Consider the following 56,790-nt stretch of genomic DNA (forward strand, 5'->3'; position numbering starts at 1 on the left):
ATACGGGGGGGGGCGCGGGGCCGGGGGGCGGTGGCGGGGGGGCCGGGCCCCCTCGGCCGGCGGGGGGGGGGGGCGGCCCCCCCCCCCGGGGGGGGGGGGGCGGGGGCCCCCCCGGCCCCGCGCCGACCTGGCCGCGACACCGCTGGTGGTGCGCGAGCCCGGCTCGGGCACCCGCCACGCGCTCGACCGCCTCCTGACCGGGCCGGACGTCGCCCCGCCGATCCTGGAGCTGTCCTCCAACGCCGCGGTGAAGGTGGCGGTGGAGACCGGGGTCGCCCCGGCGGTCCTCAGCCAGCTCGCCGTGGCCGCGGAACTGCGCGACGGGCGCCTGATCGAGGTGCCCGTCGCCGATCTCGACCTGTGGCGGCCGCTGTTCGCGGTGTGGCGTGCCAGGACCCGGCTGACCGGCCCGGCCGCCGAGCTCGTCCGCCTCGCCCGCACCGCCGTTCGAGGTACTTCCTAAAGGGATCCCGCCCAGAGCGGGAACGACCGGCGCCCTCGCCATGGCGTACGCCGGCTCCGCGCCCGCAGCGAGGAGTTCTCGGCGCTGTGGGACACCCACGACGTCGCCGTGCGCCGCGCCGACGTCAAGCGCTTCCTGCATCCGGTCGTCGGCCTGCTGCTGGAGCTGGACTGCGAGGTGATGCTGAGCCCGGAGCACGACCAGCGGCTGGTCGTCTGCACCGCCCGCCCGGGCAGCGAGTCCTACGAGCGGCTGGAGCTGCTGCGCGTGGTCGGCCTCCAGGACCTGACCCGCGGCTGCACCGCTGGGCCGTCCGGGTTCACACTCCCTAGCTCCACTCCCAGCGGATGCCGCGCACGCCGGGCCGGGCGCCGGTGTCCACCAGGTGGGCGGTCCCGCACGCGTCGACGCGCAGCTCGCCCGCGTCCCGCGGCGGCGCGGACGCGTCCGGGGACCAGGTGTGGAAGCACCGCACCGGCAGCCGCCCGCCGGTGAACCGCACCTGCACCAGATGCTGCTCGACCGGGTCCCGCAGGCGCCGGTCGTACCGGTCGGCGGCGGCGACGGCGGTGACGTACTCCACGACGTGGGTCTCGCCGGGGGCGAGCGGGTGCGGGAAGATCAGCTCGGTCAGGGGGCCGGTCCCGTCGTCGCCGCCGCGGCCGGGCCGGCAGCACTCGGTGCGCAGCAGCCGGGTGCCCGGCGGGTGGGCGACCACGTACCGGTCCACGCCCGGCGCGGCGGCCCGCAGCACGACCCTGGCGCTCACCCGATGCCGCCGGCCGGCGCCCACCACCACCTGCTCGTGGTGGCTGAGCACGATGAGCGTCTCCGGCCGCCGGCCCCGCGGGCGGGGCGGCCCGAGCAGGCCGATCAACGCGTACTCGGGCAGGGACAGGATGCCTTCGAGCTCACGGACCGCCGCCAGCGAGGCGGCGCGCTCGGGCCGGGACCGGCCGCGCTGCCAGTAGCTGAGGCTGGACAGGCTGACGTCGACGCCCCGCTCGCGCAGCCGTGAGTGCAGGCGGTCGAGGCTCAGCCCCCGGGCGCGGATGGCCGCCCGCAGGGCACGCTCGAAGGGCCCGGATCGGAGGACCTCCGCGAGCTCGTCGTCCACCACCAGGGCTCCTCCTCGGAAGCGCCAGGGCGGGAAAAGTCGAGTATCACTCGCGATCGCGTGCCGGGCAAGGGGCAATCTTCCATCGCACTACCGGATCTGTCGTGAAACGGGACCTTCGTGGGTACGCTCCATTCCCCGCCGCCAGGGGGCTTGCCACGGGGAAGGAGGACGCATGGCCCGCTACGACGAGCACGACCAGGCACGGTGGGTGCCGGAGCCGCCGGGCAACCCCGAGCGGAGCGCGTTCGAGCGGGACCGGGCACGCGTGCTCCACAGTGCCTCGCTGCGCAGGCTCGCCGCCAAGACGCAGGTGGTGGCCCCGGCCGACTGCACCGGCCTGCACAGCCCCCGTACGCGGCTGACCCACTCGCTGGAGTGCGCGCAGATCGGCCGGGAGATGGGCAAGGTCCTCGGCTGCGACCCCGACCTGGTGGAGACCGCCTGCCTCGCCCACGATCTCGGCCATCCCCCGTTCGGCCACAACGGGGAGGCCGCCCTCGACGAGCTGGCCGCGCCGTGCGGCGGGTTCCAGGGCAACGCGCAGAACCTGCGCCTGCTGACCCGGCTGGAGGCCAAGGTCATCACCGAGGACGGCCGCAGCGCCGGGCTCAACCTCACCCGGGCCGCGCTCGACTCGGTCTGCAAGTATCCCTGGGCCGGGTCCTCCTGCCGGATCCCCGGCGTCCCGCTCGCCGGAGAGGGCCAGCCGTACTGCGTCTACCCCGACGACCTGCCGGTCTTCCGCTGGGTGCGGGAGGGGGCGCCCGACTACGCGGTCGGCTTCGAGGCGCAGGTCATGGACTGGGCCGACGACGTGGCGTACTCGGTGCACGACCTGGAGGACGCGCTGACGTGCGGCCACGTCACGATGGCGGCCCTGCGGGACCCGGAGGAGCGGCTGGAGGTGTGCCGCCTGACGAGGGAGTGGTACGCGCCCGACGCCGCCCTGGAGGAGCTGTCGGAGACCTTCGCGCGGCTGCTCGCCGAGCCGCTGTGGCCGGCCGCCTTCGACGCCGGGCTCGCCGACCTCGCCGCGCTCAAGCGGCTCACCAGTGCGCTCATCGGCCGGCTGTGCCGCTCCGCCCAGGACGCCACACGTGAGGCGTACGGCTGCCGCCCCGCGCCGGGAGGCAGGGGCAGCCACGACCGGTACGCCGCGGAGCTGGTGGTGCCGAGGACCACCCGCCTGGAGTGTGCGCTGCTCAAGGGGGTGACGGCCCGCTACGTGATGTCGCGGGAGGCCCACCACGCCGTCCAGGCCCGGCAGCGCGAGATCATCGCCGAGCTGGGCGACCTCATCCTGCGCGGCGCCCCGGCGACGCTGGAGCCCGCCCTGCGGCCGCAGTTCGAGCAGGCCGCCGACGACGCGGGGCGGTTGCGCGCGGTGGTCGACCAGATCGCCTCACTGACCGACGCCTCCGCCATGGGCTGGCACCGCCGCCTGTCGTCCGCCACGCACCGCCTCAGGGCCGGCTGACCCGCCGCGCCGCCTCCGCCGCACCGCCTCCGCCGCACCGCAGGACACCCCCTAGATCGGTATGGGGGTGGGCATGCCGTTGTCGTTGTCGTTCTTCTTCTTGGGCGGCGTGGTCGCCTTGGGGGTGGGGGTGGTGGTGGTCTGCTTGGACGCGCACAACTGAGTGCAGGGCGGTGTCTCGCCCAGCCGCTTGCGCAGCGCCAGCGTGGCCTTGCGCGGCGAGACGGTGCGGTTGCCGTCGTCCCACGCGTCGAGGTACGGCCACGGCGGCACGACACCCCGGCGCACCCACCAGTTCTGCGGCGCGGTCGGCCACGAGATGGCGAAGTAGAGGTTGCTCGCGGTGTCGCGCGCGTTGCCGGTGTTGCCCACCCGCCCGAGCAGCTGCCCGGCCTTGACCTTGGTGCCCGGCGTGATGTCCTGCTCCACGGAGTCGAGATGGCCGCCGAGGTACAGCACCCCGTCCTCGCCCTTGACCGTGACGAACCGGCCCTCCCGGTCGGCACCGCGATCGGTGGAGGGCGACCAGAGGTTCTTGACGTTGACCTCCTGGACCACCCCGTCGACCGGCGACACGAACGCGCACCCCTTCTTCGCCCAGATGGTGGTCTTGGGCAGCACCAGCAGCTTGCGGGCGTACGACGCCTTGCAGCCCTTGACGGGGAAGGCGTACGTGTAGGGGGACATCTTCGGCGGCGGGACCCGCACCGGCTCCTCTCCGGGAGGAGGCACGGCGTGGCCCGGCTGGGAGGCGACCGTGGCGGCCGTGACGCCGCCCCCCGGCGGCGGTGTGGGCGGTAGCGTGCTCACTCCCGCGACCCCGGCGGGCGCGCCGCAGGACGCCGCGACGAACGCGGCGCCGGCGAGGGCGGCAAGTCTCCCCGATCGCATGATCTCCACCTGGTCGACGTTACCGAACCTTTCCTTTGTAACGGACCAAGCCGTACATCACGACCGATTCCGGAAAGTCGTGACTAGTCCTCTACGTCGGCGGCGGGGCGTCCGGGCTGTCGGGGGCAGGCTCTAGACTCGCCAGCGTGGCAGGGCGAAGCGGTCGGATCAGTGACGAGGACATCGCGCTCGTGCGGGAGCGCTCGCCGATCGCCGACGTCGTCGGCGAGCACATCCAGCTCCGCAACGCGGGCGGGGGCAACCTGAAGGGGCTGTGCCCGTTCCACGACGAGAAGTCGCCCTCCTTCAACGTCACCCCGGCCCGGGGCTACTACTACTGCTTCGGCTGCGCCGAGGGCGGCGACGTCATCACGTTCGTCCGTAAGATCGAGAACCTGACGTTCACCGAGGCCGTCGAGCGGCTCGCCCAGCGCGCGGGCATCCAGCTCCGCTACGAGCAGGGCGGCTACGTGCCCGGCCGCGAGCAGGGCGAGCGGCTGCGGCTGATCGAGGCGCACCGCGCCGCCGCCGAGTTCTACGCCGAGCGGCTGTCCAGCCCGGAGGCGGCCCCGGGGCGGCGCTTCCTGTCCGAGCGCGGCTTCGAGCGGGCCGACGCCGAGCACTTCGGCGTCGGCTACGCGCCCAACGAGTGGGAGGCGCTGTCGCGGCACCTGATGGCCCGCGGGTTCACCTCCCAGGAGCTGATCAAGGGCGGACTGGCCCGCGAGGGCAGGCGCGGCCCCGTCGACCGGTTCCGCGGCCGGCTGATCTGGCCGATCCGCGACATCACCGGTGACGTCATCGGGTTCGGCGCGCGCAAGCTCCTCGACTCCGACGACGGCCCCAAATACCTGAACACCCCCGAGAGCCCGATCTACCACAAGAGCTCGGTGCTGTACGGCGTGGACCTCGCCAAGCGGGAGATCGCCAAGCGGTCCCAGGCCGTCATCGTGGAGGGCTACACCGACGTCATGGCCTGCCATCTCGCCGGCGTGCCGACCGCGGTGGCCACCTGCGGCACCTCCTTCGGGGAGGACCACATCAAGGTCCTGCGCCGGCTGCTGCTCGACCAGGCCGAGTTCCGGGGTGAGGTGATCTTCACCTTCGACGGCGACTCGGCGGGGCAGAAGGCCGCCCTGCGCGCGTTCCAGGACGAGCAGAAGTTCGTCACGCAGACCTTCGTCGCCGTGCAGCCCGACGGCCTCGACCCCTGCGACCTGCGGGTCAAGCAGGGCGACGCCGCCGTACGCGACCTGATCGCCGGCCGCGAGCCGCTGTTCGCCTTCGCGATCCGCAGCACACTGTCCCGCTACGACCTCAACACCAACGAGGGACGCCTGGCCGCGCTCGACGCCGCCGCGCCCGTCGTGGCCTCGATCAAGGACCCGGGGCTGCGCAAGACCTACGTGGTGGACCTCGACCGCTGGCTCGGCTTCATGGACGAGGGCTTCGTCATCCAGCGCGTGCAGCAGGTCGTGGGGCGGACGCAGGAGGGCGGGCGCGCCCCAGGTCGGCAGCAGGGCAGGCAGCAGGCGGCGCGCGGAGCCGCGCCCGCGGGGTCCGCCCCGGTGCGGCAGGAGCCGATGGACCCCGCCGTCCGCCTGGAGGCGGAGGCGCTCAAGCTCGCCGTGCAGCGGCCCGCCCTGCTCGGGCCGGAGTTCGACGCCCTCGGCGCGGCGACGTTCACCCTGCCCGAGCACGTCGCGCTGTACGAGGTCATCGTGGCGGCGGGAGGGACCGCCGCCGGAGGGCCCGGCGGGCGCGAGTGGGTCGACCGGCTGCTGGAGCAGGCCGACGCCGAAACGCCGGGCGGGAGCGGCATCGACCTGAGGTCGCTCGTCACCCGGTTCGCGGTCGAGGCCGTGCGCGCCGACGTGAACGTCGAGGAGCGGTACGGCGCGGCCGTCCTGGCCAAGATCCAGGAGGTCGCGGTCGGCCGGGCCGTCGCCCAGGTGAAGTCGCGGCTGCAGCGGCTCAACCCGGTCGAGGAGCAGCAGGAGTACAACCGGCTGTTCGGCGAACTCGTGGCGCTGGAACAGCAGCGACGTGTGTTGCGAGAACGCGCCAGCGGGGCCTGAATAAACTCCCCTTTCCAGATCTCACAGTCGCCAAACATATAATTTGATCTCGATTCGGTATTGACTTCCGCCTTACCTTGGGTGACAAAAATAGGCCTGCCATTTAGTGGTGCCTTTCCTGCACACTGTCTTGCGTGGGTGCATCGGTGCTGCCAAGCAGGCCGCCATCGGTAGACCAGGTGGCGGACCTCGTCGCGAAGGGAAGGGAACGCGGGAGCGTCACGGTTGACGACGTGGCCGCCGCGCTCGACCGATCCGAGTTGCCCGCCGACGCGCTGGAGCGTGTCGTGCGGATGCTCGCCGAGAACGGGGTTGAGGTCCTCGAGCCGCAAGGCGACGAGGAGCCCAGCAAGCCGGACGAGGAGGATATCGGCAAACGCGCTCCGACCAGCGACCTGGTCAGGATCTACCTCAGGGAGATCGGCAGGGTTCCGCTGCTCACCGCCGAGGAGGAGGTGGAGCTGGCCAAGGCCATCGAGGCCGGCCTGTTCGCGGAGGACAAGCTCTGCGAGAGCCCCGCCGCCAGGTTCGCCCGGCCGGAGCTGGAGGACCTGGTCTGGGAGGGTGTCCGCGCCAAGCAGCGGCTCATCGAGGCCAACCTCAGGCTCGTGGTCTCCATCGCCAAGCGCTATGTGGGCCGCGGAATGCTGTTCCTGGATCTCATTCAGGAAGGCAATCTCGGTCTCATCCGTGCGGTCGAGAAATTCGACTACACCAAGGGATACAAGTTCTCGACCTATGCGACCTGGTGGATTCGCCAGGCGATCACCCGGGCCATCGCCGACCAGGCGAGAACGATCCGGATTCCCGTGCACATGGTCGAAACGATCAACAAATTGGTCCGCGTGCAGCGGCAGCTCCACCAGGACCTCGGCCGGGAGCCCGCCCCCGAGGAGATCGCCGCCGAGATGGACCTGCCCATCGACCGCGTGGTGGAGATCCAGCGCATCGCGCAGGAGCCGGTCTCGCTCCAGGCGCCCATCGGCGAGGAGGACTCCGACCTCGGCGACTTCATCGAGGACGCCGACGCCGTGGTGCCGATGGAGGCCGCGGCCTTCATCATGCTGCAGGACCAGCTCGACGACATCCTGGCCACGCTGTCGGAGCGCGAGCAGCGGATCATCCAGCTCCGGTTCGGCCTGTCCGACGGCCACCCCCGCACGCTGGAGGAGGTCGGCCGGGAGTTCGGCGTGACGCGTGAGCGCATCCGCCAGATCGAGTCCAAGACGCTGGCCAAGCTGCGCCACCCCACCAGGGCCCAGATGCTCCGGGACTACCTGGACTGACGCCTCGACCGCGGACGAGCGCCTCCCGCCCTCTGGGAGGCGCTCGTCGCGTTCCCGGTGTCGTGCCCGGCGCGCCCAGGCGAACGCCGGCGTCCGGTGGCGCAGGCCGGGTCCTTGGAGCGATCCATATGCGAGTCGTCCGGTGGGGTGTAACCATCGCCGGACGACCCGGAAGGTGGATCACGTGAGCGAGCCCGCGATTCGGCCGAACGAGACGACGGTGCCGTTGATGCCGTGCGTGTCAGTGGAGGAGACCCTGGCGAACGATGACCTGCAGGCCTTCCGCGCGCTCAAGTCCGCGGTGCGCAGGCGCGGCGCGGACGCCTCGCCGATGGAGCGGGCCATCGCCCTGTGTCACCTTGTCGATCTGGCCACGGCCCTCGGCGAGCCCACCGATCCCTGGCTCGCCGATCTACGAGGTCTGGAGCTCACGGCTGACGACAGGCAGCGCGTCGAGTCGGAACTCGGGCATCTCGCCGGACTTCGGGAGTGGCTCGCCTGAAGTGTGAAAGCGGCTCCTGCCTGGGGGGAGCGAAGTCCGGACCGGGCCGCCGGATAGCCTCTGGGGTGTTAACGGTCGTCGTACGCTGGCGGTGCTCCCTTGACTCCTCAGAAGCCATCACTGTCCCGCCTGTTCGGCTCCCGGCTTCCCCGTGAGGCCCGTACGGCTCTCGCCCTGGAAAGCGGCGAGCGCCCGATCAGCCACGCGCGGACGCCGGAGGGCGGCCACATCGTCGCCACCACCCAGGCGCTGCACCTGCCGGACGGGCAGCGCCTGCCGTGGCACCTGATGGACAAGGCCGTGTGGGACGAGGAGGGCGTGACGGTCACGATGACGGACGGAGCCGTCCACCGGGCCCTCCTGCCCGAGCCGGGCAGGCTGCCGGAGACGATCCGCGAGCGGGTGACCTCGACGATCGTCGCGAGCCGCCATGTGACCATCAACGGCCGCGGGGGAGTGCGCCTGGTCGCCCGCCGGATTCCCGGCTACGACACCCCGCGCTGGGAGTTCATCTTCGACCCCGGGCTCGACGCCGACGACCCGGGCCTGCGCGCCCACGCCGAGCAGGCCCTCGAAGAGGTACGCCGCAGCCTCGGCGTCTGACGACGGCACGGCCGGCGCATGGAATGATCACTGCGCATGAGATGGCGAGTGACGATGGCGGCCGTGCTCGGGATCGCGGCCATACCGGTGCCCGCCCGGGCGGCGTCGGTCGACGTGGTGGCCGCCGTGCGGCGGCTCCAGGCCCAGGGCAGCCCGGTGAAGGTCTTCCAGCACACCTCGGTGGCCTGGCCGCGCGACCCCCGGTTCGACGAGATGCCACGCGGTTACTGCAAGGGCGGGAGCGACGACCCCCACGTGACGGGTATGGCGCGGCTGGGCCGGGGCGGGGTCGTGGCCGCGGACATGAAGCGGTCGATGCCGTTCGGCAACTGCCGTCTGCGGTTCCTGAGAGAGGACGCCGCCGGCGGCGACCGGCGCGCGGGTGACCTCGCCCAGGTCGGTTCGGCGACGCATCGCGTGCGCAGCGTCGGCGGGGTGCTCTACGGCGCGGGTCCGGCGTACGGTGGCACGTCGTGGGCGAGGATGGGCAAGGCGTCCGGCGGCGCGGCGCTGTACGGTGACCAGATCGTCGACGCCTTCGACCTCGGGACGCTCACGGCCCTGGTCGCCTCCGCGTCGAGCAGCAGGCCGGGATCGGCGGTCCACGACGCCGACGACCGCGCGATCAAGAAGACCTGGGGCTACCGCGGCACGACGACCTTCGGCAAGCTGTTCGAGATCTCCAAGCCGTTCAGGACGATGCTCGGCGGGCGGCTCGACCCCCGGTTCAGCGGGATCACGGTCTTCTGGGGCATCGCCACCGACATGACCGGAAAGCCGATCGTGGTCCAGGCTGTCTGGCGGCCCGGCAAGGGCTACCCGGCGGAGTCCGTGGCCGTCTCCACCCGCTTCAGCTGGGATGTGAAGGCCTCCATCACGGCTCCGCGCACCGGCAGGGCCGCGCGGGACCCCTACGGGGACGACGTGGTCGACCTGTACCGTTCCTGAAATCGTCCCGCGGCGGGCGTGCAGCGCCTGGGGAGGAGTACACGCGGCGGGCCCCGGCTACCGCATCGGGGGCCCACCGCCCGTTCCCGGGGCCGCGCACCGGCGCGACCGTGTCGCCGGCACCCGCGGCGGCGGGGAGGCCCGGCCGGCAGGCCGCCGGGAATTGCTCCGGCGGCGGCCCGGGCGTGGTCTGCCGGGGGATCGGCTCAGGGGATCTGGTCGGCGCCGGCCGGCCAGCCGGTGGCCGTGCCGACCCGGTCGGTCCTGTCGGCCTCCCAGGTCTCCGTCTTCTTCAGGAACGGCACCTTGTCGCCCGCGAAGTCCTTGGCCTTGCCCGCCACCTTCGAGGCCTGGGCGCCGACCAGCCCCGCCGCCTCCTGCACCGTGGGGCTGTCCGCGAACCGCTGCGCGAAACGCTTGATCTGCTCGTAGCGCTCACGCCCGGCCCGCGTGCCGAGGACGTAGCCGACGGCCAGCCCGGTGGCGAACATCGCCTTGTATCGCATCTTCCACCTCCGCGCTCGTGTTCCCCGCCCCCTACCCCGAGGGCCTGTCTCTATCCAACAGCAGACGCTCCGGCCCCGCCCGGGCGGGCTCCCTGGGCCGTCCGGACGCTCTTTGCCGTACGCCGATCAAGACCCGGCGACTCGCGGACGGAATCGATGTGACAGACACCCCCCGGAGTGCGCTAATCTAGTTCCGCGCCGCAAGGAAAGCCGAAAGGCCGGAACGAGCGGAGCAGGCAGTAACAGCAGTAGAGAGCACGATCCCGTGTAGCTCAATCGGCAGAGCAGCCGGCTGTTAACCGGCAGGTTATAGGTTCGAGTCCTATCGCGGGAGCATTTCACCCCGGGGCGGTGGTCACAGACCACCGCCCCGGGGTTTTTGTATCGCTCCCGAGCAGGAACAGCACATGTGTCAGTGCCGACACGGGTTGACGCAAAAGGACGGACGCCCCCCGTCGCGGTGGATGTGGTTGGTCCAGGCGCGGCAGGGCGCCGGGGTTGGGAGCGGCGAGCGGTCCCCGGCGCCAAGGCAGACGCGGCCGACGCGCACGTGCCGGCCGGTCCGCAGCGTCCGAACCGGGCGGTTGCAGCGGAGACAACGGGCGGGCCAGCGGGATCCGTAGACAGGCAATTAGCTAATTGCCATAATGCTCTGGTGTTGGACCTGGAGCTGGTGAAGGCGCTGGCGAACGACAAGCGCCTGCTGATCCTGGAGTGGTTGCGCGATCCCGAGCGGCACTTCCCGCCGCAGCGCGACGGTGATCTGGTCCGCGACGGGGTCTGTTCCTTGTTCATCGCCCAGAAATTGGGGGTGAGCCAGCCGACCTGCGGCGATCACCTGCGAGTGCTCTCCCAGGCGGGGCTGGTGCGCGGCAAGAAGATCAAGCAGTGGGTGTTCTACCAGCGCGATGAGGACCGCATCGCGCGCGCGAAGGAGTTGCTGAGCGGTGAGTGGTGAGCTGGGCGGCGCCGTCGCGGCGCCCGGGGGCCTGGGGCTCTATGAGCGTCTCATCAAAGACCTGGATGCCGCCGGGGCGCGCTATCGGCTGATCGACCATGCGCCCGAAGGGCGTACCGAACTGGTCAGCGCCCTGCGCGGGCACGACGTCGCGCAGGCGGCCAAGTGCCTGATCGTCATGGTCAAGGTCGGCAAGAAGCAGACCCGGCACGTGCTGGCCGTGGTGCCCGGTGACGCCCGCCTGGATCTGCAGGCGCTCAAGGCGTTGCTGGAGGGCACCTACGCCGCCTTCGCCGACCGGGACAGAGCCGAGGAGCTGGCCGGCAGCGTGAGCGGCACGGTGCTGCCCTTCAGCTACCACCCCGAGCTGGAGGTCATCGCCGATCCGGCGTTGCTGCGGATGCCGGAGCTGTTCTTCAACGCCGCCCGGCTGGACCGCTCTGTCGCCCTGGCCACCGACGACTACGTGCGCCTGGCCGCCCCTCGTATCGCGCCCATCACCACCGCGTCCTGACCCCGGCCGCCCGCAGGGGCGAGCGCGGTCACCGGCCGCCGTCCGAAGGAGGAAACCGTGTCGCAGAGGGACTACGCCATCCACTACCAGCCGCTGTTCACCACCCTTCAAGCGATGGACGTCCAAGCGCTGATCGATCAGGTCGACGATCCCTGGTATAACCAGACCCTGATCCAGGTCGGGGACGTATGGGTGCGGCTGGGCGTGATGCACGGCGAGTTCCACTGGCACAAGCACGACGAGCAGGATGAGTTCTTCTTCGTCCTGGACGGGCTGTTCCGTATCGAGCTGGAGGGCGCAGACACCGTCGAGCTCGGCCCCCGGCAGGCGTTCACCGTCCCGGCCGGGATGTCGCACCGGCCCGTCGTCCCCGTCCGCAGCGCCGTACTGATGATCGAGAAGGCCGGGGTCGTCGCCACCGGAGACTGACCGGGCCCGGCCACCGCCACGACGACACACCCCGTGACCCCTGGAGGACCACCATGCACGCCTCACTGCAGCCGGGTCTGACCGCGCGGCTGGACTATGTGGTACCGGTCGAGCGTACGGTGCCGCACCTGCTGCCCGAGTCCGACGACTTCACCGCCCTGCCCGGGGTCCTGGCCACCGGCTATCTGGTCGGCGTCGTGGAATGGACCTGCATGCGCGCCCTGCAAGGGCACCTGGAGGACGGCGAGCAGAGCCTCGGCGTGCACGTCGACCTCAGTCACCAGGCGCCCACACCTCCCGGCGCCACTCTCACCGTCCTCGCGGAACTGACCGCGGTCGAGGGCAGGCAGCTCACCTTCACCGTCCACGCCCGGGACGGCGCCGCCACCGTCTGCCAGGGCACCCACCGCCGCGCCGTCATCGACACCGAACGCTTCCACGCGCGGCTCAACGCGCGAACCACCGCCTGAAGCCGGTCGGTCGACAGCTTCGCCAGGGAAGCCTGAGGCCGCCGGTGTGTGGATTTGGCGGACAAATCCGGGGACTTCGCGGAAAATGTGATCGCCGTGACCGTACCGGTCGCGGCTGCCGCGGACCACGGACGGCGCAGTGGGGTGAGGGCCACTGCGGGAAGGGTGTCGCCGCCGGCCCGGAACCGGTGCGGGGCGCCCGTGAGCGCGAAGTGTGTGGCGGTCGTGCTGACTTGGCGGAAATCGAAGAAGACCCCGGCGCCCGTACGGGACCGCGGGGAGGAGATCGACAGGCGGGAGGCGGAGGACTTCATCCGGCTCCACCACGCGGAGAACCCCGTGGCGGGCCCGGTGGAGATCCGGCTCCGGGAGGTCCTCGCGGAGATCGACCAGACGGGGACGTACACGCACACCACGGGCGAGCTGACCTTCGGCGCGCGGGTGGCGTGGCGCAACAGCAACAGATGCATCGGTCGCCTCTACTGGCGGTCGCTGCAGGTCCGTGACCGGCGGCACGTGGACACCGCCGACGGCGTGGCCGAGGAGTGCGTCGAGCATCTCAGGGCGGCCACCGGGAGGGGCAGGATCCGCCCCACGATCACGGTGTGCGCCCCCGACCGGCCGGGGGAGCGGGCGCCGCGGATCTTCAACGACCAGCTCATCCGGTACGCCGGATACGTACGCGAGGACGGCTCGGTCCTCGGCGACCCGGCGAACGCGCGGATCACCGAGCGGGCCCTGCGGATGGGCTGGCGGGGGGAGGGCACGAGGTTCGACGTCCTGCCGCTGATGGTGGAGGCCAAGGGCGCCCTGGTCCTGCGGGAGGTGCCGCGCGAGGCGGTCCTGGAGGTGCCCCTCCGGCACCCGGTCTTCCCGTGGTTCGCCGGCCTCGGGCTCAGGTGGCACGCCGTGCCGGCGATCGCGAACATGTCGCTGGAGATCGGCGGTGTCAGCTATCCGTGCGCGCCGTTCAACGGCTGGTACATGGGCACCGAGATCGGCGCGCGCAACCTCGCCGACCGGGACCGCTACGACCAGCTTCCCGTCGTCGCGGAGCGGCTCGGCCTCGACACCTCCCACGAGCGGACGCTCTGGCGCGACCAGGCGCTGGTGGAGCTCAACGTCGCCGTGCTGCACTCCTTCGCGGAGGACGGTGTCACGATCACCGACCACCACACCGAGGCGCGGCGGTTCCTGACCCATCTGGAGCGGGAGGAGCGCAGCGGGCGCGTCTGCCCCGCCGACTGGTCCTGGATCGTGCCGCCCCTGTCCGGCGCCGCGACGCCGGTCTTCCACCGCTACTACGACGACGTACGGCTCACGCCGGCCTACGTCCACCGCCCTCCCCTGAGGTAGAACCGTGTAGAACATAGTTCGGGTTAGGGAGGGTGAACATGGTGGTGCTGTCCGAGGACGACGGCGGTGTGCGGATCCTGACGTTGAACCGGCCCGAACGGCTGAACGCCTGGACCGCCGAGATGGGACGGCGCTACTTCGACCTGCTGGAGGAGGCCGACCGCGACCCGTCCGTACGGGCGGTCGTGGTGACCGGCGCGGGGAAGGGCTTCTGCGCCGGGGCCGACTTCGCGGACCTGACGGCCATCCAGACCGGTGACTACGGCCGCGACGACACCCACGAGCAGGACCGCAGGCCCACCACGTTCCCCACCACTCTGCGGACGCCGGTCGTCGCGGCGGTCAACGGCGCGTGCGCCGGGCTGGGCATGGTCCACGCGCTCGTGTGCGACGTGGTCGTCACCGCCGACGACGCCAAGTGGACGACCGCGTTCTCCCGGCGCGGCCTCGTCGCCGAGTGGGGCCTGGGCTGGATCCTGCCGCGGCTGGCGGGGCAGGCGCGGGCGATGGACCTGCTGCTGTCCGGCCGGGTCTTCACCGGCGCGGAGGCGTGCGCCATGGGCCTCGCCGTACGGGCAGTGCCGGGGGAGCGGCTGCTGGCCGAGGCCGTCGCGTACGCGAAGGAGCTGGCCACCCAGTGCTCGCCCGCCTCGATGGCCGTGATCAAGCGGCAGATCTGGGGCGGCTGGCAGGCGGGGCTCGACGAGGCCAGGGACGAGGCCGTGCGGCTGATGCTGGAGTCGTTCCGGCGGCCGGACTTCGCCGAGGGAGTGGCGAGCTTCCTCGAACGCCGGCCGCCGGACTTCCCACCCCTGGCCTAGGACTCAGCGAACGCGGTGCGCGCCGGCCGCAGGGGTGGCCGGCAGGAACGTCGGCGCGGCCCAGCCGCGCTCGGCGTAGGCCTGCTCCACGGTGGCGCGGACCCGGTCCACCCGGTCGTCGGCGACGAGCGCGATGGCCGAGCCGCCGAAGCCGCCGCCGGTCATCCGCGCCCCGCGCGCGCCGCCCTTGACCGCGCCCTCCACCGCCACGTCCAGTTCCGGGCAGGAGACCTGGTACTGGTCCCGCAGCGACAGGTGCGAGGCGTTCAGCAGGGCGCCGATCTCCTGCACGGCTCCGGCCCGCAGCAGCCCGATCACGGCCTCCACCCGGTGGTTCTCGGTGACGACGTGCTGGGTGCGGGCCCGCTCGTCGCCGCTGAGCCTCGACAGGGCCACGGCGAGGTCGGTGACGTCCCGCAGCGAAGGGACGCCGAGGTGCTTGGCCGCGTTCTCGCAGTCCTGGCGCCGCTCGGCGTACTGCCCGTCGGCCAGCTCGTGGTGCACGCCGGTGTTGATGATGAGGATCTGCATGCCGTATGCCGACAGGTCGAACGGCACGGCCCGGCTGGCCAGCGATCGGCAGTCGAGGAACAGCGCGTGCCCCTCCCTGCTGAGCGCGGAGGCCGCCTGGTCCATGATCCCGCACGGCATGCCGACGAACTCGTTCTCGGCCTTCTGACACAGCCTGGCCAGCTCCATCGGCTCCAGGCCCAGGCCGTACAGGTCGTTCAGGGCGAGACCGACGGACACCTCGAGCGCGGCGCTGGAGGACAGCCCGGCGCCCTTGGGCACGTCGCCGTCGATCACGATGTCCGCGCCGCGCACCGGCAGCCCGGCGCCGCGCATCGTCGAGACGACTCCGGCGGGGTAGCGGGCCCAGCCCTCGGCCCGCTCGACGTCCTCCAGCACCTGCTCCTCGCCGGGGGCCTGGAGCGAGGAGATCCGGACGGTGAGGTCCTCGCGGGGGCTGACGGCCGCGGTGACGCCCCACGGCACCGCGAACGGCAGCACGAAGCCGTCGTTGTAGTCGGTGTGCTCCCCGATCAGGTTGACCCTGCCGGGCGCGTGCCAGACCCCGGCGGGCTCGCCGCCGTACGCCTGCCGGAAAGCATCAATAACGCGCATAGTCGCACACTCCTCAACATCTCAGCCTCCCCGTAGGGTAGCGGCCCCCGCGGCGATTCCCTCACAGGGATCGTTCCCCGCCGGCGATATCGCGCGAGCCCGAGGGGTGCCCCGGGACCGGTGCGTCGCGATCACGGCCACCACGGTCGCGGGCGGGGCCGGTGCTCTCCCGGACGATCAGCTCGGGCTCGACAATACGGCGCGCGGCCGGCTTGCCGTCGGCGACGCGTTCGTGCAGGAGCGCGAAAATGCGTTCGTGCAGGAGCGCGAACGCCTGCCGGCCGACGTCGGCGAAGTTCTGCCGCACGGTGGTGAGCGGAGGCCAGAAGTACGCCGCCTGGGGGATGTCGTCGAAGCCGGCGACGCTGACGTCCCCGGGCACCCGCCGCCCGGCCTCACGCAGCGCGCGCAGCACCCCCATGGCCATCTCGTCGTTGGCCACGAGGATCGCGGTCACCTCCGGGCGCCGGGCCAGGCGCCGGCCCAGCTCGTAACCGGTTCCGGGACTCCAGTCGCCGACCAGCGGCTCGGGGATCTCCCGCCCCCCGGCCTCCAGGGCGGCCCGCCAGCCGCTGACCCGGTCCCGCGCGTCGATCCAGTTCGGCGGCCCCGCCACGTGCCAGACCGTCCGGTGGCCGAGGTCGAGCAGGTGCCGGGTGGCCCGCGCCGCTCCGGCATGCTGGTCGACCGCGACGGTGGGGACCGGGACGTCCTCGCCGCCGCCGACGTTGACCACCGGCAGGTCCGAAGGCAGGTGCCGCAGGCCCTCGGCCGCCGACTCGTACGGCGCGATGACGACGATCCCGTCCGCCGACTGCCGGCGCAGCCGCTCCACAGCCTCCTCGATCGACCCGCGGTCCAGCGCCCTGAGGCCGGCGATGTTCACCAGGTAGTCGTGTTCGATCGCGGCGTGTTCGATCGCGCGCAGTATGGACGCCGGGCCGTACTGGGTCGTGTCGAAGCTCACCACGCCCAGCATCCCGGACCGCCCGGTGGCCAGCACGCGGGCCGCGAGGTTGGGGAGGTAGCCGAGCTCCCGGATCGCCGCCAGCACCCGGGCCCTCGTCTCCGGCCGCACCTTCTCGGGCGAGTTGAGCACCCGTGAGACCGTCATCGCCGACACCCCGGCCAGGGCCGCCACGTCGCCCATCACAGCCACACGGGATCGTGGAGCGGGCTCGGGATCGACCGGCATCATGACAACGTCCTCGTTTCGCGGCTTCCTGAGGTGCCTGGCCTACGCAGGTCGACCTGCGTTGTGCTGCCGCCGGCCGCCTTCCGGCGCCGGCTGGTCGAGCAGGTCGGCCCGTACGGCTGCGAAGCCCCTCCGGCATCGGAGCCCTGCAGCCGAGGGCCGGTCCGCCCGCTAGGCGAGCCGGATGACGTTCCAGGAGACGGGCGGCAGGGTGATGGTCGTACCGTCGGCCGGCAGGGGGCGGGGGGCGACGCGGTCGGGTGCGTCGGCGCTGTTGCGGGCGTAGACGTCGGTGTCGGTCAGGGTGGTGGCGTCGCGGACCCGTGTCACGGGGCCGTTGACGGTCACGCGGAGCGGCCGGTCGAGGGATCGGTTGACGGCGAAGAGAACCGTCTCGTCCCCGGTGGTGGTGGCGGTGGCGTGCAGCAGCGGGACCTCGCCGTAGTCGGCGGTGTCGTAGGCGGGGCTGTCGGTCTCGACCCGCAGGACGTCGCCGGCGGCGTGGCGGGCGGCCTGGGCGAAGGGGTGGAAGGTGGTCTGCCGCCAGGCGGGGCCGCCGGGTTCGGTCATGATCGGGGCGATGACGTTGACGAGCTGGGCGAGGCAGGCGGCGGTGACGCGGTCGCTGTTGGCGAGCAGGGTGATCAGCAGGGAGCCGACGGCCACGGCGTCGGCGAGGTGGTAGTGGTCCTCCAGCAGCCGGGGCGCCACGGGCCAGTCGGCGGGGACCGGCGCGTTCTGGAAGCGGGACTGGTACCAGACGTTCCACTCGTCGAAGCTCAGGTTGATCTTCTTGCGTGACTTCACCTTCGCGCCGACGGCGTCGGCGGTCGCGGTGACCGAGTCGATGAAGTGCTGCATGTCGGTCGCGCAGGCGAGGAACGAGCCGAGGTCTCCGTCCTTCTCCTCGTAGTAGGCGTGGCAGGAGATGGAGTCGACCAGGTCGTAGGTGTGCTCCAGGACGGTGGCCTCCCAGGCGCCGAAGGTGGGCATGCTTGAGCTGGAGCTGCCGCAGGCGATTAGTTCGAGGGACGGGTCGTACATGCGCATGGCGCGGGCCGTCTCGGCGGCCAGCCGGCCGTATTCGGCCGCGGTCTTGTGGCCGATCTGCCAGGGGCCGTCCATCTCGTTGCCCAGGCACCACATGCGGATGTCGTAGGGACGCTTGGCTCCGTTGGCGACGCGCAGGTCCGACCAGGCGGTGCCGTTCGGGTGGTTGCAGTATTCGAGCAGGGCCAGGGCCTCGCCCACGCCGCGGGTGCCGAGGTTGACGGCCATCATCGGTTCGAGGTCGGCCTTGTGGCACCAGCGCATGAACTCGTCGACGCCGACGCGGTTGGGCTCGGTGCTGTGCCAGGCGAGGTCGAGCCGGGCCGGACGCCGCTCGACGGGGCCGACGGCGTCCTCCCATCGGTGGCCGGAGACGAAGTTGCCGCCGGGGTAGCGGACGGCGGTGACGCCGAGCTCGCGGGTCAGGGCGAGGACGTCGGTGCGGAAGCCGTCCTCGTCCGCCGTGGGGTGGCCGGGTTCGTAGATGCCGGTGTAGACGCAGCGGCCCAGGTGTTCGACGAACGTGCCGAACGTCCGCCGCCGGACGGGGGCGACGCGGAATGCGGGGTCGATCGTGACGCGTGCTTCCAGCACTTGCGCTCCAGAGGGGATGCGGACGTCATGCCCGCCAGCATCAGGCGGGGACATCCTGGGGTCAAGGCAACGATTGATAACGATAACAACGGCGGGCACCCCGGTAAACCTGAGGAAACGAGCCCTTGACGCTCCTGTTTGGCATCGTTAACAATCGACCATCAGCGGCCACGTTCGGGCCGCGTGAACCAGAGGCCGGGTTCACCCACTGTCAGCAATCAGGGAGATCACCGTGGCCTATCCTCACGATCAAGTGTTATCGATAACATCACGCCGGGACGTGCTGCGAGGCCTCGGCCTCCTCACGGCCGGGAGCATGCTCGCGGCCTGCGGGGTGCCGACCGGATCGGACAAGCCGGCGGCGCTCGGGTCGTCGGCCGCCCCGTCCGCCGGCACCGACGTACGCGGCCAGGTGACGCTCTGGATGCGCGACGACGACCTGCTGAAGGTCTTCCGCACGGTCGTCCCCGCGTTCAACGCCAAATATCCGAACGTGAAGGTCGACCTCAAGGGGGTCGACATCAACACCAAGCTCCCGCCGGCGCTGATCAGCGGTGCCGGGCTGCCCGACGGGTCCTTCTGGGAGGACGACCAGATCGGCCAGCACGGCGAGCACCTCTACGACCTGACCGCCCTCATGGCGAAGTACCGGGACGACACGATCCAGTTCAAGCTCGACGTCCTCACCCAGGACGGACGCCTCATCGGCGTCCCGTGGGACACCGACCCCGGTCTGCTCTACTACAACGACGCGGTCCTGTCCGGCGCGGGCGTCGACCCCGCCTCGCTGACGAGCTACGACGCCCTGCTCGACGCGGCACGCGCCATCAAGGCGAAGAACCCGAAGGCGCGCCCCATCCCGCTGGAGCAGGACGACACGCTCGGCATGATGTGGTACACGATGTTCCTGAACCAGCAGCAGGGACACGGGCTGGTCGACCCCTCCGGCAACCTGACCCTGGACGGGGAGGCCTCCCGGCGCGCCCTCACCTGGATCAAGACCGTCGTCGACGAGGGGCTCGGCGCCCGGCAGAAGTTCGCGAGCACCGCCCAGATCACCATGCTGGACGAGCAGATCATCTCCCTCGTCCCCTGGGCGATCTGGTTCATCTTCATCCCGCAGTCGGGCCTGAAGAAGACCACCGGGCAGTGGCGGGTGGCCAACCTGCCCGCGTGGACCCAGGGCGGCGCCCGGTCCGGCCTGATGGGCGGCAGCTCGTTCGTCATCCCCGCCAAGGCGAAGAACCCCGAACTGGCCTGGCTGTTCTACGAGTTCGCCGTCTACGACCCCGAGGGCTACCGCAAGGTGTTCTCCAAGAACTCGGTCTACCCGACCGGTCTCAACACCGTCGTGCCGTCCGTCAAGTCGGCGCTCGACCCGGCGAAGCCGCTGGTCGAGAGGCTTCCCCAGCTCGGGGGAGTGGACAACTGGGCGATCAGCACCAAGGCCGCGCTGGACATTCCGGCCGGTTACACCGCCCCCACCTGGTACGGCCAGGCGGCCAAGTATCTGGGTGCGAACCTCCAGCGGCTCATGGACGGCAAGATGTCGGTCGACGAGGTGATCTCCAGATCGACGGCCGACATCAAGAAGAACCTCATCGACAGGAACTGACCGGCCGTGTCCCTCCTGGCGAACCGCGCGGCCCCACGACAGGTGGCCGCCCTGCCCAAGCGCGGCCGGCGCGGGCCGCGCACGGGCTGGAGGGGGCCGCTCCTGGTGGCCCCGTTCTTCGTGTTCTTCGCGGCCTTCGGCGCCTATCCCCTCTACTACGCTCTCCAGCTCAGCTTCATCGACTGGCACGGCGGGGCCACGTACAGGTGGGTGGGCCTGGGCAACTACACCTACCTGCTGACCAATCCGGACTTCTGGGGCGCACTGGGTAACAGCGCGATCATCTGGCTGCTCATCGTGCCGGCTCAGACGATCGGCGCGATCGTGGCCGCCGGGGCGCTGTCCAGGGCGAAGCTCCGCTTCAAACGGCTGCTGCGCACCGCCGTGATCGTTCCGTACGTCACCCCGCTGGCGGCGATGGCCCAGGCCTTCGTGTTGATCTTCGACCGGGACTACGGCGTGGTCAACCACCTGCTGGGGCTGGCCGGCCTGCCGTCCGTGGAGTGGCTGACCTCGACCGGCTGGTCCAAGGTGACCATCGCGCTGCTGGTGCTGTGGAAGAGCAGCGGCTTCGCGTTGATCATCATGCTCGCCGCGATCCAGGGCATCCCCGGCGAGGTCTACGAGGCGGCCGCGCTCGACGGCGCGGGCCCCGTCCGCACCTTCTGGTCCGTCACCGTCCCGCTGATGCGGCACGCGATCGCGTTCTTCGTGGTCATCTCGACCCTCGGGATCTCACAGATGTTCCTGGAACCGTACGTGCTGACCGGGGGCGGCCCCTACAACAGCAGCACCACCACCGGGTTGTACCTCTTCCAGCACATCGGCGCCTCCGACCTCGGCACCGGGGCGGCCAACACCTTCCTGCTGGTGATCATGGTGCTCGGCCTCTCGCTGGCGGCCGTGCGTGTCTTCAGGGAGTCGAGATGACCGGCCTGCGGCGTGGCGCCGGCTACCTGCTCGTCGCGCTGGCGGTCGTCGTCTTCCTGTACCCGATCTGGTGGATGGTCGTCTCTTCGCTCAAACCGGGCGCGAGCATCCTGAACGACCCGCTCGGCGTCGGCCCCTTCACGCTGGACAACTTCCGCGCGATGTTCGGCTCGGTGCCGATCGGCCAGGCGCTGGGCAACACGGTCCTGGTCGTCGCGGTCAAGGGCGCGATCACGATGGTCCTGTGCCCCCTCGCCGGGTACGGCTTCGCCAAGTACAGCTTCCGTTTCAAGGAACTGCTCTTCGGCGTCGTCCTGCTGACCCTCATGCTGCCGACGCTGACGCTGGTCATCCCGCTGCTGCTGGAGATGAAGCAGCTCGGCTGGATCAACACCTATCAGGCGCTGATCCTGCCCGGCGCGGTCGACGCCTTCAGCGTCTTCTACATGCGGCAGACGATCAGCCAGGTGCCCGACGAACTGCTGGACGCGGCCGCCATCGACGCCGCGGGCACGCTGCGGACGTTCTGGTCGGTCGTGGTCCCGGTTATCCGGCCGGGCCTGGCCGCGCTCGCCGTGCTGACCTTCTTCAACATCTACAACGACCTGGTCTGGCCCATCGTCGCGGTCAACGACCCGGCGCGGCAGACGGTGTCGGTGCTGCTGGCGGGCCTGGCCACCAACGTCACCGGCGGGTCGACCTCCAGCGGCTTCGACCTGTGGGGCCAGCTCATGGCGGCCTGCACCATCGCGACGATCCCCACCGTGATCATCTTCCTGCTCGTCCAGCGCCACTTCATCAAGGGACTGCTGGCCGGGAGCGTCAAGTAACCGGGAGTTCCATTGCTCACCGCTGGCGTCACGCTCAGCACCCAGTTCCACCGCGGCCCCGTCGACCGGCGGCTGTTCGGATCGTTCGTCGAACACATGGGCCGGTGCGTCTACACCGGCATCTACGAGCCGGGCCATCCCAGTGCCGACCCCCAAGGATTCCGCGCGGACGTGGCCGACCTGGTCCGTGAGCTGGGGACCACACTGGTCCGCTACCCCGGCGGGAACTTCGTGTCCGGCTACCGCTGGGAGGACGGGGTCGGGCCGGTCGCCGGCCGTCCCCGGACCATCGACCTGGCCTGGCGCGGGATCGAGCCCAACGAGGTGGGCACCGACGAGTTCCTCGGCTGGGCGCGGCGCGGCGGGCTGATCCCGATGATGGCGGTGAACCTCGGCACCCGGGGCGTCCAGGACGCCGCGAACCTGGTCGAGTACTGCAACGTCGAGGGCGGCACCCGCTGGTCCGACCTGCGCAGGTCGTACGGCACGCCGGAGCCGCACCGGGTCCCGCTGTGGTGCCTCGGCAACGAGATGGACGGCCCCTGGCAGACGGGGCACACCAGCGCCACCGAGTACGGCCGGCTGGCCCGCGAGGCCGGCAAGGCCATGAAGATGATCGACCCGGAGATCGAGGTGGTGGTCTGCGGCAGCAGCCACCGTCACATGCCGACGTTCGGCTACTGGGAGGCCGACGTCCTGGAGCAGGCCTACGACGTCGCCGACTACGTCTCCCTGCACGCGTACTACCTCAACGACGGGGAGCGCGCGGGATATCTGGGGTCGGGCGCCGCACTCGACGGCTTCATCCAGGACGTCGTGGCGACCGCCGACGCGGTCGGCGCGCGGCTCGGCCGGCACAAGAAGATCAACCTGTCCTGCGACGAGTGGAACGTGTGGACCCGCGACCCGGTGGTCGACATCTCGGCCCGGGAGCTGGACGTCGCCGTCCCGATCACCGAGCACGTCTACACCCCGCTGGACGCGGTCGTGGTCGGGGACCTGCTGGTGGCACTGCTGAACAACGCCGACCGGGTCAAGATCGGCTGCCTGTCCCTGCTGGTCAACGTCAGCGCGCCGATTCTCACCGAGGCGGGCGGGGCCGCCCGGCGGCAGACGATCTTCTACCCTACGGCGCTGGCGGCCCGGCTCGCCCACGGCCTGAGCCTGCGGACGGTCGTCTCCTGCCCCGAGGTCGCGACCGTACGGCACGGGGACGTCCCGGCCGTGGCCGTCGCCGCCACGTACGACGAGGAGACCGAGGAACTGGCGGTCTTCGTCACCAACCGCTCCGACGAGCCCGCCGAGGTGCGCCTCTCCCAGGCAGGTCCGGGACGGCTGGCCGTGCTCGACGGCTGGACGCTCACGGCCGCCGGCCCGGGTGAACCCGGGGCCTTCACCGCTCACGCCGCCGACGACGCCGGCGCCACGATCCTGCGGCTCGCCCCCGAGTCGTGGACCGCCCTTCGAATGGAACGGAAGGACACCGTGTGAAAGCGATCCTCACCACACTCGTGCTGCTGGCCGCGTTACTGGTGCCGGTCGGCACAGCGCAGGCCGTGACGACCGGCAACGGCTCCCTCGTCTACTCGCCGCCCGCGGGAGGCGCCTTCGACGCCGCGGGCACCACCTACGCGAAGATCATCGCGCTGAAGAACAACGGGACGCACAACGGCGAGCTGCTCGTCACCTACGACCAGCTCGTCTACGTGAGCGGTCACCAGGTCTACCCCATCTACCGGAGCACGGACGGCGGCGCGACCTGGTCGCACGTCTCGGACGTCGTCCCCAGTTCGACGTTCCCCTCGCTCACGCTGACCTCGCAGCCGTTCCTGTACGAGCTGCCGCAGGCCGTGGGCGGCCTCGCGGCGGGCACCGTCCTGCTGGCCGGCAACCTCATGCCGGCCGACAGGTCCAGCAGCAGGATCGTGCTCTACAAGAGCACCGACCGCGGCTCCACCTGGACGTACCTGAGCACGGTCGACACCGGCGGTCCCGCCGTCTACGACCCGAGCCCGACGTCGACGACCACCACCGTGTGGGAGCCGTCCCTCAACATCGACGCGTCGGGCAACCTCGTCTGCTACTTCTCCGACGAGCGGCAGAAGGCGTCCGGGATCCTGCAGGCGGTCGTCTACCGCAAGTCCACCGACGGCGGCCTCACCTGGGGCGCGGTCACCAACGTGGCCGCCGTCGGCAACAAGAGCGACAGGCCCGGCATGATCACCGTGGCCAAGCTGCCGAACGGCAAGTACATCGCCACGTACGAGGTGGTCAACCGGCCGAGCCAGACGCTCAACACGGCCCCCGTCTACTACAAGCTGTCCGACGACGGCGTCACCTGGCCCAGCGGGCTGGGCACGCAGATCAAGCTCGCCGACGGCCGGGGCATCGGCTCCTCGCCGTACGTGCGATGGGTGCCGGCCGGCGGCCCGAACGGCATGATCGTCGTGGCGACGAAGTGGGGCCTGGACGGCTCGGGCAACATCAACGGCGGTCAGGACTTCTTCGTCAACTACAACCTGGGGGCCGGCAACTGGGAACGGCTCCCGTTCGCGGTGACCTACGACGCCTCCGACACCCAGGGCGGCTTCTTCTCCGGCTTCGCCCAGGGCATCGACGTGAGCCCCGACGGCACCACGCTCTACCAGGCGACCAACGTGGAGAACGCCTCCACGACGTACAACGACATCCGGGTCGGCTCGATCCCGCTGAACGCCGACCACTACGAGGCCGAGCGGGCCACGGTGAACAACGTCTCGACCGTCACCCACGCCGACGCCTCGAACGGCGCCAAGATCGGCAACATCAACTACTCGACCAGCTACGTGCAGTTCGACGTCAAGGCTCCGGCCGCGGGGACGTACACGGTGAACGTCCGCTACGACAACGGGACCGGCGCGACGAGCAGCCACCTCGTGAGCGTCAACGGCGGCACCGCCTTCACCCTGTCGTACCCGCCGACGTACGACTGGGGCCGGTTCCGCTGGGCGCAGTTCACCACCGCCCTGAACGCCGGCACGAACACCATCCGGTTCTCCTACAACGGCACCTACGCCGAGCTGGACTTCATCGACGTCCACCGGCCGGGAGTCGCGGTCCCTGGCGAGTTCAAGATCGTCAACCGCGGCAGCGGCAAATACCTCGAGATCGCGTCCGCCCTGACCACGGACGGGGCCGGGGCAGGGCAGTGGGGCGACACCGACCACATGACCCAGATCTGGAAGGTCGCGTCGACCGGCACCGCCGGCTACTACACCTTCACCAACAAGAACAGCGGCAAACTGCTGGAGATCCCGTCCGGCTCGACCGCCGACGGCACCCAGGCGGACCAGCGATCCTCCAACGGCGCCACCTACCAGCACTGGTCGCTGACCCCGACCGACAGCGGCTACTACAAGGTCCCCAACCGCAACAGCGGGAAGCTGCTGGAGATCTACCAGAACTCCACGGCGGACGGCGCCGTCGCCGACCAGTGGGGCGACACCGGCTGCGCCTGCCAGCAGTGGACCCTCGTGAAGGAAGGCATCCAGTAAGGCCCCTCAGCGTGCGGCGGTGCTGCTGCGCCGCACCAGCGTAGGGACGACGTACGGGGGAGCGGTGGCGTCCTGCTCGGTCTCGTCGACGAGACCGAGCAGGGTCGTCACGGCCAGGCGCCCGACCTCCTCGTGGTCGGGCCGTATGGTGGTCAGCGGGGGGATCAGGTAACCCGCCTCCGGGATGTCGTCGAAGCCGACGACGCTCACATCCTCAGGGACCCGGATGCCCCGCTCGTGGAACGCGCGCAGCAGGCCGAGCGCCATGTGGTCGTTCGCGGCGAAGACGGCCGTGATGCCCGTCCGCTCGGCGAGTTCGAGGCCGGCCCGATAGCCCGACTCCGCGCTCCAGTCGCCCACGACGACCGGAGGCGTCGTACGACCGGCCTCCTCGAGCGTGGCGCGCCATCCGTCGACCCGGGCCTGGGCGTCCAGCCTGTCGCGCGGGCCGGAGACGTGCCATACCGTCTCGTGGCCGAGCTCCAGCAGATGCTGCACGGCGATGCGCGCCCCGGTCGCCTGGTCGATTCGCACGGCCGGGATCGCGTCGTCCGGGGCCGCCTCGACGGCGACGGCGGGCAGCCCCGCGGGGAGGCTGAGCAGCGCGGTCGTCGTGGCCGCCTGGGACGGGAAGACGACGACCACCCCGGCGACCGCCTGGCTCGCCAGCGAGGCGGCCGTGTCGACGATGCTGGACCGGTCGCCGCTCTCCGGAGTGAGTATCGTCACCCCGTACCCGCGCGCCCGGGCGGCCCGCCCGATGCCGAGCAGGGTCGTGGCCGGTCCGAACAGCACCGAGTCGAAGCTGATCACACCCAGCATGTGTGATTTCTGCCGGACCAGGCCACGGGCCATGAGGTTCGGACGGTAGTCGAGCCTCCGCATCGCGTCCAGGACTCGATCACGGGTGTCCTGCCGGACGTTCGGATGCTCGTTGAGCACCCGGGAGACGGTCTGGTTGGAGACCCCGGCCAGTCGTGCGACGTCCCCGATCACCGCTGGACGCCCCGAGCGACGACTACCTGCCACAAGCCACCCTTTCCCCGCTCACCCTGATGATGTGAACGATACCAATTCCGCCGAAGCCCATGTTCAGGGCGGGTCCATTGGAGAATGTTAACGATCTCAAGGCAGGGGAACGCCGGGCGAGTCTCCGGCGCGACCTGCCGGAAGTGAGCGGTTCGACGAGTGGCGCGCGGAAAATGGAGGACCCGGCACGGGATTCCCGGGCCGGGTCCTGCTGCCAGGCGGATCTCACATCGCGGGTACGGTGGCCCGCTCGTCGGGGACGCAGTGCGTCATCTTCAGGCCCGAGACGTCGCGCGGGCCGTTCTTGCCGAGGTTGGCCAGGCGCTCCCTGTCCTCGTCGGTCAGGTCCTGGCTCGCCAGCGGCTCCAGGTGCTTGACGTCGTCCGGCGTGATGCCGAGCCCCTCGCCGACGCGCAGCCCGAGGTCGTCCTCGACCAGCAGGAAGTGCCAGACCATGCGCTCCTGGATCGGCCGGTCGCACTCCGACAGCTTGGCGGTCAGGTTCTCCACCAGGTCGTCGCGTTCCCACTGCTCCATGAGCAGGTAGCGCTGGCCCGCCTGCTTGTAGTCGTTGGTCCGCGGGATGCGCTTGCGGGTGAGCCTGCCGACGATCTCCGGGCCCTGCTCGTCGTGCGTCGGGAACTGTCCCTCACGCAGCCCGCCGTTGATCGACGGCTCGTAGTTGACGTGCGGGTTCTCGCCTCCCTGGTCCTGGTGGTAGGTCATGAAGCCGTCGCGCTGGTTGGTCCGCACGTCGGCGTTCCTGGCCTGGTTGACCGGCAGCTGCAGGTAGTTCGGCCCGACGCGGTAGCGCTGGGTGTCGCTGTAGGAGAACGTGCGGCCCACCAGCATCTTGTCGTCGGAGAAGTCCAGCCCGTCGACGAGGACGCCGGTGCCGAAGGAGATCTGCTCGTTCTCGGCGAAGACGTTGTCCACGGTCCGGTTCAGGACCATCCGGCCGACCGGCTTGGCCGGGAAGATCTCCTCCGGCCAGACCTTGGTGTCGTCCAGCGGGTCGAAGTCCAGCTCGGGGTGCTCGTCGTCGCTCATCATCTGGACGAGCAGCTCCCACTCCGGGTGGTCGCCGCGCTCGATGGCGTCGTGCAGGTCCTTCGTGGCGTGGCCCAGTTCGCGGGCCTGGATGCGGGCGGCGTCCTCGGCCGTCATGCTCCTGACCCCCTGCTTGGGCATCCAGTGATACTTCACCAGCACGGTCTCGCCCCGGTCGTTCACCCACTTGTAGGTGTTGACCCCGAAGCCCTGCATGTGCCGGTAGTCCGCCGGGATGCCGCGCGGGCTGAACAGGTTGACCAGCATGTGCATGGTCTCCGGGCTCTGCGACATGAAGTCGAAGATCCGGTTCGGCTCCTGCCGGAACGTGACCGGGTCCGGCTTGAGCGCGTGGATCACGTCGGGGAACTTGATGGCGTCGCGGATGAAGAACACCGCGAGGTCGTTCCCGACGAGGTCCCAGTTGCCGTCCTCGGTGTAGAACTTCACGGCGAAGCCGCGCGGGTCGCGGGCGCACTCGGACGAGTCGCGGCCACCGATCACGGTGGAGAACCGCACCGCCAGGTCGGTGCGCTTGCCGGCCTCCTGGAACAGCTTCGCCCTCGTGAACCGGGCGATCGGCTCGTCGCCCCATGCGCCGTACGCCTCGAAGAAGCCGTACGACGTCGTGCCGCGCGCGTGCACCACCCGTTCCGGGATGCGCTCCCGGTCGAAGTGACTCATCTTCTCCAGGAACTGGTAGTTCTCGAGAGTGGCCGGGCCGCGCGCGCCGACCGTCCGCTGGTTCTGGTTGTCGTAGACCGGGTGCCCTTGACGGTTGGTCAGCACCGGACGCTCGTCCCCGGGCTCCGGTCCCTTGCTCGACACGTCCGTCATGGGACGGCTCCTCTCGCTATTTGATCTCATTTGAGGTATTTGTCCTCTTCAATAGCCCCCTTTCCGCTTTTTGCCGAGGTATTCGTCTCGCGGCCCTCAGGAGAGGAGATCCTGGAACGCCCGGAGCACGCGGGGGAGGGACCGCAGGGCGCCGTGCACGTGGTCCACGTCACCGACGTCCACGAGGCGCACCTCGGCGCCGCTCGCCAGCAGGTCGTCACGGCACAGCCGGGAGTTGGCGATCGCCACGTCGCGGTCGCCCCGGGAGGCGTACAGCGTGACGGGCACGCGGGGCCGCCAGCCGGCGCAGGTCGTGTCGTTGGCGCGCAGCGCTTCGAGGAACGCGCCCGAGGGCTGCCTGACCTGGGCCATGAACTCGTCGGTCAGCAGCTCCGCCGGGCTCGCCGGGAGCGCGGCGGCGATCTGCTCCTCGGTGTGCCGCCCGTCGAAGAGCCCCTCCACCGTGGTGTCGTACGGCGCGCGGAACGCCTGCCCGGGCGTGTCGTACAGATGGTGGAGGCGGTTCATCGACGTGATCCAGTACGCGAGGTAGAACGCCGCGGTGTGCGGCTCGATGTCCCCGGACAGGACGGCGGGCAGCTCGGCCCGCTCCACGGCGTACGGCCCGCTGATCGGGGCGAGCGCGGCGAGCCGGAGCCCGGGCACGGCGCCCTGCTGGAGCGCCCGGCCCAGCGCCATCGCGGCCTGCCCGCCCTGGGAGAAGCCGGTGACCAGCACCCGGCCGTCGACGGACCGGCCGTGCCGGGCGGCGAGATCGCGGCCGGCGCGCAGCAGGTCGGCGGAGGCCGTCACCTCCGACGCCGCGTCCATGTACGGGTGCCGGCCAGGCCCGAGGCCGAGACCGAGGTAGTCGGGCGCCACTCCCGCGAAGCCGGCGGCGGCGAACATGACCGGCACCAGCCGGCCGTCGCTGTCCGCCGCGACGGAGGGCGCGTAGCGCCTGGTGGGGAGCGTCCCGTGCTCGTAGATCGCGAACGACAGGCGCCCGTCCCGGGAGCGGGGCAGGGTCACCACGCCGCTGGCCGTCGTGGGCTTCCCGTCGGTGCCGGTGGTCCGGTAGACGACCCGGTAGACGTCGACCCCGAGCGGGTGCTCCGGCGCGGGGAAGCCGGCCGCGCGCAGGGCGGCGGAGACCTGGGCGGGCGACAGCCGGTCGAGGCGGGTCGCCGACACGATCGCGCCGCGCGGGGCTTCGGTGGCGGAGGCGGTAGCGGCGGAGGCGGCGGCCGCGGGCCGGGTGATCGCGGCGGAGGCGGTGGCGGGAACGGAGAGCACCAGCGCGGCGCAGGCCGCGGCGGCGAGCAGCCGCTTGGGGAGGGGGTTCGTCATGGTCATGACGGTAGGTTCCGGCGGTGCACGCGGCCCATCCCGCGCACCGCCGGAACCGCGGTGGGGAATCCCCTACCTCACCCCTTGGGGGCTGCCTTCCGGGGCTCGCCGCGGTAGGTGCCGAACGACCAGAGGTTGTCCTCCGGGTCGCGTACGGCGAACTCGCGGGAGCCGTAGTCGGTGTCGTACGGCTCCTTGACGACCCGCGCCCCCGCGGCGGTCGCCCGGGCGAACAGCGCGTCGGGGTCGTCGGTGACCGCGTATGCGCCGAAGGAGCCGGGAGTGAGGTTCCACTTGTCGTCCGGTGTGTCCCGGACCGAGCCCAGCATGATCCCGCCGCCGGTTGGCCAGGAGAGCTGGGCGTGGTCGACCCGGTCGCCCTCGCCGTACACGGCGGTCTCCTCGAAGCCGAATGCCTCGACGAGGAAGGCGATCAGGGCCCGCGCGTCCCTGGCCCGCAGCGTGGGCCATACCTGAGGTGCCGGTGTGGTGTCGTTCATGCCATCGAGTCTCGCGGCTCGTCCTCCGCCCCGGCTTGGACGTTTCGGAACTGCGCACCGTCTTCCCTGAGCCAGCGGCTGGGTGAGCATCCGGCGAGGGCGCCGAACTCGCGGGCCAGGTGCGCCTGGTCGTAGAACCCGCACTCGGCCGCCGCGTCGGCCAGCGTGAGCCGGCGTCCGGACGGCACCGAGCTCGGGGGCCGGTAGTGGGCACGGAGCAGGCGGCGGACCCGGTCGAACCGCACGACCCGCGCCGCCTCCTTGGGGGACAGGCCGATCTCCTCCCGGAACCGGCCGTTGAGGTGTCTGGAGCTCCAGCCCACCTCGCGGGCGAGCTCGGACACCGTGACCTGCCCACCGGCGGCCAGTATCCGGCGCCACGCCCGCGCCACCTCGGCCGGATGTGCCCGCGTGGGGCGGGCGTGCCGGGACAGGACCGTGTCGAGCACCGCGAAGCGCTCGTCCCAGCCGGGCGCCTCCAGCAGGCGCTCGCGCAGCTCGCCCGCCAGCGGGCCGAGCACCTCGGCGCCGTCCACGTCGAGCCCGGACAGCTCCCCGGCGGGCAGCCCGAGCAGGGCCCGCGCGCCGAGCGGTGTCAGCGCGAGCTGCACGCCCGACTGCCGTCCGTCGTGCGTGATCAGCGCCGCCGTGGTGTGCAGCCCGCCGACCAGCGTGTCGTACGACCCGGGCGGGGTGCGCGGATCGGGGTGCGCCGCGACGACGAGCGGGTCGTCGAGCGTGACGATCATCGTCAGGTAAGGCGAGGGCAGGCCGCGATGCGTGGCCGGGGGGACGCCGGCCTCGCGATAGCCGCTGTACCACGCGACCAGCGGACGCAGCGCGGGAGCGGGCTGCCGGTGCAGGAGGCGCGACTCGTCAGACTCGTCCCCGTCCGCCATCTGTTGGTCCTCCTTCCCGCGTTCCCAGTCTCCACGAAGGGGAGTGCGGCGGCCACCGTCGCGGGCGACGACGGCCGCGGGGGCGTGGCGAGGCCGAGGCCAGGCGGGGCTGGCGAGCCGGGAATACGAGGGCACGGAGTGGGGCGGGCGCGACCAGGGGACGCGCCCGGCCGGGCGGCCGGGCGCCCTCGGCCAACCGGCCAACCGGTCAGGCGGTCAGGCGGCTCCGGTGTCCGGGACCCCCTCGGCTCCCTCGGTGTCGAGGTCGCGGGAGAGCAGGTCCGCGAGGGCGGCGAGGGCCTCCTCCGCCGCCGGGCCGTCGGCCTCCAGGGTGACCTCGGTGCCGTGCCCCGCCCCGAGGGTCAGCACGCCCAGCATGCTGGTGGCGGGGACGGCCTTCCCGTCGCCCACGCGGATGCGCACAGGCACCGCCTGCCGCGCCGCCGCCTCGACGAAGATCTTGGCGGGGCGGGCGTGCAGGCCGGAGCGCGAGGCGACCGCCACTGTCCTTTCCGGCATCGCTTTCCTTTCAGAACTCGATTTCAGGGCTCGGTTTCAGGGCTCGATGGTGACCTTGATGGCGGCGCCGCGGGCGACGACGTCGATGGCGTCCATGACCTCGTCCAGGCCGAGGCGATGGGTGATCAGGTCGGCGACCGGCACCGCTCCGTCGGCGATGAGCCGCAGGGCGCGGGCGTTGTGCGCCGGGCTCGACCCGTTGGCGCCGACGATGGTCAGCTCCCGGTAGTGCACGAGGTTGGAGTCGCAGGCGATGATCGGGTCGTCCTTCGGCAACCCGCCGAAGAAGCTGATCCGGCCCTGCCGCGCGGCCATCTGCAACGCCTGCTGCTGGGCCGCCCCGGAGGCCGCCGCCGTGATCACCACGTCGGCGCCCCGGCCTCCGGTCAGCTTGAGCACCTCGTCCACGAGGTCGGTCTCGCCCGAGCAGATCGCCGCGTCCGGCCGTACGAGGTCGGCGGCCATCGCGAGACGCTCGGCGTTCAGGTCGGCGAGGAACACCCGGGCCGCGCCGCGCGAGCGGGCCAGCCGCACGTGCAGGCAGCCGATCGGGCCCGAGCCGACGACGACCACGTCGTCGCCCTCGCCGACGCGGGCCAGCTCCTGCCCGTTGAGCACGCAGGCGAGCGGCTCGGCGAGGGACGCCTCGGCGAACCCCACCCCGTCGGGGACGCGGTTGAGCCCGTTCACGGCGAGCACCTTGGCCGGCACGACCATGTACTGCGCGAAGCCGCCGTCGTAGTGGTAGCCCATCGACTCCTGGTCGGGGCAGACCGTGAGGTGGCCCCGGCGGCACTCCTCGCACTCGCCGCACGGGATCGCGGCGATCACCTGCACCCGGTCGCCCGGGCTCCAGCCGGTGACGCCCTCGCCGACCTCCACGATCTCCCCGGCGATCTCGTGGCCCATCACCCGGGGCGGTCTGATGTGGTGGTGCCCGAACCGGTAGATCTTCACGTCCGTGCCGCACGTCGAGCAGTTGCGCACACGGATCTTGACCTCGCCGGGGCGGGCGACGGGCTCGGGCACCTCCTCCAGGCGGATGTCCCCAGGAGCGTGGAAACGGGCGACTTTCACTCGGAGTCTTCCTCTCCGTCCGGTTGCAGCAGGTGGATGACCTCGTCGACCTCGGTGGCCGCGCGCAGGGCCGCGGCACGGTCCGGGTCGAGCAGGATCTGGGCGAGCTCCGACAGCAGCCGCAGGTGGCCGTCCCCGCGGGCCGCGATCCCGACGCACACCGTCACCCGCTCGCCGTGCCAGTCGACGCCCTCGGGGAAGCGCAGCACGCAGACGGCGTCGTGGCGGACCGCCTCCTTCGAGGTGAGCGTGCCGTGGGGGATGGCGACGCCCTCGCCGACGTACGTGGAGATGGACCGCTCGCGTTCGAGCATGGCCTCGACGTAGCTCCCGTCCACGGCGCCGACCTCCTGGAGGACCGCGCCGCACTGCCGGATGGCGTCCTCGATGTCCGCGGCGGTCGCGGCCGTCCGTACGGCGCGGGGATCGAGGGGGAGCGGGGCCGTGCCGGCCCGGTCAGCCATCGATCGTGCCCCCGTTCTTGATGGCGGTGACGACCCGCGTCACGGCCGGGTCGCCGATGAAGACCTGGAACGGCACGAGCACGACGCCGGGGGCGCTCGCCCTGGCCCGCTCGGCCAGCCCGGTGTGGCAGACGATCACGTCGGCGTCCCCCGGGATCGAGTTGACCGGGGTGTGCTCCACGGTGACCGCGGTGCCCTTGAGCTGCTTGCGCAGCGTGCTCGCCAGCATGACGCTGCTGCCCATGCCCGCGTCGCAGGCCACGATGAGCTTGCGGACGTCCTTGCCCTCGATGCTGGACACGGTTCTACGCCTCCTTGGTGGCGGGCACGCTCTCGGCCGCCGTCTCGCCAGTTGTGTCGCGGTTCTCGTCGCTCGTGTCGTTGGTGATGCCGTCCTGCGCCGGGTCGTCCGCCTGGTCGCCGTTGGCGCGGCCGAAGCCCAGCAGCGCGGCGGCGACGGCGAAGGAGACGGCCGTCGCGACCACGATCCCGGCGATCACGCCGAACCAGCCGCCCTTCGGGGTCACCGCCATGTAGGCGAAGATGCTGCCCGGCGACGGCGTCGCGACCAGGCCCGCCCCGGTGACCAGGAAGGTGAGCACGCCCGAGGCGCCGCCGGCGATCACCGCGAGGATCAGGCGCGGCTTCATCAGCACGTACGGGAAGTAGATCTCGTGGATGCCGCCGAAGAAGTGGATGATCATGGCGGCGGGGGTGCTGGGACGCAGGGACCTCGGGCCGAACAGCAGATAGGCGATCAGCAGGCCGAGGCCGGGGCCGGGGTTGGACTCCAGCATGAAAAGGATCGACTTGCCGTGCTTGACCGACTCGGCGACGCCCAGCGGCCCGAGCACGCCGTGGTTGATCGCGTTGTTGAGGAACAGCACCTTGGCCGGCTCGATGATGACCGAGGCGATCGGCAGGAGCGAGTGGGTGATGAGCCACTCGACGCCGCTGCCCGCCACCTCGGTGACCTTCTCCACCACCGGGCCGATGGCGAGGACGCCGGCGATCGCCATGACCGCGCCGACGATGCCGGCGGTGAAGTTGTCGACCAGCATCTCGAAGCCGGCCCTGGTCCGCTCGGCGGTGAACCGGTCGACGTACTTGAGGACCAGTGCGGCGAGCGGGCCGATGATCATCGCGCCGAGGAACATCGGGACGTCGGCCCCGACGACCACGCCCATCGTGGCGACGGCGCCGACGACCGCGCCGCGCTGGGCGTGGACCATCCGGCCGCCGGTGTAGCCGATGAGCACGGGGAGGAGGACCTTGATGATCGGATCGACCAGCTCGGCGAGTGTCTTGTTCGGCACCCACCCGGTCGGGATGAACAGGGCCGTGATGAGGCCCCAGGCGATGAAGGCGCCGATGTTGGGCATGATCATCCCGGCGAGATGGCCGCCGAAGCGCTGGATCGTGGCCCGCACACCGGTGCCGTGGACGGTGGGGGTATATGGCGTGGCCATTGACGTGCTCCTTCCGGGGCGACCGGCCTGGCTGGCCGGTTGGGAGGGGGGTGGGTCGCTGTCATCCCCCGGGCATGAGCGAGCGAAGCGAGTGAGTCAGTAGGGGCGGAGCGAGCGAAGCGAATGCGTCAGTAGGGGCGGAGGCGAGCGGAGCGGGTGAGTCGGTAAGAGCGGAGCGGGTGAGTCGGTAAGAGCGGAGCGAGTGAGTCGGTAGGGACCGAGCGGGCGGGCGGAGCGAGTGAGCGGATATGGGCCGTGCGTCGCGCTCAAGCGCCTTCGAGCGCCGAGCGAGGGGGTGGCGTGAGCGGCCTGGCCGGATCGGGGGAACCGATCCGGACGCGTGTGCGGTCGATGTCGGCCGGGCGGGGCATCCGGCTGCCGGGCAGCCCCACGGCCGCGCCGGCCCAGGCCAGGCCCTCGGCGAGGGCCGTCCCGCCGCGGGCCCCCGCGGCGAGGAAGCCCGCCAGCAGGGCGTCGCCCGCGCCCACGCTGCTGCGCGGCTCCTCGACCGCGCATTCGCCGTACCAGACCTGTTCGTCGTCCTCGACCAGCAGCGCGCCGTCCGCACCGAGGCTGGTCAGGACCGACCGCGCGCCCATGGCGCGCAGCTTGCCGACCGCGTCGAGCACGTCGCCGACGTTGGCGATCGACGTGCCGGTGGCCTCGGCGAGCTCGTCGCGGTTCGGCTTGACCAGCGCGGGGCCGGCGTTCACGGCGGACACCAGGGCGGGGCCGCTCGTGTCGACCGCGAGGTTGATGCCGGCGCCGGCGAAGCGGCGGCACAGCCCGGCGTAGACGTCCACCGGGACACCGGGCGGGAGGCTGCCCGAGGCGACCACCCAGTCGGCGGACCGGGCGGCGTCGAGCACGGCGCCCGCCAGCGTGTCCAGCTCGGCGGGGGTCAGCACGGTGCCCGGCTCGTTCACCTTGGTGACGGTGCCGTCCGGCTCGGCGATCGCGACGTTGGACCTGGTGGCGCCCGCGACCGGCACGGGGATCATGTCGATGCCCTCGGCCGACAGCAGGTCGAGGAGCCGGCGCCCCTCGCTGCCGCCGTACGGGACGACCGCGCACGACCGGACGTCGTTGGCCAGCAGGGCCCGCGACACGTTGACGCCCTTGCCACCGGGGTCGAGGTGGGTGGCGGCGGCCCGGATGACGGCGCCGCGGGTGAGCGCGCCGACCTCGATCGTGCGGTCGAGGCTGGGATTGAGGGTCAGCGTGAGGATCATGCGCGGACCACCTCGGGTCCGGCGGCCGCCAGCGCGGCGGCCTGCTCGGGGTCGAGCCCGGTGTCGGTGATGACGACGTCGATCTCGCCCAGCGTCGCGAAGCGCGCCAGGTAGGTGCCGGAGAACTTCGTGTGGTCGGCCAGCAGGACGGCGCGGTCGGCGCAGGCGATCATCGCCCGCTTGATCGCCGCCTCGGCCGGGTCGGGGGTCGTCAGGCCCTTGGCCACCGAGCAGCCGTTCGTGGCCATGAAGGCCACGTCCACGTTGAGCTGCGACAACTGCTGGATGGCCCAGTCCTCCACGGTCGCCAGCGTCCGGCCGCGCACCCGGCCGCCCAGCATGAGCACGGTCAGGTTGGGGCGGGTGGCCAGCATCGTGGCCAGCGGCGGCGAGTTCACCACGACGGTGAGCTCGCGGTCCGGCGGCAGCGCCTGCACGAGCCGGCTCGTCGTGGAGCCCGCGTCGACGACCACGGCGCCGTCCTGCGGCAGTTCGGCCAGGGCGGCCTTGGCGATGCGCTCCTTCTCGGCCGTCATCACCTCGTCCCTGGCGGCCAGGGCGGGCTCGAATCCCAGGCGCTCGACCGGGATCGCGCCGCCGTGCACGCGCCGCAGGACGCCCGCGCGCTCCAGGGCGGTCAGGTCGCGGCGGATCGTCTCCGTGGTGACGCCGAACCTCTCGGCCAGTGTCACCACGTCGACCCGGCCGGCGTCCCGGGCCGCCCGCAGGATCTCCTGCTGCCGCTCCTCGGCGTACATCGTGTTGATTCACCGCCGTTTCGATGTTGTTTCGTATGTGTTTATACCCGTCCGTGTTGGAGGGTCAAGAGTGGCGCACATCACGAAACGGGCAAGGTGCGCGTAATCCCTGGACGTCGCATGTCCGGCGGCCTCGCGCCCGGGCACCCCGTGTCACGTCTCGAACCTCCGGCGCGTCTCTATAGGGGAGGCGGAGACAAGGAGGCCAGATGCCCGCGGTGACCGATGGGCAGCCCACACCAGTCGCGAGTTTCGAGAGCAGCCGGGATCTGCTGTTCGGGGTGGCGTACCGGGTGCTGGGCAGCGTGACCGACGCCGAGGACATCGTCCAGGAGACGTGGCTGCGGTGGGACCGCGTCGACCACTCCAGGATCGCGGACCCCCGGTCCTTCCTCGTCCAGGTCACCACCAGGCTCGCCCTCGACCGCCTGCGCTGGGCGAAGGCCCGCAGGGAGGCGTACGTGGGGCAGTGGCTGCCCGAGCCGCTGCCGACAGGGCCCGCGCTCGAAGAGGGCGCCGAGACGGCGGACTCGGTCTCCATGGCCATGCTCGTGGTGATGGAGACCCTCTCCCCGCTGGAGCGGGTCGTGTTCGTGCTGCGGGAGGCGTTCGAGTTCTCCTTCGCCGACATCGCGGCGGTGGTCGGCCGGTCCGAGACCGCGGTCCGGCAGCTCGCCCGCCGCGCCCGCTCGCACGTGCGCGAGCGGCGGCCCCGGTTCCGGCAGGACCGCGAGGTCCGCAGGCGGGTGACCGAGCGCTTCCTGGCCGCCTGCCTGGGCGGCGACCTGCGGGCGCTGCTCGACCTGCTCGCCCCGGAGGTCACCTTGTCCATCGACGGGAACGGCCGCCGCGGCGTGGCCAGGAACCCCGTTGAGGGCGCTGCGAAGGTCGGCCGCCTGCTCGTATGCGGCCTGCGCCGGGTGCTGCGTCCCGCGGGCGCCGCGGCCGCGGAGGCCGACGACATCGGGAGCGGATCCATCGTGGACGTCAACGGCGGGCCCGCGGCGCTCATCACCGCCGGGGGCGAGCCGATCGCCGTCATCGTCGTCGACGTCGATCGCGCCGCCGACCGCGTCACGCGGATCTGGATCATCGCCAACCAGGACAAGCTCGGGGGCGTCGGCGCGGGCCGGCGACCCGGGAGGAACAGGCATATCCGTGCCGCAGGCTGACAGGCCGCGAGAGAAGCGACTTCCGTCATGACAGACAACGAGCACGAGACCGGGCAGCCGGAGCGGCGGACACCCGCACGCGTCATCGGCACCCCCTTATCCGACGCCCCCGCGTCCGCGCTGCCGGACGCCCCCGGCGAGGACCAGGGCGTCCCCGCCGTCCCCGGCGTCGTTCCGCAGGACGAGGGGAAGGCATGCAGGGCGGAGAGGATCGCGGCGCTGTGCTTCACGCTCGCGTTCGCCGCCCTCGTGGCCTTCCTCGTGACCTACGTCCAGTTCCAGGTCGGCGGCCTGAGCGCGACGGGCGTCTCGCACGTCGCCCTCGGCGGGACGCTGACACTGGCGCTGCTGGCGCTGGCCTCGGGGATCGTGATCTGGGTGCGCCAGATCATGCCCAAATACGAGCTGGTCCAGCAGCGCCACCCCATGGCCTCACCCGAGGAGGTGCGGGCCGAGGTCGCGGAGACGTTCGTGCGCGGCGCCGGGGAGAGCGGCATCGTCAGGCGCCGGCTGTTGCGCAGAACGCTGCTGCTCGCGGCGGCGCCGCTGGGCCTGGCCCCGCTGGTGCTGCTGCGCGACCTCGACTCCAGCGGCGTGCCCGCCGCGCAGCTCCACCGGCGGCTGGGGCACACGGTCTGGGGCGAGAAGACCGAGGACGGCAAGCCGCTGCGGCTGGTCGTCGAGGGCACCGGGCAGCCGATCCGCGCCGCCGACTTCAACTCGCCCGGAGGGATCCTGTCGGTCGTCCCCCAGGGATACGAACACGACCTGAACGTCCTGGCCAAGGCGACGGTGATCCTCGTCAAGTTCCGTCCGGAGGAGCTCAAGCCCGGCACGAACGCGAACTGGACCCACGACGCGATCGTCGCCTACTCCAAGATCTGCACACACGTGGGCTGCCCCGCGGCGCTGTACGAGCAGACCACCCACCACATCCTGTGCCCGTGCCACCAGTCCACCTTCGACGCCGCGGACGGGGCCAGGGTCGTCTTCGGCCCCGCCGCCCGGCCACTGCCGCAGTTGCCGATCGGCGTCGACGAGGAGGGCTACCTCATCGCGCTGGGCGACTTCCCCGCCCCGGTCGGTCCCAGCTACTGGGAGCGCGGCGACGCGGAGGCGCGGGTCAGGGAGAACGGAGGCCACTCTTGAACGAACTGACAACCGTGCCCGAGCGCATCGCCGGGCCGGCCGAATTCCTCGACGACCGCGTGGGCGCGGGGAACTTCCTCAAGCGCAATCTGAGGAAGATCTTCCCCGACCACTGGTCGTTCCTCCTCGGCGAGATCGCGCTGTACTCGTTCGTCATCCTCCTGCTGACGGGCACCTTCCTGACGTTCTGGTTCAAGCCGAGCATGGGGGAGATCGTCTACAACGGCACGTATGCCCCCCTCAAGGGGGTGACGATGTCCGAGGCGTACGCGTCCTCGCTGAAGATCAGCTTCGAGGTCCGGGGCGGCCTGCTCATCCGGCAGATCCACCACTGGGCGGCCCTGGTCTTCATCGGCGGCATGATGGCGCACGCGCTGCGGGTCTTCTTCACCGGCGCCTACCGCAAGCCGCGCGAGCTCAACTGGCTCATCGGCGTGGTGATCCTCTCGGTCGCGCTGTTCGAGGGCCTGACCGGCTACTCCCTGCCCGACGACCTGCTGTCCGGCGCTGGCCTCCGGGTCACCCAGGGCGTGGTCATCGGCCTGCCGGTGGTCGGCACCTACCTCAACTTCTTCCTGTTCGGAGGGGAGTACCCGGGCGAGGACGTCATCTCCCGCTTCTACTCGATCCACATCCTGCTCCTGCCCGGCCTGATCCTGGCGCTGGTCACCGGGCACCTGATCCTGATGTGGGTGCAGAAGCACACCCAGTTCCCTGGCAAGGGCCGCACCAACCGCAACGTGGTCGGGGCGCCCTTCTACCCGGCCTTCATGGCGAAGTCGGGGGCGTTCTTCCTGTTCACGTTCGCCGTGATCGCAGGTCTCGGCACGTTCGCGCAGATCAACCCTGTCTGGTTGTACGGGCCGTACTCGCCCGCCGACGTCTCGGCCGGCTCGCAGCCCGACTTCTACCTGGCCTTCCTCGAAGGGGCGCTGCGCATCATGCCCGCCTGGGAGGTCAATCTCTTCGGCACCTCCGAGGCGGGCACGATCCCGCTCAGCGTGGTCATCCCCGCGCTGGTGCCCCTGGGCATCATCGTCGTCGGAATGGCGCTCTACCCGTTCCTGGAACGCTGGCTCACCGGTGACAACCGCGAGCACCACCTCGCGGACCGGCCGCGCAACAACCCGCATCGCACCTCGATCGGCATGGCGGCCATCGCCTTCTACGGCGTGCTCTGGCTGTTCGGCGGCAACGACATCATCTCGGCGAACTTCCGCATCAGCCTCTACACGACCACCTGGGCCGGACGGATCCTCGTGTTCGTCGCGCCCGCCCTGGCCTACGCGATCACCTACCGCGTCTGCCTGGGCCTGCAGCGCTCCGACGCCGCGGTGCTCACGCACGGCGTGGAGTCGGGCGTGATCAAGCGGCTGCCGAACGGCGGGTACGTCGAGGTCCACTCGCGGCCGGCGGAGGACATCGAGGCACACCTGCGCGGCAAGGAACCCGTGCCGGTGCTGTCGTACGACGAGACCGTGCCCCCCAGAGGGTTGCGCGGACCGCTCGGCAGGCTGCGCCTGCGGATGTCCAGGGCGTACGGCGGGGAGAAGATTCCGCCGGTCAACGGTCATCCGCACGACGAGGACGGGCAGGCCGCACTTCCGGAGGGACAGACGGCACCTGCGGACGGTCAGAACCGTGCGCTGACGCGCTGACCGCTCTCGCGCGGGCGGGCCCGGAGGCGTTCCTCCGGGCCCGCACGGTCGTGCCCCGGGCCGGGCCCGGGGCACCCGTCCCGCCACCGGGGTCACCCCTCCCACTGCTCAGGCACAGACCACTGCGACTCCGGCGGGTCGGCGGGGCGGATCTCGGTGAACAGCTTGAGCGTCACCGGCCGCAGCCGCTGCCATGCCTCCACCGGCCAGCGCAGGCTCACCGAGGGGTACACGGTCTCCAGCACGATCTTCAGATAGGGGCGGCCGGAGTGACCGACAGGGACCTCCGTGCACAGGCCGGACACGGCCGCGGTGGCCTCCCGCCTGCCGAGCCGTAGCCGGGCGTTCCCCAGGACCTGGTTCGGGGCGCTGTCGGCCTCGAGGTCCACCGACTCCCACAAGAGCACGGGTGCCTCGTCCTCCCGCAGCCACGACGGGTAGACCGGCAGCGGCAACTGCAGCGTGAACCCCGCCAGCAGCCCGACGGGGCTCAGATAGAAGGAGCCGTGGAAACAGGGCAGTTCGTGCAGGAGCCGAGGCCCCTTCGATGTCGTCATCGACAGCGTTCCCTCACTGGCGTCCATCGCGATCCGCCATGCGCTCGGATCGGTGTAGGAGGCGTCCGGGACGAAAACCATCAGCTGTTCACCTCGCTGTGCGACTGGGAGGCGGCGCGGTGTGGTGCGGGGGCGTTCGCCGATTCTGGCCGCCAAAAGAAAGACGTACCTCGGGGGTCGGAACGTGACATCCGCATTGCACCGGGAATTCACCGCGCGCTCGTATGTCACATTCCGGGGGCCGCGTTCGTCTCAATGAGAAAGAGGCGTGGCGGCGTCCCGCGGGCGTCGCCGGCAAAGGGAAGGGGAAAGGAATCTGGGCGCAACGGTTCTGCCGGTGTAAATTGCGGGCGACGAAGAAATCGTTGAATCGTGCGGCATAGGGGGCGTCGGCGCCGCACGCGCGGGTGTCCGGACGGGCGGCGAAGGACGGCCACCGGACCGGTGGGGCTGTGTCCGGAGATCGGACCACGACGACGAGGAGAGCGCATGGAGCGTAATCCGGATGGGCCGGCGGGGGCGGACTTCGCGTTCCAGGCGTTCGAGGAACACGCCGCCCTGCTCCACGCGGTGGCCCGCAGCATGCTCGGCGACGGCGGGGAGGCCGCACGCGTGGTCGAGGAGACCCGGGCCCGCTGGCTGGCCGGTCAGGGCGACCGCTCGGCGGGTTTCCCGGGAGCGCTCATCGGGCTGGTCACCGTGCTGGCGCTCACGCGCCTGCGCGTCGCCCAGGCCAACGGCGAGGAGCACATCGGTCCCTGGCTCCCGGAGCCGTTGCGGGGCGAGCCCGATCTGAAGCTGGCCGAGTCGGTCTCCGCGGCCCTGTCGACCGTCCTCGGCATGCTGGACCAGGACGAGCGGACGGTGTTCCTGCTGCACCACGGGTTCGGGCTCGCGTACGCCGACATCGCCGCGGTGACAGGGCTCACCGAGGAGGGGGTGCGCGGGATCGACGCCAGGGCCAAGGCGCGGGTGCGCTGCGAGGTGCGCCCCTTCCGATGGGCCGGCGGCTGAGCCGCACCGCGGGGGCGGGCGGGGTGTGCAACTGGGGAAAAGACACAGTTGACCACCCGCGCCCGCTGTCGCCCGGTGGTGCCCGCGGATCAGCGGCCCCGCTCCGTCAGCCCGTACAGGTTGCCGTCGTGGCCGCGGATCTGCGCCCACCGGCCCCCCTCCCGCCAGGGGGTGGCCTGCGGCGCCACGACGATCTCCACTCCCCGCGCCCGCAGGTCCAGGCAGGTGGCGTCGACGTCGTCGCAGTCGAACCAGCCGTGGGTCATCCGGCCCACACGGGCGTGGAGCGCGTCCAGGATCTCGGGCTCGACGGCGGCGAGCGCCACGCAGGTCTGCGCACCCGGCGTGCGCACCTCCACCCACCGCCGCCCCTCCCCCTGGGGGACGTCGGCCGCGAGCTCGAAGCCGAGCGTCCCAGTGAGGAACTCCAGAGTCCTGCTCTGGTCGCTGACGTAGAGCACGGCGAGCCGAGGATTCACGATCACGATGCCTCCCGGCGACGTTCGGTTCTCACGCGCCCTGCACGGAGAGCTGGCGGGGTCCGGACGGTGCGGCCGGCGCCGGCGACGGGACGTCGGTGAGCCCGAGCCTGATCTCCTTCAGACGGTCGGGGTCGCCGATGACGTCGATGGACGCGATGCGGTCGCCCGCGAAGCCGATCTCGATGACGAGCTGCAGGCGTCCGCGCGGAGCGACCACCGCCCCCACGGCGCCGTTGACGAGAGCGGGCCAGGCGAAGCGCGCCCTGCGGATGTTGGTGCGCGTCTCCTCGGCGACGGCGCGTGCGCCCCGCACCTCCGCCGGAGCCTTGGCCTGTCCGCGCAGGGCGACGGAGTCCGCCCGGCGTACGACGTCGGGAGCCAGCACGGCCAGCAGGGCGTCGATGTCGCCGGCCCGGGAGGCGGCCAGGAAGGCGTCCACCACCGCACGCTGCCTGGCGAGGTCGGAGGAGGGGACGTCGGCCGTGCCGTGCACCCGGCGCCGGGCGCGGCTCGCCAGCTTCTTCGCGGCCGCCGGCGAGCGTTCCACGATCACGGCGATCTCGTCGAACGGCACGGCGAACAGGTCGTGCAGCACGAAGGCGGCCCGCTCGGCGGGGCCGAGCGTGTCGAGGACCACCAGCAGGGCGAGACCGACGGAGTCGGCGAGCACCGCCTCGTCCGCCGGGTCGGCGGCCTCCTCGTGGGGGGCCAGCATGTCGAGTTCGGTCAGGTCGGCGAAGTCCTCACGCCGGCGGCTGCGTGAGCGCAGCATGTCGAGACAGACCCGTCCGGTGATCGTCGTCAGCCAGGCGGTCAGGTTGTCGACGGAGCCGGAGTCGGCGCGGCAGGCGCGCAACCAGGTCTCCTGCACCGCGTCGTCCGCCTCGTCCGCGCTGCCCAGCATGCGGAACGCGACCCCTCGCAGATGCCCGCGGGATCGGTCGAAGTGCTCGGCCAATTGGGCCTGGTCGTTCATCGGTCACCTTTCACCGTCGCGGTTCGTCGTATGGGTGGGGAGAGGGAGAACGCACGTTTGACAAGGAGACGTCAGTGCCCGTACTGATTATTGTCGCCGGTTCGTTTGAACCAACGTGACGGGGAGGCGCACCGAGGGTGGCCTCTCCGGCCGTGAAGCGTACCGGCCGGCTACCGCCCGAGGTGCATACTATCCTCGTTTCGACCGCTCATAGTTTCTCGCCGTTCCGAAATTCGACGATGACGTCCGAAATCGGTGTCCGGTGAGGTGCTGAAAGGTGTGCGCCAGGGGCCGGCCGCATCGTCCGTGTTCCTTGGGCTCAGCTCGTACGGCTCCGCCGCACGGCCGTCCCGCGACTCGGGTGACGGCTCAGAAGCAGGCGATGCATGCCGTCCGGTGCATTTCCGCGATATGTCGTGATGGCGGTACATGAACAGCTCATGGTCCCGCCCTGGGTCGAACAGACCGATATTCGAATTTATGGGTAACTTGCCATGAATGGGCCCCCTCTGCTCTGGCATAGCAATTACCCGGAACATAAGCTGAGCCGCAGTTGAGCTCCTGTGAAGAAAGCGCCCCTGCCCTTGTTCCTTCATAGGAAGGTCCCGCAGTGACACTTCACACCGCAGCCGACGCTGATCGCGAACTCGGAACTCGCCTTCCCGACGTGGCGGACCTCCGCCGTCTGCCGTGGGAGATCGTGCCCGTCCGCGACCTCACGTCCTCGCTTTCGCCGCGAAAGCAACGTGAGGACCCGGCGCATGTCCGGCTGCTCGCGGAGACGGATCGCGTCTTCGATCCGCTCCTCGTGCACCGGCCGACGATGCGTGTCATCGACGGCATGCACCGGTTGCGCGCCGCCGTGCTGAAGGGCAGGAGCGAGATCGCGGTCCGGTTCTTCGAGGGAAGCGAGGCCGACGCGTTCGTCCTGTCGGTCCGGCTCAACGTCGGCCACGGGTTGCCGCTGACGCTCGACGAGCGGAAGGAGGCGGCCCGGCGCATCATCACCTCCCATCCGCACTGGTCGGACAGGGTGGTGGCCGAGAGCACGGGGTTGAGCGCCAAGACCGTCGCCGGCGTGCGCCGGCGGCTCGGCGGGCCGGGGCAGCACGAGTACAGCCGTGTCGGCAGGGACGGGAGATCCAGGCCGCTCAGCAGCGTCGAGGGGCGTCGCAGCGCGGCGGCCCTGCTGGCGGCCAACTCGGAGATCTCCCTCCGTGAGCTGTCCAGGAAAACCGGGCTCTCCGTGGGAACGGTCCGGGACGTACGCGAGCGGCTCGACCGCGGACAGGATCCGATCCCGGACCGGCTGCGCGCCAGGGAGAGGACCGGCGCCGGGCCGCGGAGCATGACGACGCCGGCTCGGGACGGGGCCGCGACGCCCCGGACCGGGGCCGTCCGGCGAGCGGCGGAGGCCCGCCGCCCGCACGGGCAGAGCCCGAGCAGGGGCGAGACGAGGCCGGCGGGACACGCGGCGGGAGAGGCCGTGGAAACGGCGTCCGCGCTGCGCAAGCTCGCGCGCGATCCGTCCCTGCGGGCGACCGAGTCCGGGCGGATGCTGCTGCGGATGCTCCTGGCGACGGAGGTGGGGCCGGCCCAGTGGAAGGAGATCGCCGAGGCGATTCCGGCCCATTGCATGCCGCTCATCCGTGCCGTCGTGCTCAAGAGATCCGAGGAATGGAAACGACTGGCGAGCATGGTTCCGGGTGGTTTCCCGGGCTGACCGGAAATGAACGGAGGCGCTTCTGGGGCGAAGGCTCAGGGTGAAATATCGCCATTAATCGGGATTCGTTGGAGGGTTCATCGTGTCAGAGACGGTTCACTTTCCGGGAAGCGACGCGGAGATCGAGCTCCGGAAGATCAACCGGGCGACGGTCGAGCAGTACATGAACACCAGAGGCGAGGAACGGCTGCGGCGGCACCTGCTGTTCACCGAGGACGGCGTCGGCGGCCTGTGGACCAACGACACCGGGCAGCCGATCGCGATCCGCGGGCGTGACCGCCTCGCCGAGCACGCCGTCTGGTCGCTGAAGTGCTTCCCCGACTGGGTCTGGACCAACGTCCAGATCTTCGAGACCGACGACCCGAACTTCTTCTGGGTGGAGTGCGACGGCGAAGGCGCCATCCGCTTCCCCGGCTACCCCGAAGGCCACTACAGCAACCACTTCCTGCACTCCTTCCAGTTGGAGAACGGGAAGATCAAGCTGCAGCGCGAGTTCATGAACCCGTTCGAGCAACTGCGCGCGCTGAGCATCCCCGTGCCCGAGATCAGGCGTGAGGGAATCCCCACCTAGACCCGGCCGCGACTGCCGCCTCATCGGCGGCGGTCGCCAGGCAACCCCAGCCGTCCCCGGCCGGGCGACGACGACGGCGCCCAGAGCGCCTCGACCCCATGGAGAACCGTGGATGACGTGATGCCCGCCATCCGGCTGAGCGCCGCGCTGCAGCAGCCGGAGTGGGGCGATGTCTCGCAGGTCCAGCGCGTCAAGGAAGTGCTCGCCTCCCGGCCCTCGCTCGTCAGGCCCGCGGACGTGCGCACCCTGCGTGCCCTCCTCGCGGAGGTCGCAGCAGGAAACTCCCTGGTCGTACAGGCCGGGGACTGCGCGGAGAACCCAGAGGAATGCACGCCGGAGCACGTGAGCCGCAAGTCCGCGGCGCTGGACGTGCTGGCCGGCGCGCTCAAGATGATCACCCACAAGCCCGTGCTGAGGGCCGGCCGGATCGGCGGCCAGTTCTCCAAGCCGCGCTCCAGCTCCACCGAGCAGGTCGGCGACCTCACCCTCCCGGCGTTCCGCGGCCACATGGTCAACGGCCCGGAGCCGACGGCCGAGAGCAGGCAGCACGATCCGCTGCGGATACTCACGGGATACATGGCGGCCAGCGACATCATGGAGCACCTCGGCTGGCGCGGATCGTCCGCCCGGTCCCCGATAGACCCGCCCCTGTGGACCAGCCACGAGGCGCTGCTCCTCGACTACGAGGTTCCCATGCTCCGCAGGGACGCGTCGGGAAGGCTGATCCTCGGCTCCACGCACTGGCCCTGGATCGGCGAGCGGACGCGGCAGGTGGAGGGCGCGCACGTCGCCCTGCTGGCCGAGGTCGCCAACCCGGTCGCCTGCAAGGTGGGCCCGAAGATGAGCAAGGACGAACTGCTCGCCCTGTGCGAGCGGCTCGACCCCGAACGCGAGCCGGGCCGGCTCACCCTGATCTCCCGGATGGGCGCCGACCAGGTCGCCTACGCCCTGCCGCCGCTCGTCGAGGCCGTCAGGTCCGCCGGACACCCCGTCGTCTGGCTCTGCGATCCCATGCACGGCAACACGGTGGTCACCCCGTCGGGGCACAAGACCCGCCTCGTGCCGACCCTGCAACGGGAGGTCCGCGAGTTCGTGACCGCGGTCGAGAGCGCGGACGGAGTGCCCGGCGGCCTCCATCTGGAGACCACGCCCGACGACGTCACCGAATGCGTCGCCGACGAGGACGGCTTCGGCCAGGTGGGCGACCGGTACACCAGCTTCTGCGACCCCCGGCTGACCCTCTGGCAGGCGGTCTCGGTCATCTCGGCCTGGGGCGGCTGACGCGACGGCTCCCAGAAAGGACTTCCATGTCCGGCATACCCGCAATCAAGCCCTACCCTCTTCCGGCCGCGGGCGACCTGCCTTGCAACGCCGCGGGCTGGACGCCCGACCCCGCTCGTGCCGTGCTCCTGATCCACGACATGCAGCGTTACTTCGTCAGGCCGTTCCCCGACCCGATCAGGCACGAACTCGTCCAGAACATCGCGCTGCTGCGTGACAGGAGCGCGGCGCTCGGCGTCCCCGTCGGCTACACGGCCCAGCCCGGTGACATGAGCGAGGAGGAACGCGGGCTCCTCAAGGACTTCTGGGGACCGGGCATGCGCCGCGCCCCCGAGGACCGGCTCGTCGTCGACGAACTCGCCCCCGCGCCCGGCGACTGGACGTTCACCAAGCTGCGATACAGCGCGTTCTTCCGGTCCGACCTGCTGGAGCGCATGCGGCGCGGCGGCCGCGACCAGCTCATCGTCTGCGGCGTGTACGCGCACGTCGGAGTGCTGATGACGGCCGTCGACGCCTTCACCAACGATCTGGAGACCTTCCTGGTCGCCGACGCCGTCGCCGACTTCACCGCCGGCTACCACCGCATGGCCGTCGAGTACGCGGCCGAACGCTGCGCGGTCGTCCTGACGGCCAAGGAGGTGTTCTCGTGAGCGCGCCGGGCACAGGCGGAGGCGACCTGCTCGGCACGGTGCTGGATCTCCGCGCGCCGGCCTTCGCGCTGCTGCACCGGCCGGACGCGAACGGGCCGGGCCTGCTGGACGTCCTGATCGGCGAGGTCGCCCACCTGGACGAGCTGGCGGACATCCCGCTGCCCGGTCCCGGGCACCGTACACCTGACCACGGTGTGTCCGGGCAGCGGGAGCCGGCGGCGGGCGGCCGCCACCACGCGCTCGTCGTCGTCCCCTATCGGCAGGTCCGCGAGCGGGGCTTCGCCTGCGCCGACGACGGCGCCCCGCTCATCGCGATGACGGTGACGCGACAGGGCACGGTTCCGGTCGCCGAGGCGCTGGACAGGATCCCCGGCCTGCCCTTCGCGGTCTCGGGCGGGCACTTCGACGTGAGCGACGACGACTACGCCGAGATCGTCCGCAGGGTCGTCAAGGAGGCGATAGGCGAGGGGGAAGGGGCGAACTTCGTCGTCAAGAGGTCCTTCGTCGCCGACATCGGGAACTACACGCCCCGCTCCGCCGTGGCCTTCTTCCGGCGCCTGCTGGAGGTCGAGTCGGGCGCGTACTGGACCTTCGTGGTCCACACGGGCGAGCGCACGTTCGTGGGAGCCACTCCGGAGCGGCACGTGACGCTGCGCGACGGCGTCGCGACCATGAACCCGATCAGCGGCACCTACCGGTATCCGCCGTCCGGACCGTCCCTCCACGGGGTGATGGACTTCCTCGCCGACCGGAAGGAGTCCGACGAGCTCTACATGGTCCTGGACGAGGAACTCAAGATGATGACGCGGATCTGCGAGCCCGGCGTCCGCGTGACGGGCCCGCGGCTCAAGGAGATGGCACGGCTCGCGCACACCGAGTACTTCATCGAGGGCGAGACCGGCTGGGACGTGCGCGACATCCTCCGCGAGACCATGTTCGCCCCGACCGTGACCGGCAGCCCGGTGGAGAACGCCTGCCGGGTGATCCACCGGTACGAGCCGCACGGCCGGGGGTACTACAGCGGAGTCGTCGCCCTCATCGGGCGTGACGAGGCCGGCCGGCAGACCCTCGACTCCTCCATCCTCATCCGGACCGCCGACATCGACGGCGCCGGCCGGGCGCGCATCGGCGTCGGCGCCACGCTCGTACGCCACTCCGACCCGATGTCGGAGGTCGCGGAGACCCGGGCGAAGGCCGCCGGCCTGCTCGCGGCGCTCGACACCGGCGACAGCGGCCGGCTCAGGACCCGCCCGGAGGTCCGTGAGGCGCTGGAGCGGCGCAACGCGAACATCGCCGGCTTCTGGCTGGGCAGGCCCGCCGAGGGCACGGCCGCCCAGCCGCGGTCGGCCCAGCCACGGTCGGCCCAGCCACGGTCGGCCCAGCCACGGTCGGCCGGGGTGCGGACGCTCATCGTCGACGCCGAGGACACCTTCACCTCGATGCTGGACCACCAGTTGCGCAGCCTGGGGATGTCGGTGACGGTGCGTCGCCACGACGACGCCCCCTCGTTGGACGGGTACGACCTCGTCGTGCTGGGGCCCGGTCCCGGTGACCCCCGCGACGGCGCCCACCCCAAGATCGCTTTCCTGCGGGCCGCCGCGGACGCCCTCCTGTCCGGGCGGCGCCCCTTCCTGGCCGTCTGCCTGAGCCACCAGGTTCTGTCCGCGCGGCTCGGGTTCCCGCTGCAGCGCCGCGACGTGCCCAACCAGGGGGTGCAGAAGGAGATCAGCCTGTTCGGCGCGCGGGAGCGCGTCGGCTTCTACAACACGTTCGCCGCCCGCGCGGAGGCGGACCGGACCGAGATCGACGGCATCGGCACGGTGGAGGTCTGCCGCGATCCGGCGACCGGCGAGGTGCACGCGCTGCGCGGCCCGCGTTTCTCCTCCATCCAGTTCCACGCCGAGTCGGTGCTCACCGAGAACGGCCCGCGCATCCTGGGCTCTTTGATGAAAGGACTGCTGTCGTGACGATGGCTGACCAGTCCGTGCTGGAGGGGGCGCGTCCGTACGTGGTCGTCGACGCGTTCACCGACACGCCGCTGCAGGGCAATCCGGTCGCCGTCTTCTTCGAGGCCGAGGACCTCTCCGCCGAACGCATGCAGCGCATCGCCAGGGAGATGAACCTGTCGGAGGTCACCTTCGTTCTCCCGCCCCGGCAGGGGGGCGACGCCCGCATCCGCATCTTCACGCCGGTGAACGAGCTCCCGTTCGCCGGGCATCCGCTCCTAGGCACCGCCATCGCGCTGGGCGAGGGGCGCAGGAACGACCGGCTCAGGCTGGAGACGGCGATGGGAGTCATCGCCTTCGACCTGGAGCGGGTGAACGGGAGGGTCGTCGCCGCCGAGATGGGGCAGCCCGTCCCGACCTGGGCGGAGTTCGACCGTGCCGAGGAGCTGCTCGCCGCGCTCGGCCTGACCTCCTCGACGCTGCCCGTCGTGATCTACCACAACGGTCCCCGGCACGTCTTCGTCGGGCTGGAGAGCATGGCGGCGCTGTCCCGGGTCGATCCTGACCAGCGCGCGCTGGCCGCCTTCCCCGACATGGCGACCAACTGCTTCGCCGGTTCCGGCTCGACCTGGCGCAGCCGGATGTTCTCGCCCGCGTACGGCGTGGCCGAGGACGCGGCCACGGGGTCGGCGGCCGGTCCGCTGGCGATCCATCTCGCCCGTCACGGGCGCATCGGGTTCGGGCAGTGGATCGACATCCACCAGGGCGTCGAGATGGGCCGTCCCTCCCTGATGCGGGCCCGCGCCGACGGCGCCGCGGAGCACGTCACATCCGTGCGGGTCGGCGGCTCGGCCGTGACCGTCGCCCGCGGCGTGATCTACGCCTGAACGGCGCGGCCCCGCCCGCCCGGCCGGCCGCGCCCCCTCTCCGCCCATGTGATCGGGGCGGTCCGCGGTCCGCGGGCCGCCCGCCACCCCCACACAGCTCCGGAGGCGACAGTGAGCAGCAGGTTCGAGAGTCTGACCGGCGCCATCGACCGCGCTTTCCCCGAGTACGACATGCCGCCGGCCGAGCCGATGGATCTGGCGCGGCAGTGGATCGCCGGGGCGGTGGAGGCCGGGGTGCGCGAACCGCTGGCCCTCGCACTCGCGACCGCCGACCGCGGCGGCCGGGCCTCCACCCGAATGGTGGCCGTCATCGACGTCGGAGAGCGGGGTCTGGTCTTCACCAGCCACAGCACGAGCCGGAAGGGCCGGGAGATCGCCGAGACCGGCTGGGCCTCGGGCCTGCTGTACTGGCGCGAGACCGCTCAGCAGCTGAGCTTCTCCGGCCCGGTGGTCATCCTCCCCGAGCCCGAGGCGGAACGGCTGTGGAACGCCCGGCCGGTGCCGCTGCACGCGATGTCGGCGGTCTCCCGGCAGAGCGAACCCCTGGAGGACGTCGCCCGGCTCAAGGCGGAGGCGGAGCGGCTGTCGTCGTACGGAACACCCCTGCCGCGACCGGCGCGGTTCGCCGGATACCGCCTGGAGCCTGCCGCCGTCGAGTTCTGGTCGGCCGACGCCGACCGGCTGCACCGGCGGCTGCGTTACGACCGGACTCCCTCCGGTTGGCACATCTCACGGCTGCAGCCGTGACCCCCTCCCCGCAGGGACAGGAAACACGAAGGAGTGCAACCTTGACCGACACGACAAACACCGACTTCGACGCGATCGTCGTCGGCACCGGCTTCGCCGGGATCTACATGCTGCACAAGCTCCGCAACGAGCTCGGCTTACGGGTCCGGGCCTTCGACCGGGCCGGTGGCGTGGGCGGCACGTGGTACTGGAACCGCTACCCCGGCGCCATGTCGGACGTCGAGGGCTTCGTCTACCGCTACTCCTTCGACAAGCAGATGCTCCAGGAGTGGGAGTGGACCACCAAGTACACGCCCCAGCGGGAGCTGCTCGCCTACCTCGAGGCGGTCGTCGCCAAGCACGACCTGGGTAAGGACATCCAGCTGAACACCGGCATCGAGAGCGCGGTGTTCGACGAGGCCCGTGGCGTCTGGACCGTCGGCACCGACACCGGCGAGACCTTCACCGCACGGTACGTCGTCACCGCGCTCGGGCCGCTGTCGACGGCGAACATCCCCGAGATCGAGGGCCGCGACAGCTTCCGGGGCAGGATCGTCCACACCGGCTCCTGGCCCGACGACCTCACGATCGACGGCAAGCGCGTCGGCGTCGTCGGCACCGGGTCCACCGGCACCCAGTTCGCCTGCGCGGCCGCCAAGGTGGCCGAGCACCTGACGGTGTTCCAGCGTTCGGCGCAGTACTGCGTCCCGTCCGGCCACGGCCCGGTCACCGATGAGTACGTCGCGGAGGTGCGGGCCGGCTACGACCGCATCTGGGAGCAGGTGCGCAACTCCCGCGTCGCCTGCGGGTTCGAGGAGAGCGACGTCCCCGCGATGAGCGTCTCGGAGGAGGAGCGCCGGCGCGTGTTCCAGGAGCACTGGGACAAGGGGAACGGCTTCCGCTTCATGTTCGGCACGTTCTCCGACATCGCGACCGATCCGGCGGCCAACGAGGCCGCGGCGGAGTTCATCCGGTCGAAGATCCGGGAGATCGTGAAGGACCCGGAGACGGCGCGCAAGCTGCTGCCGACCGACTTCTACGCCAAGCGCCCCATCTGCAACCCCGACTACTACGAGATCTTCAACCGCGACAACGTCACGCTGGTCAGCATCAAGGAGAACCCGATCAGGGAGATCACTCCCAAGGGTGTGGTGACCGAGGACGGAGTGGAGCACGAGCTCGACGTCCTGGTCTTCGCGACGGGCTTCGACGCCGTGGACGGCAGCTACAAGCGCATGGACATCCGCGGCCGGGGCGGCGAGACGATCCGGGAGCACTGGGAGGACGGTCCCACCAGCTACCTCGGCGTCGCCACCCACGGCTTCCCCAACCTGTTCATGGTCCTCGGCCCGAACAGCGCCTTCAGCAACCTCCCGCCGGGCATCGAGGCACAGGTCGAGTGGATCGCCGACCTGATCCGCACGGCGGAGGAGAACGGCACGACCGTGATCGAGGCCACCCGGAGCGCCGAGGACGAGTGGACCGAGACCTGCAGGCAGCTCGCGGACCACACGCTCTTCCCCAAGGTGAAGTCGTGGATCTTCGGCGCCAACATCCCCGGCAAGAAGAACAGGGTCATGTTCTACTTCGCGGGGCTCGCGTCGTACCGGCTCAAGCTGAGCGAGGTGGCCGAGGCGGGCTACGAGGGATTCGACCTGCACTCCAGCCCCTCGCTGACGCCGGCCTGAGGCCGGCGCCGGGTCTTGGCGGAGACCACGCGGGTTCCGGGGTGGGTCCGGCGCGGCAGCGCGCGCCGGACCCCGTCACCGGGTCACGCCCGGCTCGCTCCCGCGGGCCGGCGGGCGGGACCGTCCGGGACGGCAGGGAAGGCCGTCCCGGATCGGGCGCGCCCACTTGAGATAAACGTCATTTCCTGCTCTGTGGACGAGATATTCGGTGAGAGACTCTCGTGTTCGGGGCTCTCGATTAATTAACAAACGGGCTTGACTCTAATGGTTCTTTATCGGATACGATGAAGTCATGAGTGAGACCGTGATTCGCGTCGACGATCAAGTCGCAACCTTCATCAACATCTTCGACGTCGACCCCTCGAAGCAGCAGGAACTAATCGGCATTCTGAACGAGGGCGCCGAGAAGGTCATGCAGCACCGGCCCGGCTTCGTCTCGGTGAACATTCTCGCCAGCGCGGACGGCAGCCGGGTCGTGAACCTCGCCCAGTGGCGCAGCCCGGACGACATCAAGGCGACCGCGGGCGACCCCGAGGCGCAGGTCTTCGCGAAGAGGGCGGCGGAGATCGCCAAGGCGACGCCGCAGGCCTACAAGGTCGTCTCCGTCTACCACGCCTGACCAGGCACTCCGCGTCGAAACCCAGAAGCCGGCCCGGGCCCCGGGCACGGCACGCCCCGTCCCGCCTCTCGGCATCGGCGGGACGGGGCGTCGCCCGCATCCCGTAAGCGGGCCCGTGTCCGGGGCCCGGCCCTCACCACATCGCTGCGGCGCCCACCGAAGTGACGAAGAGTAGCCATTCCGGCCCAGGGAGCGCGACGCCATGACGACTGCCAACACCGCCGACATCGTGATCGCAGGCGCGGGGATAGGGGGGCTGGCCACCGCGCTCGCCCTGCACGCCAAGGGAATCGACGCGGTCGTGCTGGAGGCCGCGGCCGAGCTCCAGCCGCTCGGAGTGGGAATCAACATCCAGCCCGCCGCGATCGGCGCGCTGACCGAGCTCGGGCTCGGCGAGGCGCTGGCGGCCACCGGCATCCGCACCCGTGAGCACCGCTACCTGGACCACAGGGGCGCCACCCTGTGGACCGAGCCCCGGGGCGTCGCCGCTGGTCACGAACACCCCCAGTACTCCATCCACCGCGGTGAGCTGCAGATGCTCCTGCTCGCGGCCGTCCGGGACCGGCTCGGTCCCGACGCCGTACGGACCGGGCTCCGCGTCGACGGCTTCCGGCAGACGGCCTCCGGCGTCCACGTCCTCGCGTACGACGAGGCGGGCGGGGCGGTCGAGTTCGAGGCCGCCGCGCTGGTCGGCGCCGACGGGATGCACTCCTCGGTCAGGTCCCGGCTCCACCCCGACCGCGCCTCGCTGTCCCCGGCGGGCGTCGACATGTGGCGTGGCCTGTCCGAGGTGGACGAGTTCCTCGACGGGCGCACGATGATCCTGGCCAACGACGAGCAGGCCACCCGGCTGATCGCCTACCCGATCTCCAGGCGCCACGCGGAGCGCGGCAAGGCGTTGGTGAACTGGGTCTGTCTGGTCGCCGCCCCCTCGAAGAGCCTGTCCGACGGCGCGGGGTGGAACCGCCCGGGACTGATCGAAGAAGTGCTGCCCCACTTCGCCGAGTGGGACTTCGACTGGCTGAACCTCGCCGTCATGCTCGCTCGCAGCCCCCGCATCCTGCGCTATCCCATGGTCGATCGCGACCCCCTCCCGCACTGGGGTGAGGGCAGGGTGACGCTGCTCGGCGACGCCGCCCACCTGATGTACCCGATCGGCGCCAACGGCGCCTCGCAGGCCGTCATCGACGCCACCACGCTCGCCGCCGAGCTCGTGCGAGGCGACGACGTGGCCGCCGCGCTGGAGCGGTACGAAGCGGCCCGGCGCCCCGCCACGACCGCCATCATCCTCGCCAACCGGAACATGGACGGCGCCGAGCGCGCCATCGCCGGCCGATCCGGCCACGACAAGGCCGCCGAACTCGCGACGATCACTCACCGTTACCGGATGACCGTGGAGCAGCGGCAGCCTCTCGCCTGAGCAGATGGACCGCCCCGGCCGTAGCCGCACTCGTCTCCGGGGCGGTCCATCCTGGCGGGTGTGACCGGCGGACCCGTATCCCAGGCCGGGAGCGGAAATCGCCGCGCCCGGGGGAAAGGCGACCGGTGAATCGCGGAAGCCGCCGGGTCGTCCGGCGTCGCGACGACGGGGCGATTCGAATTGACGGACATCGTCCGATCGGATTTCGATTTTCGCGCGCACAGCAATTTGGCATCCTGACAATGTGTTTACAGGATGCCAATTCATTGCCCCGGAACCCGGCTCGACCCCGGTCCGGTGTGGCTCTGAAAGGCGGACGTCAACGATGCGAAACGGCCTCCTGTCCGTTCGTGGCTCCGCGCCTCGCCATTAAGACGAGTCGCGCCGCGGAAAGGTGACACGCCGCGGGCGGTGTCCGCCGGCGGGCGGACACCGCCCTCATCCGCTCACCGCATGCGGGCCGCCGCCCCGGTGCCCGCCTGCCGGTGGGCCAGCTCGGACACGGCGGTCCGCGCCGCGGCCAGCGAGTCCGCCGCCCCGGTGCCCGCCTGCCGGTGGGCCAGCTCGGACACGGCGGTCCGCGCCGCGGCCAGCGAGTCCGCCGCCAGGGGCTTGAAGTGGGCCAGGGCGGGCACGTCGGAGGCCCGGGTCATCTCGGCGTGCACGAAGTGCAGGTTCTCCGGGGCCACGCCCAGCTCCGTGAAGTACGCCCGCAGGTAGGGCGTCTGGAAGTCGAAGTCCTCCCGTGGTGTGCCCGGCACGTAGCTGCCGCCGCGAGCGGCGACCACCACCACGTTCGTCTCCCGGAGCAGGCGGTCCCCCGTGCCGGCGTCGAGGAACGCCCCGGGGAAGGTCACCCGGTCGATCCACGCCTTCAGGGACGCGGGCACGGAGAAGTTGTACATCGGGACGCCGACCAGCACCGTCTCCGCGGCGCGCATCTCCGCGATCAGCGGCAGGGTCAGCGCCCACTCGCGCTCCTCGGCGGGGCTGCCGGCCATCTCCGCCACCTTCGGCAGCGGAACCGTGCCGTGTCTCTCCACCCGGATGCCGAGGGAGACGAAGGCCGGGGAGACCAGCGGGACCGGTTCGGCGGCGAGGTCGCGGTAGCGGTAACCGGCGCTCCCGTGGAGACACCGCCACGTGTCCGCGTAGAGCGCCGTCAACTGCCTGGTGACCGAGTCACCGCGGCCGCTGGCGCTGGAGTCCAAGTGAAGCAGGGACCTCACAGGCTCACCCCCTGTCGCTGCGAGTACATCGCGAGCTCCTCTCTGGATACGTTCCGTCACTCCCTATGACGCTGGGTAGTCGGCAGAGGTGACAGGGGCACTCGGACGGAGTCACCGATGCGAGGGCGCTCGGTCGGGACGGAGGGCGTGGGGCCGCGCCTGTGAGTAGGGTGCTGAGCTCGTGACATCGCATTCGGAGCCGCGCGGGCGTCCGTCGGGACCGGAATGGGCCGAGGCACGGCGACGCCTGAACGGGCACAGGCACGAGCTGGCCGCGGCGGCGGATCGGCTCTATCCCGGACTCGCCAGGGCCGGATCGACCCGTCTGCTCACCCGGGACGGCTGGACTGCGACCCCATGGACCCTGGCCACGCCGCTCGATCTGCGCGAGGTGCGGCTCGGCTGGGTGGAGGACGCCCCCGCCCCTGTCGTGACCGGCCGGGAACCGGAGGCGGCGGCCCTGCTGCCGGAGGGCGCCGGCGCCTACCCGGACGCGCTGGGGACTCTCGCCCGCCCCCGGCTCTTCGAGGACCGCACCTGCTACCGGCTGCTGGAGGTCGCCTG

The 56,790-nt window shown here is 71.1% G+C and carries 55 protein-coding genes, 1 tRNA gene and 1 pseudogene (1 of these 57 only partly in view); 35 read left to right on the top strand and 22 right to left on the bottom strand.

From position 1 onward, the window contains the following. A partial coding sequence (locus tag ABZ857_RS11185) for a LysR substrate-binding domain-containing protein (RefSeq protein ID WP_357041132.1) occupies window positions 1-463 on the top strand: 463 nt, incomplete at its 5' end. Between the two features lie 21 nt (window positions 464-484). Next, window positions 485-715 (top strand): annotated as a pseudogene (locus ABZ857_RS11190) (transcriptional regulator); the annotation flags it as partial. A gap of 76 nt (window positions 716-791) precedes the next feature. On the opposite strand, the gene ABZ857_RS11195 reads toward ABZ857_RS11190, so the two are convergent. Then, a complete protein-coding gene (locus tag ABZ857_RS11195) occupies window positions 792-1,583 on the bottom strand; it encodes a hypothetical protein (RefSeq protein WP_357041134.1) in 792 nt (263 codons plus the stop codon). Window positions 1,584-1,755: 172 nt separating this feature from the next. On the opposite strand from ABZ857_RS11195, the gene ABZ857_RS11200 reads away from it, so the two are divergent. Beyond that, entirely contained in the window at window positions 1,756-3,060 is a 1,305-nt protein-coding gene (locus ABZ857_RS11200; RefSeq protein ID WP_357041137.1) for a deoxyguanosinetriphosphate triphosphohydrolase, read from the top strand. Between the two features lie 51 nt (window positions 3,061-3,111). On the opposite strand, the gene ABZ857_RS11205 is transcribed toward ABZ857_RS11200, so the two are convergent. After that, the gene (locus ABZ857_RS11205) at window positions 3,112-3,951 is read right to left on the bottom strand and encodes a M23 family metallopeptidase (RefSeq protein WP_357041865.1); all 840 of its coding nucleotides are present in this window, start codon (window positions 3,949-3,951) and stop codon (window positions 3,112-3,114) included. 146 nt (window positions 3,952-4,097) lie between these two features. Between ABZ857_RS11205 and dnaG the strand changes: the two genes are divergently transcribed. The 5 genes from dnaG (at window position 4,098) to ABZ857_RS11230 (ending at window position 9,368) form a co-directional block, all read left to right on the top strand. Further along, entirely contained in the window at window positions 4,098-6,029 is a 1,932-nt protein-coding gene (gene dnaG / locus ABZ857_RS11210) for a DNA primase (RefSeq protein WP_357041140.1), read from the top strand. A gap of 146 nt (window positions 6,030-6,175) precedes the next feature. After that, on the top strand, window positions 6,176-7,315 hold the full coding sequence (rpoD, locus tag ABZ857_RS11215; protein ID WP_079312297.1) for an RNA polymerase sigma factor RpoD: 1,140 nt from the start codon (window positions 6,176-6,178) through the stop codon (window positions 7,313-7,315). 184 nt (window positions 7,316-7,499) lie between these two features. Further along, a complete protein-coding gene (locus tag ABZ857_RS11220) occupies window positions 7,500-7,817 on the top strand; it encodes a hypothetical protein (protein ID WP_357041143.1) in 318 nt (105 codons plus the stop codon). Window positions 7,818-7,916: 99 nt separating this feature from the next. Next, window positions 7,917-8,420, top strand: coding sequence for a hypothetical protein (locus ABZ857_RS11225; protein WP_357041146.1), 504 nt, complete (start codon window positions 7,917-7,919; stop codon window positions 8,418-8,420). 36 nt (window positions 8,421-8,456) lie between these two features. Continuing rightward, window positions 8,457-9,368: a hypothetical protein gene (locus ABZ857_RS11230; protein ID WP_357041148.1), complete on the top strand. Its 912-nt coding sequence runs from the start codon at window positions 8,457-8,459 to the stop codon at window positions 9,366-9,368. A 206-nt stretch (window positions 9,369-9,574) separates the two neighbouring features. Here the strand turns inward: ABZ857_RS11230 and ABZ857_RS11235 are convergent, their stop codons facing one another. Continuing rightward, entirely contained in the window at window positions 9,575-9,874 is a 300-nt protein-coding gene (locus ABZ857_RS11235) for a YtxH domain-containing protein (protein WP_357041150.1), read from the bottom strand. Between the two features lie 261 nt (window positions 9,875-10,135). Here ABZ857_RS11235 and ABZ857_RS11240 point away from each other — a divergent pair. From ABZ857_RS11240 to ABZ857_RS11270, 7 genes are all read left to right on the top strand, one after another. Then, window positions 10,136-10,208 (top strand) — tRNA-Asn (locus ABZ857_RS11240). A gap of 321 nt (window positions 10,209-10,529) precedes the next feature. Continuing rightward, window positions 10,530-10,832, top strand: a complete 303-nt coding sequence (locus ABZ857_RS11245) for a helix-turn-helix domain-containing protein (RefSeq protein ID WP_357041153.1) — start codon at window positions 10,530-10,532, stop codon at window positions 10,830-10,832. After that, window positions 10,822-11,346, top strand: a complete 525-nt coding sequence (locus tag ABZ857_RS11250) for a YbaK/EbsC family protein (protein ID WP_357041156.1) — start codon at window positions 10,822-10,824, stop codon at window positions 11,344-11,346. Before ABZ857_RS11245 ends, ABZ857_RS11250 begins: the two co-directional genes overlap by 11 nt. A 57-nt stretch (window positions 11,347-11,403) precedes the next feature. Further along, a complete protein-coding gene (locus tag ABZ857_RS11255; RefSeq protein ID WP_357041159.1) occupies window positions 11,404-11,775 on the top strand; it encodes a cupin domain-containing protein in 372 nt (123 codons plus the stop codon). Window positions 11,776-11,828: 53 nt separating this feature from the next. Beyond that, complete coding sequence (locus ABZ857_RS11260; protein ID WP_357041162.1) at window positions 11,829-12,245, top strand: thioesterase family protein; 417 nt, start codon at window positions 11,829-11,831, stop codon at window positions 12,243-12,245. Between the two features lie 201 nt (window positions 12,246-12,446). Then, complete coding sequence (locus ABZ857_RS11265; RefSeq protein ID WP_357041165.1) at window positions 12,447-13,601, top strand: nitric oxide synthase oxygenase; 1,155 nt, start codon at window positions 12,447-12,449, stop codon at window positions 13,599-13,601. Between the two features lie 38 nt (window positions 13,602-13,639). After that, window positions 13,640-14,422 (top strand): enoyl-CoA hydratase-related protein, encoded by a 783-nt coding sequence (locus tag ABZ857_RS11270; protein ID WP_357041168.1) that lies wholly within the window; start codon window positions 13,640-13,642, stop codon window positions 14,420-14,422. Between the two features lie 3 nt (window positions 14,423-14,425). Here ABZ857_RS11270 and galK read toward each other — a convergent pair whose 3' ends face one another. The 3 genes from galK to ABZ857_RS11285 form a co-directional block, all read right to left on the bottom strand. After that, the gene (gene galK / locus ABZ857_RS11275; RefSeq protein ID WP_357041171.1) at window positions 14,426-15,547 is read right to left on the bottom strand and encodes a galactokinase; all 1,122 of its coding nucleotides are present in this window, start codon (window positions 15,545-15,547) and stop codon (window positions 14,426-14,428) included. 61 nt (window positions 15,548-15,608) lie between these two features. After that, the gene (locus tag ABZ857_RS11280) at window positions 15,609-16,745 is read right to left on the bottom strand and encodes a LacI family DNA-binding transcriptional regulator (protein ID WP_357041174.1); all 1,137 of its coding nucleotides are present in this window, start codon (window positions 16,743-16,745) and stop codon (window positions 15,609-15,611) included. 168 nt (window positions 16,746-16,913) lie between these two features. Continuing rightward, window positions 16,914-18,386 carry an alpha-N-arabinofuranosidase gene (locus ABZ857_RS11285; protein ID WP_357041177.1) on the bottom strand — a complete coding sequence of 491 codons (1,473 nt, stop codon included), beginning with the start codon at window positions 18,384-18,386 and terminating at the stop codon, window positions 16,914-16,916. A gap of 280 nt (window positions 18,387-18,666) precedes the next feature. Between ABZ857_RS11285 and ABZ857_RS11290 the strand changes: the two genes are divergently transcribed. Genes ABZ857_RS11290 through ABZ857_RS11310 form a run of 5 tightly spaced genes read left to right on the top strand, consistent with a single transcriptional unit; the run spans window position 18,667 to window position 25,294 of the window. Beyond that, window positions 18,667-20,001, top strand: a complete 1,335-nt coding sequence (locus ABZ857_RS11290; protein WP_357041180.1) for an extracellular solute-binding protein — start codon at window positions 18,667-18,669, stop codon at window positions 19,999-20,001. A gap of 6 nt (window positions 20,002-20,007) precedes the next feature. Continuing rightward, the gene (locus ABZ857_RS11295) at window positions 20,008-20,931 is read left to right on the top strand and encodes a sugar ABC transporter permease (RefSeq protein WP_357041183.1); all 924 of its coding nucleotides are present in this window, start codon (window positions 20,008-20,010) and stop codon (window positions 20,929-20,931) included. Continuing rightward, window positions 20,928-21,761 (top strand): carbohydrate ABC transporter permease, encoded by an 834-nt coding sequence (locus ABZ857_RS11300; RefSeq protein WP_204050802.1) that lies wholly within the window; start codon window positions 20,928-20,930, stop codon window positions 21,759-21,761. The genes ABZ857_RS11295 and ABZ857_RS11300 overlap by 4 nt, the downstream gene beginning before the upstream one ends. A 12-nt stretch (window positions 21,762-21,773) precedes the next feature. After that, the gene (locus ABZ857_RS11305) at window positions 21,774-23,252 is read left to right on the top strand and encodes an alpha-L-arabinofuranosidase C-terminal domain-containing protein (protein WP_357041186.1); all 1,479 of its coding nucleotides are present in this window, start codon (window positions 21,774-21,776) and stop codon (window positions 23,250-23,252) included. After that, a complete protein-coding gene (locus tag ABZ857_RS11310) occupies window positions 23,249-25,294 on the top strand; it encodes an RICIN domain-containing protein (RefSeq protein WP_357041189.1) in 2,046 nt (681 codons plus the stop codon). The genes ABZ857_RS11305 and ABZ857_RS11310 overlap by 4 nt, the downstream gene beginning before the upstream one ends. A 6-nt stretch (window positions 25,295-25,300) precedes the next feature. On the opposite strand, the gene ABZ857_RS11315 is transcribed toward ABZ857_RS11310, so the two are convergent. The 12 genes from ABZ857_RS11315 to ABZ857_RS11370 all read right to left on the bottom strand — a co-directional run bounded on the left by ABZ857_RS11315 (window position 25,301) and on the right by ABZ857_RS11370 (window position 36,478). After that, complete coding sequence (locus tag ABZ857_RS11315; protein WP_357041192.1) at window positions 25,301-26,290, bottom strand: LacI family DNA-binding transcriptional regulator; 990 nt, start codon at window positions 26,288-26,290, stop codon at window positions 25,301-25,303. A gap of 258 nt (window positions 26,291-26,548) precedes the next feature. Then, complete coding sequence (locus tag ABZ857_RS11320) at window positions 26,549-28,210, bottom strand: catalase (protein WP_357041195.1); 1,662 nt, start codon at window positions 28,208-28,210, stop codon at window positions 26,549-26,551. A 96-nt stretch (window positions 28,211-28,306) separates the two neighbouring features. Further along, window positions 28,307-29,560: a hypothetical protein gene (locus ABZ857_RS11325; RefSeq protein ID WP_357041198.1), complete on the bottom strand. Its 1,254-nt coding sequence runs from the start codon at window positions 29,558-29,560 to the stop codon at window positions 28,307-28,309. 77 nt (window positions 29,561-29,637) lie between these two features. After that, window positions 29,638-30,060 (bottom strand): VOC family protein, encoded by a 423-nt coding sequence (locus tag ABZ857_RS11330; protein WP_357041200.1) that lies wholly within the window; start codon window positions 30,058-30,060, stop codon window positions 29,638-29,640. Continuing rightward, a complete protein-coding gene (locus ABZ857_RS11335) occupies window positions 30,057-30,959 on the bottom strand; it encodes an AraC family transcriptional regulator (protein ID WP_357041203.1) in 903 nt (300 codons plus the stop codon). The genes ABZ857_RS11330 and ABZ857_RS11335 overlap by 4 nt, the downstream gene beginning before the upstream one ends. Before the next feature lie 216 nt (window positions 30,960-31,175). Then, complete coding sequence (locus ABZ857_RS11340; protein ID WP_357041206.1) at window positions 31,176-31,478, bottom strand: HPr family phosphocarrier protein; 303 nt, start codon at window positions 31,476-31,478, stop codon at window positions 31,176-31,178. A gap of 36 nt (window positions 31,479-31,514) precedes the next feature. Beyond that, window positions 31,515-32,555 (bottom strand): zinc-dependent dehydrogenase, encoded by a 1,041-nt coding sequence (locus ABZ857_RS11345; protein WP_357041209.1) that lies wholly within the window; start codon window positions 32,553-32,555, stop codon window positions 31,515-31,517. After that, window positions 32,552-33,019 (bottom strand): PTS sugar transporter subunit IIA, encoded by a 468-nt coding sequence (locus tag ABZ857_RS11350; RefSeq protein ID WP_357041212.1) that lies wholly within the window; start codon window positions 33,017-33,019, stop codon window positions 32,552-32,554. The genes ABZ857_RS11345 and ABZ857_RS11350 overlap by 4 nt, the downstream gene beginning before the upstream one ends. Continuing rightward, window positions 33,012-33,320, bottom strand: coding sequence for a PTS lactose transporter subunit IIB (locus ABZ857_RS11355; protein WP_357041215.1), 309 nt, complete (start codon window positions 33,318-33,320; stop codon window positions 33,012-33,014). Before ABZ857_RS11355 ends, ABZ857_RS11350 begins: the two co-directional genes overlap by 8 nt. A gap of 4 nt (window positions 33,321-33,324) precedes the next feature. Further along, window positions 33,325-34,488 carry a PTS mannitol transporter subunit IICB gene (locus tag ABZ857_RS11360; protein ID WP_357041218.1) on the bottom strand — a complete coding sequence of 388 codons (1,164 nt, stop codon included), beginning with the start codon at window positions 34,486-34,488 and terminating at the stop codon, window positions 33,325-33,327. 266 nt (window positions 34,489-34,754) lie between these two features. After that, window positions 34,755-35,720: a 1-phosphofructokinase gene (gene pfkB / locus ABZ857_RS11365; RefSeq protein ID WP_357041220.1), complete on the bottom strand. Its 966-nt coding sequence runs from the start codon at window positions 35,718-35,720 to the stop codon at window positions 34,755-34,757. Further along, entirely contained in the window at window positions 35,717-36,478 is a 762-nt protein-coding gene (locus ABZ857_RS11370) for a DeoR/GlpR family DNA-binding transcription regulator (protein ID WP_357041223.1), read from the bottom strand. The genes pfkB and ABZ857_RS11370 overlap by 4 nt, the downstream gene beginning before the upstream one ends. Before the next feature lie 209 nt (window positions 36,479-36,687). On the opposite strand from ABZ857_RS11370, the gene sigJ reads away from it, so the two are divergent. The 3 genes from sigJ to ABZ857_RS11385 are packed head-to-tail and all read left to right on the top strand — an operon-like array spanning window position 36,688 to window position 40,457. Then, the gene (sigJ, locus tag ABZ857_RS11375; protein ID WP_357041226.1) at window positions 36,688-37,650 is read left to right on the top strand and encodes an RNA polymerase sigma factor SigJ; all 963 of its coding nucleotides are present in this window, start codon (window positions 36,688-36,690) and stop codon (window positions 37,648-37,650) included. Between the two features lie 27 nt (window positions 37,651-37,677). Next, complete coding sequence (locus tag ABZ857_RS11380) at window positions 37,678-38,799, top strand: Rieske 2Fe-2S domain-containing protein (RefSeq protein ID WP_357041229.1); 1,122 nt, start codon at window positions 37,678-37,680, stop codon at window positions 38,797-38,799. Window positions 38,800-38,804: 5 nt separating this feature from the next. Further along, window positions 38,805-40,457 (top strand): ubiquinol-cytochrome c reductase cytochrome b subunit, encoded by a 1,653-nt coding sequence (locus ABZ857_RS11385; protein ID WP_357041868.1) that lies wholly within the window; start codon window positions 38,805-38,807, stop codon window positions 40,455-40,457. A gap of 92 nt (window positions 40,458-40,549) precedes the next feature. Here the strand turns inward: ABZ857_RS11385 and ABZ857_RS11390 are convergent, their stop codons facing one another. Next, window positions 40,550-41,095: a hypothetical protein gene (locus tag ABZ857_RS11390; RefSeq protein WP_357041231.1), complete on the bottom strand. Its 546-nt coding sequence runs from the start codon at window positions 41,093-41,095 to the stop codon at window positions 40,550-40,552. Between the two features lie 408 nt (window positions 41,096-41,503). On the opposite strand from ABZ857_RS11390, the gene ABZ857_RS11395 reads away from it, so the two are divergent. Further along, window positions 41,504-42,028 (top strand): sigma factor-like helix-turn-helix DNA-binding protein, encoded by a 525-nt coding sequence (locus ABZ857_RS11395; protein WP_357041234.1) that lies wholly within the window; start codon window positions 41,504-41,506, stop codon window positions 42,026-42,028. Between the two features lie 89 nt (window positions 42,029-42,117). On the opposite strand, the gene ABZ857_RS11400 is transcribed toward ABZ857_RS11395, so the two are convergent. Beyond that, the gene (locus ABZ857_RS11400) at window positions 42,118-42,513 is read right to left on the bottom strand and encodes a VOC family protein (protein WP_357041235.1); all 396 of its coding nucleotides are present in this window, start codon (window positions 42,511-42,513) and stop codon (window positions 42,118-42,120) included. A gap of 25 nt (window positions 42,514-42,538) precedes the next feature. Continuing rightward, on the bottom strand, window positions 42,539-43,486 hold the full coding sequence (locus tag ABZ857_RS11405; protein WP_357041238.1) for a sigma-70 family RNA polymerase sigma factor: 948 nt from the start codon (window positions 43,484-43,486) through the stop codon (window positions 42,539-42,541). Between the two features lie 667 nt (window positions 43,487-44,153). Here ABZ857_RS11405 and ABZ857_RS11410 point away from each other — a divergent pair. From ABZ857_RS11410 to ABZ857_RS11455, 10 genes are all read left to right on the top strand, one after another. After that, on the top strand, window positions 44,154-45,209 hold the full coding sequence (locus tag ABZ857_RS11410; RefSeq protein WP_357041241.1) for a ParB N-terminal domain-containing protein: 1,056 nt from the start codon (window positions 44,154-44,156) through the stop codon (window positions 45,207-45,209). A gap of 82 nt (window positions 45,210-45,291) precedes the next feature. Next, window positions 45,292-45,780 carry a PhzA/PhzB family protein gene (locus tag ABZ857_RS11415; RefSeq protein WP_357041244.1) on the top strand — a complete coding sequence of 163 codons (489 nt, stop codon included), beginning with the start codon at window positions 45,292-45,294 and terminating at the stop codon, window positions 45,778-45,780. Between the two features lie 108 nt (window positions 45,781-45,888). Continuing rightward, window positions 45,889-47,061 carry a 3-deoxy-7-phosphoheptulonate synthase gene (locus ABZ857_RS11420; protein ID WP_357041245.1) on the top strand — a complete coding sequence of 391 codons (1,173 nt, stop codon included), beginning with the start codon at window positions 45,889-45,891 and terminating at the stop codon, window positions 47,059-47,061. Window positions 47,062-47,087: 26 nt separating this feature from the next. Continuing rightward, window positions 47,088-47,711, top strand: a complete 624-nt coding sequence (locus ABZ857_RS11425; RefSeq protein ID WP_357041248.1) for an isochorismatase family protein — start codon at window positions 47,088-47,090, stop codon at window positions 47,709-47,711. Further along, window positions 47,708-49,678 (top strand): anthranilate synthase family protein, encoded by a 1,971-nt coding sequence (locus ABZ857_RS11430; RefSeq protein WP_357041251.1) that lies wholly within the window; start codon window positions 47,708-47,710, stop codon window positions 49,676-49,678. Before ABZ857_RS11425 ends, ABZ857_RS11430 begins: the two co-directional genes overlap by 4 nt. Before the next feature lie 2 nt (window positions 49,679-49,680). Next, complete coding sequence (locus ABZ857_RS11435; protein ID WP_357041871.1) at window positions 49,681-50,544, top strand: PhzF family phenazine biosynthesis protein; 864 nt, start codon at window positions 49,681-49,683, stop codon at window positions 50,542-50,544. Window positions 50,545-50,655: 111 nt separating this feature from the next. Then, entirely contained in the window at window positions 50,656-51,291 is a 636-nt protein-coding gene (gene phzG, locus ABZ857_RS11440) for a phenazine biosynthesis FMN-dependent oxidase PhzG (RefSeq protein ID WP_357041254.1), read from the top strand. Between the two features lie 41 nt (window positions 51,292-51,332). Continuing rightward, the gene (locus ABZ857_RS11445) at window positions 51,333-52,958 is read left to right on the top strand and encodes an NAD(P)/FAD-dependent oxidoreductase (RefSeq protein ID WP_357041257.1); all 1,626 of its coding nucleotides are present in this window, start codon (window positions 51,333-51,335) and stop codon (window positions 52,956-52,958) included. Window positions 52,959-53,250: 292 nt separating this feature from the next. Further along, window positions 53,251-53,577, top strand: a complete 327-nt coding sequence (locus tag ABZ857_RS11450) for an antibiotic biosynthesis monooxygenase (protein WP_357041260.1) — start codon at window positions 53,251-53,253, stop codon at window positions 53,575-53,577. Window positions 53,578-53,779: 202 nt separating this feature from the next. Further along, window positions 53,780-54,997, top strand: coding sequence for a flavin-dependent oxidoreductase (locus ABZ857_RS11455; protein WP_357041263.1), 1,218 nt, complete (start codon window positions 53,780-53,782; stop codon window positions 54,995-54,997). Between the two features lie 446 nt (window positions 54,998-55,443). On the opposite strand, the gene ABZ857_RS11460 is transcribed toward ABZ857_RS11455, so the two are convergent. After that, window positions 55,444-56,226 (bottom strand): NAD(P)H-dependent oxidoreductase, encoded by a 783-nt coding sequence (locus tag ABZ857_RS11460; protein ID WP_357041266.1) that lies wholly within the window; start codon window positions 56,224-56,226, stop codon window positions 55,444-55,446. Between the two features lie 181 nt (window positions 56,227-56,407). Between ABZ857_RS11460 and ABZ857_RS11465 the strand changes: the two genes are divergently transcribed. Next, window positions 56,408-56,790, top strand: partial view of a hypothetical protein gene (locus ABZ857_RS11465; RefSeq protein ID WP_357041269.1) — the start only. 823 nt of this gene lie beyond the right edge of the window; 383 of the gene's 1,206 nt are visible here — the first part of the coding sequence; the start codon lies at window positions 56,408-56,410; the stop codon falls past the right edge of the window.

Origin of the sequence: Microbispora sp. NPDC046933, assembly GCF_040644635.1 — a bacterium.
In the GTDB taxonomy this organism is placed as follows: domain Bacteria; phylum Actinomycetota; class Actinomycetes; order Streptosporangiales; family Streptosporangiaceae; genus Microbispora.

What these genes read in the sequence shown, in the direction of transcription:
- pfkB (WP_357041220.1), bottom strand. Translation starts at nt 35,720, where the DNA reads ATGATCCTCACGCTGACCCTCAATCCCAGCCTCGACCGCACGATCGAG.
- ABZ857_RS11235 (WP_357041150.1), bottom strand. Translation starts at nt 9,874, where the DNA reads ATGCGATACAAGGCGATGTTCGCCACCGGGCTGGCCGTCGGCTACGTC.
- ABZ857_RS11340 (WP_357041206.1), bottom strand. Translation starts at nt 31,478, where the DNA reads ATGCCGGAAAGGACAGTGGCGGTCGCCTCGCGCTCCGGCCTGCACGCC.
- ABZ857_RS11205 (WP_357041865.1), bottom strand. Translation starts at nt 3,951, where the DNA reads ATGCGATCGGGGAGACTTGCCGCCCTCGCCGGCGCCGCGTTCGTCGCG.
- ABZ857_RS11360 (WP_357041218.1), bottom strand. Translation starts at nt 34,488, where the DNA reads ATGGCCACGCCATATACCCCCACCGTCCACGGCACCGGTGTGCGGGCC.
- sigJ (WP_357041226.1), top strand. Translation starts at nt 36,688, where the DNA reads ATGCCCGCGGTGACCGATGGGCAGCCCACACCAGTCGCGAGTTTCGAG.
- ABZ857_RS11395 (WP_357041234.1), top strand. Translation starts at nt 41,504, where the DNA reads ATGGAGCGTAATCCGGATGGGCCGGCGGGGGCGGACTTCGCGTTCCAG.
- ABZ857_RS11280 (WP_357041174.1), bottom strand. Translation starts at nt 16,745, where the DNA reads ATGATGCCGGTCGATCCCGAGCCCGCTCCACGATCCCGTGTGGCTGTG.
- ABZ857_RS11370 (WP_357041223.1), bottom strand. Translation starts at nt 36,478, where the DNA reads ATGTACGCCGAGGAGCGGCAGCAGGAGATCCTGCGGGCGGCCCGGGAC.
- ABZ857_RS11350 (WP_357041212.1), bottom strand. Translation starts at nt 33,019, where the DNA reads ATGGCTGACCGGGCCGGCACGGCCCCGCTCCCCCTCGATCCCCGCGCC.
- ABZ857_RS11320 (WP_357041195.1), bottom strand. Translation starts at nt 28,210, where the DNA reads ATGACGGACGTGTCGAGCAAGGGACCGGAGCCCGGGGACGAGCGTCCG.
- ABZ857_RS11300 (WP_204050802.1), top strand. Translation starts at nt 20,928, where the DNA reads ATGACCGGCCTGCGGCGTGGCGCCGGCTACCTGCTCGTCGCGCTGGCG.
- ABZ857_RS11200 (WP_357041137.1), top strand. Translation starts at nt 1,756, where the DNA reads ATGGCCCGCTACGACGAGCACGACCAGGCACGGTGGGTGCCGGAGCCG.
- ABZ857_RS11405 (WP_357041238.1), bottom strand. Translation starts at nt 43,486, where the DNA reads ATGAACGACCAGGCCCAATTGGCCGAGCACTTCGACCGATCCCGCGGG.
- ABZ857_RS11230 (WP_357041148.1), top strand. Translation starts at nt 8,457, where the DNA reads ATGAGATGGCGAGTGACGATGGCGGCCGTGCTCGGGATCGCGGCCATA.
- ABZ857_RS11390 (WP_357041231.1), bottom strand. Translation starts at nt 41,095, where the DNA reads ATGGTTTTCGTCCCGGACGCCTCCTACACCGATCCGAGCGCATGGCGG.
- ABZ857_RS11260 (WP_357041162.1), top strand. Translation starts at nt 11,829, where the DNA reads ATGCACGCCTCACTGCAGCCGGGTCTGACCGCGCGGCTGGACTATGTG.
- ABZ857_RS11325 (WP_357041198.1), bottom strand. Translation starts at nt 29,560, where the DNA reads ATGACGAACCCCCTCCCCAAGCGGCTGCTCGCCGCCGCGGCCTGCGCC.
- ABZ857_RS11335 (WP_357041203.1), bottom strand. Translation starts at nt 30,959, where the DNA reads ATGGCGGACGGGGACGAGTCTGACGAGTCGCGCCTCCTGCACCGGCAG.
- ABZ857_RS11330 (WP_357041200.1), bottom strand. Translation starts at nt 30,060, where the DNA reads ATGAACGACACCACACCGGCACCTCAGGTATGGCCCACGCTGCGGGCC.
- ABZ857_RS11450 (WP_357041260.1), top strand. Translation starts at nt 53,251, where the DNA reads ATGAGTGAGACCGTGATTCGCGTCGACGATCAAGTCGCAACCTTCATC.
- galK (WP_357041171.1), bottom strand. Translation starts at nt 15,547, where the DNA reads ATGCGCGTTATTGATGCTTTCCGGCAGGCGTACGGCGGCGAGCCCGCC.
- ABZ857_RS11380 (WP_357041229.1), top strand. Translation starts at nt 37,678, where the DNA reads ATGACAGACAACGAGCACGAGACCGGGCAGCCGGAGCGGCGGACACCC.
- ABZ857_RS11455 (WP_357041263.1), top strand. Translation starts at nt 53,780, where the DNA reads ATGACGACTGCCAACACCGCCGACATCGTGATCGCAGGCGCGGGGATA.
- ABZ857_RS11425 (WP_357041248.1), top strand. Translation starts at nt 47,088, where the DNA reads ATGTCCGGCATACCCGCAATCAAGCCCTACCCTCTTCCGGCCGCGGGC.
- ABZ857_RS11435 (WP_357041871.1), top strand. Translation starts at nt 49,681, where the DNA reads ATGGCTGACCAGTCCGTGCTGGAGGGGGCGCGTCCGTACGTGGTCGTC.
- ABZ857_RS11270 (WP_357041168.1), top strand. Translation starts at nt 13,640, where the DNA reads ATGGTGGTGCTGTCCGAGGACGACGGCGGTGTGCGGATCCTGACGTTG.